The following is a 57423-nucleotide window of genomic DNA, read 5'->3' on the forward strand; positions in this document are numbered from 1 at the left end:
GTCCTGACGTCCCGGGTCCGACGGATGCGGCTCAGACGGTGAGGACCAGAGCGGTCGCGATCGCCGGGCCGAAGGCCCCGCCCAGCTGGTAGCAGAGGGCGAACAGGCCGATGGCCGTGGGGCGCTGGGCGTCGGGGGCGCTCGACGCGGCGTGCATCGACAGCACGGCGTTGGCTCCGGTCGCCGCGAAGACCCCGCCCATGGTGGCGACGAGCAGCAGCGGGCCCCAGCTCGCGAACACCGCGATCGCCGCGGCCGCCGCGCCGACCCCGATCAGCACCGCGCGGACGGCGGCCCGGCTCATGCGCGCCGAGGCCGCGGCCAGCAGCCAGGAGAGGGCGGATCCGGTGAGCAGCGCCACGAGCTGACCGGTGCCCGCGGTGGCGACGTCCCAGCCCGCCCGGTCGGTGAGCAGCCGGGGTACGGAGAACAGCAGGGTGAAGTACGAGCCCGAGAGTGCGAGCGCGAGTAGTGCGGAGCCGAGGAAGAGCGGCTTGCGGATCAGCGCGGCCGGGACGAATCCGTCGGGGCGCCGGCGTACGTGGAGCGCGAGCAGGGCGGCGGCCAGGACCGCAGAGCCGAGGGCGGCGGCCGGCGTGCGGGGCAGCAGGACCAGTGCGGTGGCGAGCGCGGTCAGCAGGGCCGCGCCGCGGGCGTCGAACCCGCCCTGCGGGGTGGCCGCCGGAGCCTTCGCGTACCGGCTCACCGCGGGTACCGCGAGGATCGCGATGACGGATACGGAGAGCGAGAGCCGCCACGAGACGGCCTGCGAGAGCTGGGCGCCGAGCAGCGGGCCGGACGCGCCGAGGATGCCGAATCCCGCGCTGATCACACCCATCCGGCGGGCTGAGCCGGCCAGGCTCATGGCGACCGCCGCCAGACCGGCACCGCCGGCGGCCTGCGTGGCCCGCCCGGCGAGGGTGAGCGGCAGCCAGGGGGACGCGGCGACGAGGAGGGTGCCGACGACGAGGAGGGCACCGGCCAGACGGAGCGCCGCGCGCAGGCCCCGGCGGCGCAGCAGTCCGGCCAGCAGGGGGGTGCCGACGGCCATGGCCCAGGCGTAGGAGGCGACGAGCCAGCCGGCGGTCGAGGTGCTCACCCCGAGGGAGCGGGCCATGTCCGGAAGGATCAGCACGGGGGCGTTGGCCCCGGCGGCCAGGGGCGTGGCCAACAGCGCCAGCCACAGGACGGGAACGGGGCCGCCCCGGGCGCGGGTTCCGGCGCGGAGCCGGGCGGGCTTCGGGTGAACGCCGGTGGTCCCGGTGGTGCCGGTGGTGCCGGTGGTGGTCGTGATGTCGGCGGTGGTGGCCGTGGTGGTGGTCATGGGTGGCGCCCGCTCCGATCCATCTCAATGCTCAGAATCTCAACGTTGAGATAAAAACACGCAGGCCTCTCAACGTCAAGTGTCTCAACGTTGAGATATCCTGGCGGGGGTGCGAGGGACGCGAACGATGGAGGAACAGCGCATGAGCGACGCAGTGGACGCGATCGTCGGCCAGTGGACGGCGGAGCGCCCGGATCTGGCGGCCGGTCTGTGGCCGGTCGAGGTGGTGGCCCGCATCCAGCGGATGAACCGCGTCATCGACAAGCATCTGAAGGCCTTCGCCGCCGAGCACGACCTGGAGGTGGGCGAGCTCGACATCCTCTTCACCCTCTGCCGCTCCGGCCCCCCGTACGCGCTGACCGCCGGCGCCCTCATCCCGGCCGCCATGGTCACCTCCGGCGCGATCACCAACCGCATCGACCGTATGGAGGCCAAGGGCCTGGTCGAGCGGGTGAGGGACGGCCAGGACCGCCGTACGGTGCGGATCCGGCTGACCGAACGGAGCCTCGCACTGACGGAGTCGATGATCACGGAGCACTTGAGCGGCTACGCCGAGCTGCTCGCCCCGCTGGACCCCGCGACCTGCGCCACGGTCGCCCAGGCCCTGCGCACGCTCCTGGAGGACAACGGGGACACCTCGATCACCTGAGACCCGGCCGGAGCCGCCGCCACCCCAACGGGCCATGCAGAATTGCCCGGTGCGGTATCTCATCCTCGGAGTCACCGAGGCACGCGACGGGACCGGTGCCGCCCTCCCCCTGGGCGGCGCCCGGCTGCGCGCGCTCCTGGCCGCCCTCGCCCTCCGGGCCGGCCGCCCGGCCTCCGTCGCCGAACTCGTCGACGACGTCTGGGGTGACGACCCGCCCCAGGACGCCCCGGCCGCCCTCCAGGCCCTCGTCGCCCGGCTCCGCCGCGCCCTCGGCGGCCGGGACGCCGTCCACTCCGCCCCCACCGGCGGCTACCTCCTGGCCGCTGCCCGCGACGACATCGACCTGCACCGGTTCGACCGGCTCGCGGTGCAGGGCGGCCAGGAGCTGGCCACCGACCCGGCCGCCGCGTCCCGCACCCTGCGCACCGCTCTCGCGCTCTGGCGCGGACCCGCCTTCGCCGACCTGCCCGAGCCCGCCCGCGCCGCCCATGCGGCCGTCGCCGAGGCCCGCCGCTCGGGCGCCCTCCGCCAGCGCATCGAGGCGGACCTGCGCGGGGGCGCCATCGCCCCGGCGGCACTCCTGCCGGAGATCGAGACACTGGTACACGAGTTCCCGTACGACGAAAGCCTCCGCGCGCAGCAGCTCCGCGCCCTGCGCGCCGCCGGCCGCCCCGCCGAGGCCCTCGCCGCCTACGAGCGCACGCGCCGCACCCTCGCCGACGGCCTCGGTACCGACCCGGGCCCCGAACTCGCCGCCCTGCACGCGGAACTCCTCCGGCCGCAGCCGCGGCCGCAGTCCCCGCAGTCCCGGCCCGTCGGCTCCGACTCCGCCGAGGTCGCCGAGGATCCCGGTGGTCCCGGTGGTCCCGGTGGTCCCCCCGAGGCTCCCCGCGGGAACCTCCGCCCCCGCCTGACCTCCTTCGTCGGCCGCGAACCCGAACTGGCCGCCCTCCGCGCCGATCTGGGCCGCCTGCGCCTCGTCACCCTCACCGGTCCCGGTGGTTCGGGCAAGACCCGCCTTGCCGAACACGCCGCCGCGGCCCACCCCGAAGCCGGCTGGATCGTCGAGCTCGCCCGCCTGGACCAGCCCGCCGCCGTTCCCGGCGCCGTCCTCAGCGCCCTCGGCCTGCGCGAGAGCTCCCTCGTCGCCCGCGAGACCCCGGCCCCGGCCGCCGCCGACCCCACCACCCGCCTCGTGGAGCACTGCGCCCACCGCAGCCTGCTGCTCGTCCTCGACAACTGCGAGCACGTCATCGGCGCCGCCGCCGAGCTCGCCGAGCGGCTGCTCACGCACTGCCCCGGCGTACGGATCCTGGCCACCAGCCGCGAACCCCTCGGCGTCCCGGGGGAGACGGTCCGCCCGGTCGAGCCCCTGCCGCCCGACCCCGCCCACCGGCTGTTCGCCGACCGCGGTGCCTCGGTCCGCCCCGGCTTCAGCCCCGACGACGACCCGGCTGCCGTGGCCGAGATCTGCGCACGCCTCGACGGGCTGCCGCTGGCCATCGAGCTGGCCGCCGCACGGCTGCGGCTGCTCACCCCGCGCCAGATCGCCGACCGCCTCGACGACCGTTTCCGGCTTCTGACCAGCGGCGCCCGTACGGTCCTGCCCCGCCAGCAGACCCTGCGCGCCGTGGTCGACTGGTCGTGGGAGCTCCTCGACGAGGCCGAGCGAACCGTCCTGCGCCGCCTGTCCGTCTTCGCGGGCGGCTGCGACCTCGCCGCCGCCGAAGCCGTCTGCGCCGACCCCGCCCACGACACGCCGTACGACGCCGCCGACGTCCTCGGCTCCCTCGTCGACAAGTCCCTGGTCCTGGCCGAACCGGGACAGGGTCCGGGTCACGGCGATCGCGGCGATCGCGGCGTCCCCGCCGACCACGGCATGCGCTACCGCATGCTCGAAACCATCCACGAGTACGCCGCCGAGCGCGCCGCCGCCCACCCCGCGGACGCCCGGGCCACCGCCCGCCGCCACGCCGCCCACTACCTCGCCTTCGCCGAGGAAGCCGAGCCCCTGATCCGCTCCGCCGCCCAGCTCCCGTGGATCCGGCGCGTCGAGACCGAGCTCGACAACCTCCGGGCCGCCCTCCACAGCACCGTCGTCGAGTCCGCCGACACCGAGGCCGGCCAGCGCCTCGTCTTCGCCCTCGGCTGGTTCTGGTGGCTGCGCAACTACCGCGCCGAGGGCGCCGAGTGGACCACCCGGACCCTCGGGCTCACACCCGAGGTCCCCCCGGAGGGCACCCCCGAGTACTGGCGCTTCATGCGCCTGCTCGTCCTCGACATGTTCCTGCTCGCGGAGAGCAACTCCGCCGAGAAGTTCCGCACCTCCGGCTACCGCGACCTCGCCGCCCGCATCAAGGAGACCTTCCGGCGCGGCTCACCGGAGACCACCCGCTTCCCCGGGATGCTCTGGCCCGCGACGACCTTCCTCACCGGCACCTCCCTCGACTTCCACGCCGACCTCGACCGGGCCGTCGCCAACTGCCGTGTCCACGCGGGGGAATGGGAACTCGGCATCGTCCTCATGCTCCGAGCCCACGTCGGCATCGACGTCACCGGCGGCCTCGCCGATGTCGACGCAGACCTCGCCGAGCTGCACGGGATCGCCCATCGCGTCGGCGACCGCTGGACCCGCGCCCAGGTGGCGAGCGCCGCCGGGGAGGTCGCCCTCTCGCGCGGCCGGTACGCCGAGGCCCGCGTCGAGTACGAGGAGTGCCTGCGCCTCGCCCGCGAGGTCGGGGCCAGCGTCGAGGCACCCTTCGCGATCGCCCGGATCGCCGAGACCGCCTACTGCGCGGGGGACCTCGACGACGCCGAGCGGCTGCTGGCGGAGGCCGGCAAGGAGTCCGACCGGTACGGCGGGGTGTACGACGTCAGCACCTTCGCCCGGCTCCTCTCCGCACTCGTCGCCCTCCAGCGCGGTGACGCCGCCCGGGCGCGTGAGGAGTGCGACCGGGCCCACGCCGAAGCCGAACGGTTCACCGTGCCCGCCCAGCTCACCGCCGGGCTCGCCACCGTCGACGCCGTCCTCACCGGCCGCGAACAGGGCCCGGTGGCCGGTCTGGCCAGGATCGGGCCCGCCCTCGCCGCCGCCGTCGACGCCCGGTGCGCCGAGCGCGTCCTGGCCGGCATGGCCGAGTCGGCGGCGCTGCTGCTGGCCGACGCCGACCGGCCGGCCGAAGCCGTACGGGCCCTCGCGGCCGCCACCGCCTGGCGCGCGGGCCATCCGCGCTCGGTTCCGGAGAGCGGTGCCGTGGACGGGCTCCCGGAGCGGACCCGCGCCCTGCTCGGCCCGGACCGCTACAGCCGGGAGGAGGAGGCCGGCGCCGCCCTTGCCCCGGCCGCGTTCGCCGCGACGCTGACCACGGCGTTCAGCGGCAGCTGAGCACGGCGTCGGCCCAGCTCGCCAGGGTCGGCAGGCTGCCCGGCCCGGCCTTCTCGACCACCAGGCGCAACGTCTTGCGCCCCGCGAGGGAGACCTGCACCGCCGCGGGCGGGTCCTCGTGCCCGAGGACGGCGGACTGCCACACCCGCTCCCCGTCGGCGTACACGGAGAACCGCACCGAGCCGTCCGTGAACAGGGACAGGCCGTCCACCCCCGCCCGCGCCGAGAAGCTCGTGCACTGCCGGTTGAGGGTGATCTCCACCGAGGAGCGCGAGTTCACGGTGATGCCGTGGGCGAAGCGCCGGCCGCCCACCTCCAGCCCGCGGCGCTGCCACACCCAGCCGCTGCGCCAGGTCTGCAGCTCCGGGCCCCTGTGGTCCCCGTAGACCGACTGGGGGAGCCCGGCCAGCTGGAACCCCTGCGGCGGCTTCGGCGGCGGAGTGGGTGCCGGTGTCGCTGTCGGCTTCGGCGGAGGCGTGGGCGTGGGCTTCTCCCGGCTGGGGGAGGGCGACGGGGACGAGGAGGGCGCGGGCGCGGCGGAAGCCGCCGCCGAGGGCGTCGGTCCGGGCCGCGGCGCTACGGAGCCCTGCGCCGCCGGCGGCTCCTGCGCGGGCGGATCCGGCTCGGCCGGGGCCGGGGACGAGGACGGGGCGGGAGCCTTCGGCACCGACGGCACGGCCGGCGCCGCCACACTGGGCGCGGGCTTCGCCCGGACCCGCGGCTCGGTGTCGTCGCCGGACAGCGCGAACACCACCCCGGCGGCAGCGGCCACGGCGATCCCGGCGGCGATGGCGGCCTTGGCCGGCAGCCCGAGCCCCTCGGCGGCCACGGAACCCCCGGACCCGCTGCCCGCCCCCGCGGCCCCACCACCGGCACCGGCACCGGCGGTGCCACCCGCGGCCCCGGCGGTCCCGGCTCCCGCGGTCGACCCGCCGACCGCGGCCGCGGCCCCGGCCCCGCCCGCGGCGACGGCCCCGCCGGCCAGTACCCCGGCGGCCTTGCCCGCGTACCCGGCGGCGAACCACCCGATGACCGCAACCGGAAGCAGCGCCGGAATGCCCGCGTTGACGTCCTGGAGCTCGCCGGCGGCCAGCCGGCACTTCACGCACTCCTCCAGGTGCTTGCGCAGCCCCCGCTCCGCCCGCATCCGCAGCCCGCCCCGGGCATAGGCGCCCAGCCGGTCCGCGTACCGCGCGCAGTCGCCGCCCTCACCCAGGGCCGAACTCACATGGGCCTGCAGATAGGCCTGTTTGAGACCTTCCCGGGCCCGACTGGCCAGTACGGCGGTCGCGTTGGCGCTCAGCCCGAACAGCGGCGCGATCGCACTCGGCGACGCCTCCTCGACGGTGGTGTGCCACAGCACGGCCTGCCACCGCTCGGGAAGGCTGCGGAAGGCCTGCATGGCCAGCGACTGCTCGGCCTCGTGCATCGCCCGCACGTCCGCGCCCAGTTCGAGCGTGTCGTCCCCGGACAGCCCGGCTCCGCCCTCCGTCCCCGTGGAGGCCTGCTCGGCGAAGACGGCGAAGTCCTCGACGAGTTGCTCGCGCTTGGCGGTCTTCGCCCAGGCCGCGGCGACCCTGCGCACGGTGGTCAGCAGGTAGGCCCGCACCGACTGGTCCGGTCCGGCCCCGCCGCGTACCGCCTGCAGGGTCCGCGCGAACACCTCGGCGGTCAGGTCGTCGGCGGTGTGTCCGTCCCGGCAGCAGGATCGCGCGTAGCGGCGCACGGCATCGGCGTGCCGACGGAACAGAGCCTCGTACGCACCGTCGTCACCGCCCCGCATCCGGGCGATCAAGTCCCCGTCGGACGGCGGCTGCTCACCACCGGAGCCTCCGAAGACTCCGGGCCCGGAAGAGCCCGAGGGGCGTGCGTGCCGCCCGCCCGGGTCGCGCTGCGCCGGCACCTGTCGTGCGGGCAGACTGCCCGCCTCCACCTCGCTGCCGCCGCCACCGCGTGGCTCTTCCCGACCGTCAACGCTCATCGCGGAGGCTCCCGCACGACACACTCAACCGGTACACCGGCCAAGCGTGTCACACGGGGGACGGGCACCGGACCCCTCTGCGCACCATCCACCCGTCCGGGCACATTCCGGCGAATCGCCCCACCGGACGCTCACCGGCCCGCCGGGATCACACCGTCCGGGACCGCAGCCCTTCGAGCAGGATGTCGAGCAGCCGCGTCGAGGCCGCCGCCTGCTGCGCCGGGTCGGGCAGCGCGGGCGCCGCCGTCGCTATCACCAGCAGTACATCGGCCACGGTGACATCGGCACGCAGCTCACCGGCCTCCCGCGCCCGGTGCACCAGCCGGCCGACGACCTCCAGCAGCGCACCCGCACCCGCGTCGTCCGAGGGCTCGTTGTCGGCGGAGCCGCGATGGCCCACGACCCGCAGGTCCGGAGCCCCGGCGGCCGGAACGGCCTGCCGCTGCTGCGGAACCCGAGCGGCCTCCGCCTCCTCGGCCTCGTCCTCGACGGTCCCGCCGACCCGGAGGACCTGCGGCGGCAGCAGCCGTCCCGCGCCCGAGGCCACGGAGGTGCGCAGGAAGCGCGACAGCGCCTGCCACGGCTCCTCCTCCTGGCCCAGCGCGGCCTTGGCCTGCTCGGTCAGCCGCGCGGTCTCCTCCTCGGCTATGCGCCGCACGAGGACGTCCTTGCTCGGGAAACGCCGGTACACGGTGCCGACACCGACCCGGGCGCGGCGCGCCACGTCCTCCATCGGAGCCCCGTAGCCCAGTTCGCCGAAGACCTCACGGGCCGCCCGCAGAACGTGCTCCAGGTTGCGCTGGGCGTCGACGCGCAGCGGCGTGGACCGGCCTACCGCGTGCGTGGTGCCGCCCGCGATGGCGCGCCCGTTGCTCTCGACCGAGAGCGCGGTCGCAGAACCATGGAAATCGGAAATGTTCATATGTATCCCCCGGTAATCATTTGTCTCCCCCCGGAGACACTCCCCGCCTTCACGTCGAGGGGGCCACGGTCTCAGGCCCGGTCCTACTCCTCGACGAGATACGAACATAGTTGAGCCAGAGTCAATTCAGAAGAGGCAGCCCCGGACGGAGCACCGCCCGATCGGAGCATTCACCCCCACTTTTCCGTTCCGTGCCTCCGGAATCCCGCATTCCGCATGCTCTGACCTGCAGATTTTCGCCACAAGCGGAGCTCCCCTTCCACCCCGCCCCAACACTCACTCCGGTCACACAATTTGCCGGGCCTGTGGACAAACTCCCGGCCACGTTGCGTCATGGGATGGTGAAGGCTGCTAACTCCCGGGGCACGGCCCCCGGTACCCCGCCCCGTACGCGCATCCTGATCGTCGGCGGCGGCTACGTCGGCATGTATACGGCGCTCCGCCTCCAGCGAAAGCTGAGAGCCGGCGAAGCCGAGGTCACGGTGGTCAGCGCCGAGCCCTACATGACGTACCAGCCCTTCCTCCCCGAAGCGGCCGCGGGCGCGATCTCGCCCCGCCACGTCGTCGTCCCGCTGCGCCGCGTCCTCGGCAAGTGCCGCATCGTCATCGGCGAGGCCCAGCGCATCGACCACGCCAGACGGACCGTGACCGTCAGCACCCTCGCCACCGCCGACGAGGGATCCGGCCCCGTCGAGATGGAGTACGACGAACTCGTCCTCGCCCCGGGCTCGATCTCCCGCACCCTCCCCGTCCCCGGACTCGCCGACTACGGCATCGGATTCAAGACGGTCGAAGAGGCCATCGGGCTGCGCAACCACGTCATCGAACAGATGGACATCGCCTCCTCCACCCGGGATCCCGCCCTCCGCGACGCCGCCCTCACCTTCGTCTTCGTCGGCGGCGGCTTCGCGGGCGTCGAAGCCCTCGGCGAGCTGGAGGACATGGCTCGCTACGCCTCGCGGTACTACCACAACATCAAGCCCGAGGACATGAAGTGGGTCCTCGTCGAGGCCAGCGACCGGATCCTCCCCGAGGTCGGCCCCCAGATGGGCGTCTACACGGTCCGGGAACTGCGCCGGCGCAACATCGACGTACGCCTGGAGACGCGGCTCGAATCCTGCGAGAACCGCGTCGCCGTCCTCAGCGACGGCGCCCGCTTCCCCACCCGCACCATCGTGTGGACCGCAGGCGTCAAACCGCACCCGATCCTGGCCGCCTCCGACCTCCCCAAGAACGAACGCGGCCGCCTGGCCTGCACCTCCTTCCTCACCGTCGAAGGAGTCGAACACGCCTGGGCCGCGGGCGACGCCGCCGCCGTCCCCGACATCACCGCGGCCGAGAAGGGCCGCGAATGCGCCCCCAACGCCCAGCACGCCGTCCGCCAGGCCAAAGTCCTCGCCGACAACCTCCTCGCCGCCCTCCGCGACGAGGTCCTGACCGAGTACGCCCACAAGTACGCGGGCTCCGTCGCCTCGCTCGGCCTGCACCGGGGCGTCGCCCACATCTACGGCCGCAAGCTCAAGGCCTACCCGGCCTGGTTCATGCACCGCGCCTACCACCTCAGCCGCGTCCCCAGCTTCAACCGCAAAATGCGCGTCCTCGCCGAATGGACCCTCGCCGGCCTCTTCAAGCGTGAGATCGTCTCCCTGGGTTCCCTCGAACACCCCAGGGCAGAATTCGAACTGGCCGCAGGCGGCGGCCTCAAGCCCCCTCCCCCGCCCCCCGCCCCCAACCCCCCGCAGAACGGCCAGGGCTGACGTTGTCAGTGCGGTCGGCCACACTGGACGTGTGACCATAGGTGCGCTCACCCCTGCACAGAGTGACATCGTCCAGTCAGCGACCGCCCATGAGCGACACAGCGACCACTCGCGACACCACGAGGCTTGAACGCAGTGAACTTCACGCGCTGGAGCGCCCGGTTCCCCGGAACGCAGCGCCGCGCCGCCGCCCGGTCCGAACACGCCGCCGCCCAGGCCAAGCGAGGTGAAGGCGCGGTCCCGGCAGCCCGCGGCGGCCGCGCCGACCCCGGAGCCGAGCGGTCCACGCCCGCCGACGGCCGGCCCGCCGACCCCACGGTCTCCGGTACCGGTACCGGGAGTGGCGCCGGAGACTGTGGCACCGGCACGCCCCCGTCACCGTCCACGCCGACGTCCCGGCGGACGGGCGTCCTCACCGCCGCTCCCTCCCTCGACGAGCTCTCCGCACGCGAGGTCCTGGGCCGGCTCCCGGCCCTGGTGGCCCTCGTCCACGGCCCCGAGCACCGCCTCGCCTACGTCAACGACGCCTACACCGCCGGCTTCGGCGCCCGCGCCCCCGGCGCCCCCGCCCACGAGGCCCTCCCCGAACTCGGCGAGCTCGGCCTCCTCCCGCTCCTCGACCAGGTCCAGCGCAGCGGCAAGTCCCGTACCGCCAAGAACCGCACCGCACCGGGCGGCGGCAGCTCGTACACGGTCACCTGCACCCCCGTCGAGTTCCCCGAGGCCGCCCCCGGAACCGAGACCGGCACCACTGCCGAAGCCGGATCCGGATCCGGCAGCGGGCACGAGGCGGAGGCCCACCGCACCGGCGTCCTGATCCACCTCGCCGACGTCACCGACCACGCCGAGGCCGTCGAGCGGCTCCGCGCCAGCGAACGCCGCCAGCGCGAGGCCGCCGTCACCCTCCAGCGCTCCCTCCTCCCCCAGGAGCTGGAACAGCCCGACGACCTGCGCGTCGCCGCCACCTACCAGCCCGGCGGCACCGAGGCCGCCGTCGGCGGCGACTGGTACGACGTCATCACCCTCGGCGCCGGCCGCACCGCCCTCGTCATCGGAGACGTCATGGGCCGCGGCGTGCGCGCCGCCGCCGTCATGGGCCAGCTGCGCACCGCCGTCCGCGCCTACGCCCGCCTCGACCTGCCCCCGCACGAGGTGCTCCAGCTCCTCGACGGCCTCGCCGCCGAGATCGACGCCAGCCAGATCGCCACCTGTGTGTACGCGGTCCACGACCCCAACGAGGGCCTGCTCGCGTACGCTTCCGCCGGCCACCTCCCGATCCTGGTCCGCGATGAGGACGGCACCGTACGCAGAGCCGCCGACCCCACCGGCCCACCGCTCGGCACCGGCGGTTGGCTCCACACCTCGGGCACCATCGCCCTGGGCCCCGGCTCCACCGCCGTCCTCTACACCGACGGCCTGGTCGAACGCCGCGGCGAGGACATCGACGAGGGCGTCGCCGCCCTCGAACGCGCCCTCTCCGGCGCACAGGGCACCCCGGCCGTCATCTGCGACCGGCTGATGCGCGCCCTCGGCGTGGACGCCGACCACGACGACGACGTCGCCGTGATGGTCCTCCAGCAGCCGGCCCGCACCGGATCGGACGCCGAGCTCTTCCACAACGCCGCCCTGGAACTCCTCGGCGGCATCGAGGCCGCTCCGCGCGCCCGCGCCTTCGCCCAGGGCGTCCTCGCCTCCTGGCGGTTCCCCGTCGAGCTCTGCGACCTCGGAGTGCTGGCCGCCAGCGAGCTCGTCGCGAACTCCCTCCAGCACGGCACCCCGCCCATGAGCCTGCGGCTGCGCCGTACCGACCGCCGGCTGATCATCGAGGTCACCGACGGGGACGACCACCTCCCGCGCCGACGCCGCGCCGAACCGGCCGACGAGACCGGCCGCGGCATCTCGATCATCGCGACCATCGCCTCCTCCTGGGGTTCCCGCCGCACCCCGGGCGGCGGGAAGGCCGTCTGGTGCGAGTTCGCCCTGCCGGACAAGTAGCCGAACACGCGGAAGGCCCCGATCCACCCGGACCGGGGCCTTCCGCACATCCGTACGTCCGTACGTATATACGCACGCCACATCCGCTCACACGACGCTCACGCGTGGACGGGCTCCACGACGGTCTCCTTGGCCACGACGGCCGGACCGCCCTGCGCCACGACCCTGCTCGCCACCCACGGGTTGTCCTGCACCGGGCTCAGCCGCCTGCCGAGCCGCAGCGCGAGAGCGGCGATCCCGAGCGACACGAGCACGAAGACCCCGATGTAGAGCATGGGAACCCCGGCACCGAGCGGCACCCCGAGCGGCCCCAGCGCCAGCGCCATCTGCTTGACCAGCGCGAACGCCGAGTTGTACTGGCCCACCGAACCCTCGGGCGCCAGATCGGCCACCAGCGGCGCCAGAGTCGGCGACAGCATGGCCTCGCCGATACCGAAGAGCGCGTATGTGGCGATGAACGCGGCGGCCGCCATCATGGCGCTGCCGTGCCCCAGACCCGAGAACCCGGCGATGAGCCAGGCCACGGTCCAGATCAGCCCGACGAGCGCGATGACCCGCGACCGGCGGCGCTTCTCGACCAGCTTGAGTACGACGAACTGCGCGACGACGATCGCACCGGTGTTGGCCGCGAGCGCGAAGCCGAGGGTGGAGGGGGAGATCCCGGCGGCCTCGGTACCGAAGGCGGCCAGCCCCGACTCGAACTGTCCGTAGCAGGCGAAGAACACCACGAAGCCCAGCACGCACAGCTGCACCATGGCCTTGTGCCGGAGCAGCCGCTTCCAGCCGCTGCCACCCGCCTGGGACGGGTCCTTCGGCATGGCGTCCTTGATGGCCGGCACGTGCGGCAGCCGTACGTTGAGGATGACGGCGGCCAGCACCAGGAACATCACGGCCTCGATGCCGAACAGCAGCGTGAAACTGCCGGGCCGGTTCTCGTCGACGATCTGGCCGCCGATGAGACCGCCGATGCCCAGCCCCAGGTTCTGCATGAAGAACTGCAGGGCGAAGGCACGGGTCCGGGTGGACGGCGTGGAGCACCACACGATCATCGTGGCCAGTGCCGGCTGCATCACGGCCTGACCGGCGCCGAGCGCCAGCGCCGACAGCAGGATGGGCACGATGCCGGTGGAGAGCCCGAGCGAGAGCGCACCGGCCGAGGCGGTGACGGCCGCCCCGATGACCACGGGCACCGGACCACGTCGGTCGATGACCCGGCCGGTGAAGGGCAGCGCGACGAGAGCGCCCAGGGCGAAGGCCACGAACGCGCTCGTGGCGGCCATGGAACCCAGATCTCGCACCTGCGCCACATAGATGTAGAGGAACGGAACCGTGAAACCGATGCCGAACGCGGTCAGCGCGTTCCCGGCCTGGATCCGCCGCATCGCAGCGCCCATCACCTTGGTCACTTCTCACCTGCCTTTGAGACCTGAAGCCTGAAGACTTCATACCTAAACTTCAAGCCTTAACAGTACACATCGAAGGAGTTAGACGCCAACGAGCTCGTGCGATACTTCGACCCATGGGTGACACCCCCGACGGCACTGCGCCCGTCCACGAGCCGAGCCTCGACGAACAGATCGCCGTCTATCAGCGCGAGTTCCAGGACCTGGACCCCCAGGTCGAGAAGGTCGTCTCGGCACTGAGCCGCCTGAACCGCCGCATGAACGTCGCGTACGGCCGCCAGACGGCGGCCCTGGGCATCAGCAACGCGGAATGGGAGGTCCTCAAGGCACTCGTCATCTCCGGCGCGCCCTACCGGATGGGCCCGAGCGAACTGGCGAAGCAGCTGGGCCTCACGCCGGCGGCGATGACCCACCGGATCGACCGCATGACGGCGGAGGGCCTGGTCACCCGCGAGCGGGACGAGTCGAACCGGGTCCGCGTGATCGTGGAGCTCACGGACGAGGGCCGCAGCAAGTGGCTGGACGCGATGCGGGCGGCCACGGTCTTCGAGGAGGACCTCCTCCAGGACCTCTCCACCGCGGAACGCGGGGTGCTGGGCGACATGCTCACCCGCCTGCTGGATCGCGTGGAAGACCTCCAGTCACCCAGCTGACCGCCGGGGTTGACACGAGCCCCACGGATCCGTAAGGTTCTTCGAGTTGTCCCAGAGCCGGAAGGTTGTGGCGACAACGAATCCCGCCGCCTCGTTGCGGCACTCAACTCAGCACGATCTCCCACTGGGAACGAATTCGGCGTGCCCGAATTCATTTCCGAAGGCCGATTATGAATCGCCGGGGAAATCCACTAGAGTTCAGGAGTCGGAAGGGCTCAACAGCCCGGAAGACAAGCCCCGCTGACTGGGGGTCAGGCCCGAAAGGATCTGATAGAGTCGGAAACGCAAGAACAGAACGAAAGCCCGGAGGAAAGCCCGCGAGGGTGAGTACAAAGGAAGCGTCCGTTCCTTGAGAACTCAACAGCGTGCCAAAAATCAACGCCAGAAGTTGATACCCCGTCCACTTCGGTGGATGAGGTTCCTTTGAAAAAGACCTGTAAGGCTCCGGTTCGCCGGTGCACTTGCAGGCAACAACACAGCGAGGACGTTGTGGCGCGTCGGTCATATTCCGACATGATGCGCCCGCTCTAAGTGATGTGTGCACCCGATTACGGGTAAACATTCATGGAGAGTTTGATCCTGGCTCAGGACGAACGCTGGCGGCGTGCTTAACACATGCAAGTCGAACGATGAAGCCCTTCGGGGTGGATTAGTGGCGAACGGGTGAGTAACACGTGGGCAATCTGCCCTTCACTCTGGGACAAGCCCTGGAAACGGGGTCTAATACCGGATACCACTCCTGCCTGCATGGGCGGGGGTTGAAAGCTCCGGCGGTGAAGGATGAGCCCGCGGCCTATCAGCTTGTTGGTGGGGTAATGGCCCACCAAGGCGACGACGGGTAGCCGGCCTGAGAGGGCGACCGGCCACACTGGGACTGAGACACGGCCCAGACTCCTACGGGAGGCAGCAGTGGGGAATATTGCACAATGGGCGAAAGCCTGATGCAGCGACGCCGCGTGAGGGATGACGGCCTTCGGGTTGTAAACCTCTTTCAGCAGGGAAGAAGCGAAAGTGACGGTACCTGCAGAAGAAGCGCCGGCTAACTACGTGCCAGCAGCCGCGGTAATACGTAGGGCGCAAGCGTTGTCCGGAATTATTGGGCGTAAAGAGCTCGTAGGCGGCTTGTCACGTCGGATGTGAAAGCCCGAGGCTTAACCTCGGGTCTGCATTCGATACGGGCTAGCTAGAGTGTGGTAGGGGAGATCGGAATTCCTGGTGTAGCGGTGAAATGCGCAGATATCAGGAGGAACACCGGTGGCGAAGGCGGATCTCTGGGCCATTACTGACGCTGAGGAGCGAAAGCGTGGGGAGCGAACAGGATTAGATACCCTGGTAGTCCACGCCGTAAACGTTGGGAACTAGGTGTTGGCGACATTCCACGTCGTCGGTGCCGCAGCTAACGCATTAAGTTCCCCGCCTGGGGAGTACGGCCGCAAGGCTAAAACTCAAAGGAATTGACGGGGGCCCGCACAAGCGGCGGAGCATGTGGCTTAATTCGACGCAACGCGAAGAACCTTACCAAGGCTTGACATATACCGGAAAGCATTAGAGATAGTGCCCCCCTTGTGGTCGGTATACAGGTGGTGCATGGCTGTCGTCAGCTCGTGTCGTGAGATGTTGGGTTAAGTCCCGCAACGAGCGCAACCCTTGTCCTGTGTTGCCAGCATGCCCTTCGGGGTGATGGGGACTCACAGGAGACCGCCGGGGTCAACTCGGAGGAAGGTGGGGACGACGTCAAGTCATCATGCCCCTTATGTCTTGGGCTGCACACGTGCTACAATGGCCGGTACAATGAGCTGCGATACCGTGAGGTGGAGCGAATCTCAAAAAGCCGGTCTCAGTTCGGATTGGGGTCTGCAACTCGACCCCATGAAGTCGGAGTCGCTAGTAATCGCAGATCAGCATTGCTGCGGTGAATACGTTCCCGGGCCTTGTACACACCGCCCGTCACGTCACGAAAGTCGGTAACACCCGAAGCCGGTGGCCCAACCCGTAAGGGAGGGAGCTGTCGAAGGTGGGACTGGCGATTGGGACGAAGTCGTAACAAGGTAGCCGTACCGGAAGGTGCGGCTGGATCACCTCCTTTCTAAGGAGCACAGTACCGATTGCAGACAAACGTTCTGCACGGTCAGCTCATGGGTGGAACGTTGATTAGTTGGCACGGTTTCTGAAACTCTCTGTAAGTACTGCTTCGGCGTGGAACACAGTGAAGTGGACGGGATCGTGCCTGGCACGTTGTTGGGTCCTGAAGGTACGGCCGTAAGGTCATGTCTTCAGTGCCGGCCCCAGTGAACTCGCCAGCTTGTCTGGTGGGGTGATGGGTGGCTGGTCGTTGTTTGAGAACTACACAGTGGACGCGAGCATCTGTGGCCAAGTTTTTAAGGGCGCACGGTGGATGCCTTGGCACCAGGAACCGATGAAGGACGTGAGAGGCCGCGATAGGCCCCGGGGAGCTGCCAACTGAGCTTTGATCCGGGGGTGTCCGAATGGGGAAACCCGGCAGTCGTCATGGGCTGTCACCCACTGCTGAACACATAGGCAGTGTGGAGGGAACGAGGGGAAGTGAAACATCTCAGTACCCTCAGGAAGAGAAAACAACCGTGATTCCGGGAGTAGTGGCGAGCGAAACCGGATGAGGCCAAACCGTATGCGTGTGATACCCGGCAGGGGTTGCGCATGCGGGGTTGTGGGAATTCTTTTGATCGGTCTGCCGGCCGGTCGGCGAGTCAGAAACCGTTGATGTAGTCGAAGGACATGCGAAAGGTCCGGCGTAGAGGGTAAGACCCCCGTAGACGAAACATCAGCGGCTTGCTTAAGAATCTCCCAAGTAGCACGGGGCCCGAGAAATCCCGTGTGAATCTGGCGGGACCACCCGCTAAGCCTAAATATTCCCTGGTGACCGATAGCGGATAGTACCGTGAGGGAATGGTGAAAAGTACCGCGGGAGCGGAGTGAAATAGTACCTGAAACCGTGTGCCTACAAGCCGTGGGAGCGTCGCCGTTGTTCTTCGGAACAACGGTCGTGACTGCGTGCCTTTTGAAGAATGAGCCTGCGAGTTAGCGGTGTGTAGCGAGGTTAACCCGTGTGGGGAAGCCGTAGCGAAAGCGAGTCCGAATAGGGCGATTGAGTTGCACGCTCTAGACCCGAAGCGGAGTGATCTAGCCATGGGCAGGTTGAAGCGGAGGTAAGACTTCGTGGAGGACCGAACCCACCAGGGTTGAAAACCTGGGGGATGACCTGTGGTTAGGGGTGAAAGGCCAATCAAACTCCGTGATAGCTGGTTCTCCCCGAAATGCATTTAGGTGCAGCGTCGTGTGTTTCTTGCCGGAGGTAGAGCACTGGATAGGCGATGGGCCCTACCGGGTTACTGACCTTAGCCAAACTCCGAATGCCGGTAAGTGAGAGCACGGCAGTGAGACTGTGGGGGATAAGCTCCATGGTCGAGAGGGAAACAGCCCAGAGCATCGACTAAGGCCCCTAAGCGTACGCTAAGTGGGAAAGGATGTGGAGTCGCAGAGACAACCAGGAGGTTGGCTTAGAAGCAGCCACCCTTGAAAGAGTGCGTAATAGCTCACTGGTCAAGTGATTCCGCGCCGACAATGTAGCGGGGCTCAAGCGTACCGCCGAAGTCGTGTCATTGCAGCAATAGGGCCAACGCCCGCTGTGATGGGTAGGGGAGCGTCGTGTGCCGGGTGAAGCAGCAGCGGAAGCTAGTTGTGGACGGTTCACGAGTGAGAATGCAGGCATGAGTAGCGATACACACGTGAGAAACGTGTGCGCCGATTGACTAAGGGTTCCTGGGTCAAGCTGATCTGCCCAGGGTAAGTCGGGACCTAAGGCGAGGCCGACAGGCGTAGTCGATGGACAACCGGTTGATATTCCGGTACCCGCTTTGAAACGCCCAATATCGAATCAGGCGATGCTAAGTCCGTGAAGCCGTTCCGGACCCTTCGGGGAAAGGAAAGTGGTGGAGCCGACGAACCAGACTTGTAGTAGGTAAGCGATGGGGTGACGCAGGAAGGTAGTCCAGCCCGGGCGGTGGTAGTCCCGGGGTAAGGGTGTAGGCCGAGGGGTAGGCAAATCCGTCCCTCATTAAGGCTGAGACCTGATGCCGAGCCGATTGTGGTGAAGTGGATGATCCTATGCTGTCGAGAAAAGCCTCTAGCGAGTTTCATGGCGGCCCGTACCCTAAACCGACTCAGGTGGTCAGGTAGAGAATACCGAGGCGTTCGGGTGAACTATGGTTAAGGAACTCGGCAAAATGCCCCCGTAACTTCGGGAGAAGGGGGGCCATCACTGGTGATCGGACTTGCTCCGTGAGCTGGGGGTGGCCGCAGAGACCAGCGAGAAGCGACTGTTTACTAAAAACACAGGTCCGTGCGAAGCCGTAAGGCGATGTATACGGACTGACGCCTGCCCGGTGCTGGAACGTTAAGGGGACCGGTTAGTGACCTTTCGGGGTTGCGAAGCTGAGAACTTAAGCGCCAGTAAACGGCGGTGGTAACTATAACCATCCTAAGGTAGCGAAATTCCTTGTCGGGTAAGTTCCGACCTGCACGAATGGCGTAACGACTTCTCGACTGTCTCAACCATAGGCCCGGTGAAATTGCACTACGAGTAAAGATGCTCGTTTCGCGCAGCAGGACGGAAAGACCCCGGGACCTTTACTACAGTTTGATATTGGTGTTCGGTTCGGCTTGTGTAGGATAGGTGGGAGACTTTGAAGCAGCCACGCCAGTGGTTGTGGAGTCGCCGTTGAAATACCACTCTGGTCGTGCTGGATGTCTAACCTCGGTCCGTGATCCGGATCAGGGACAGTGTCTGATGGGTAGTTTAACTGGGGCGGTTGCCTCCCAAAGGGTAACGGAGGCGCCCAAAGGTTCCCTCAGCCTGGTTGGCAATCAGGTGTTGAGTGTAAGTGCACAAGGGAGCTTGACTGTGAGACCGACGGGTCGAGCAGGGACGAAAGTCGGGACTAGTGATCCGGCGGTGGCTTGTGGAAGCGCCGTCGCTCAACGGATAAAAGGTACCCCGGGGATAACAGGCTGATCTTCCCCAAGAGTCCATATCGACGGGATGGTTTGGCACCTCGATGTCGGCTCGTCGCATCCTGGGGCTGGAGTCGGTCCCAAGGGTTGGGCTGTTCGCCCATTAAAGCGGTACGCGAGCTGGGTTTAGAACGTCGTGAGACAGTTCGGTCCCTATCCGCTGTGCGCGTAGGAATATTGAGAAGGGCTGTCCCTAGTACGAGAGGACCGGGACGGACGAACCTCTGGTGTGCCAGTTGTCCTGCCAAGGGCATGGCTGGTTGGCTACGTTCGGGAGGGATAACCGCTGAAAGCATCTAAGCGGGAAGCCTGCTTCAAGATGAGTATTCCCACCTCCTTGAGAGGGTAAGGCTCCCAGTAGACGACTGGGTTGATAGGCCAGATGTGGAAGCCCGGTAACGGGTGAAGCTGACTGGTACTAATAGGCCGAGAGCTTGTCCTCAGTTGCTCGCGTCCACTGTGTTAGTTCTGAAATAACGAACAGCTGTGTCCATGCCAGCGTGTTCAAATTTCATAGTGTTTCGGTGGTCATAGCGTTAGGGAAACGCCCGGTTACATTCCGAACCCGGAAGCTAAGCCTTTCAGCGCCGATGGTACTGCAGGGGGGACCCTGTGGGAGAGTAGGACGCCGCCGAACAATCATTGTGGGAAAGCCCCGCACCTTATGGTGCGGGGCTTTTCTGCGTTCACGGCCCGTTTGAGGACGACAGGACGGGCACGCACCAGCGGCCTCGTTTGCCCGGATGCGCAAGGGCGCACGCGGTGGACGGCGATCCGGCTTCGTTCGGCAGATCCGCCGCCTCAAGCAGTCCCGGGCGGCCGCGACTCGCTACGACAGGCGCGGCTACGTCTGCCTTGGCACCGCCGCCGCCACCGAGACGTCCGCCGCCGTCCGGCTCCGAACACGAACTCCTACGCGACCCAGCAGTAGACGCCCTGGTTCTGGCGCCGGGCGCTGCTGACGAGGGCGGCCAGGTCACCCACGATCGCGTCCGCGACCTCCGTGTCGATGACCTCTCCGTCCTCCGCACGCAGCTGAGCCCACGAGGCAGCGACGCCACGCAACCTGGCGTGTCCGGCCTCCGCGAGTGCAGCGGACAGACGAGCCGATATCGCGAAGACGACGCACCCGTCATTGTCCTGGCCGGCGACGATGCGAGGCTCACCGGCTTCGGCCAGTTCCTCGAAGCTGCTGCCGACGAGGAGGCATTCCCACTCGATCACCGCCTCTTCGGGATCGAAGTTGCCGAAGGAGAGCGACTCGAATGCCCGTCCCGGCCCGGTCCGCAGGGTCAGGCTCGCTGACGTGTCGTCCGGCGCCACGAAGAACTTCACGATGATGCTCACCCGCGCATCATCCCCGACGGCCCCACCACCACGATCGGCCGGAGAAGTCCCAGCCACCAGCGCGCAGAGGCCGCCGAGGCGGCAACAGGGTCTGGGTGCTTGCGCCTTGCCCGGCAACCGACGGGCGGAGGCGGAGCTCGACGCCGTCACGCCAGGCCTGGACGCAGGTGAGTGGCACCTCTTTTGCGGCAGCGGCTGGCTTTGTCCACGAGACCGGGCTCTGGCACAACTTCTGTGGACCTGGTGCGATGCGGCAGGTCCGTGCGCTGGACCAAGTCGAGGTCGGCTGCAGTGCCGACGGGATTTGAACCCGCGGACAGATGGGAGCAGGTCCGCTCCGTCTCCGTCAGTCGCCGTGGGAGGGACCTCGCCCACGTCGATCGCATTGGGCCGCTCTGCCACGGCACTGCAACCTGCGGGAATGCGCGCACTCCCGCTGCGACTCAGGGTAGACACACCGATCGCTGCGGACGAATCCTTATCCGGGAAGCCGGAGACCACTGCCATGGGTCCACAGAAGTTGTGCCAGAGCCCGAGACCGGGCCGCAGATGTTCGCCACTTCGGGTGGCGCCAGAGCCTACTGAGGATTCGAACGGTGATGCTCGGCGTCGTGCCTGTGCTTCGGCCCCACAGCGGATGGAAAAGCACGTTGGCCGGTCTGCCACGGAGCTGCGACGATGCCCGTGTTTCCTGAGCGGAGGACGTTTGTTCGTTTTCGTCTGTGTGCGGTGTGGCGCCGAGCTGACCGCCCCTTTGTCCGAGGTCGCCATGCCGGCACACGCCCGTCAGAAGTACGGGAACGGGCTTCAGCTCCCGGTGCTCATGGAATCAGGGACGTTCGCCGTGGAACGGGAGCCCTGGGCGCCTTGGCGAAGGCGGCAGGTGATCGATCCGGACGAGGCGGCTGCCCGCGGCATCTACGCGCCGGCTCAGGCCCTGTCCGAAGGCGCGGCCGGCGCGGTCGTTGTCGCACCGGGAGACACCCGCGGCACTGTGCTGATCCCGGAGAAGCGCGGCGGCGCCTGCTGCGGCTTCGACGGGGGTGACGGCCCCAACATGGCCTGCGCCGCATGCGGTCTTCTCGTGGCGAGCAGGATCGACGACTGCTCGCTCTGGCAGGCCGTGTGGCTCGCCCCGAACGCCGTATGCCGCTTTCCCGTCGAAGGAGCCGACGCCGGGCCGTCGTCCTGGACAGAGCTGCTCGCGGAGGGGGCCGGCGTGCCGCCGTCCGAGCCGATCGCCTCGTGGGGAGAGCCGTTTCGGGCGGGCGACCGGTGGCACTGGAGTCCCCAGTGGGTGGCGGCAGCCGGGCAGGCGTTCGCCCACCTCCTGGTGGCCTCGGAAGGCCAGCCGGTAGCCGTTCAGGACGGCTTGGCCTCGAGGATGTTCCAACGCGCGCTCGACGCCCTGCTGCCGGCCGGCAGGCCGACGCGGCGCGCGGTCCTGGCCGGACCGGGACGGCCGCCCCTCGACGCTGACGCGGACATCCTGCTCGTGCCTTCCCACCCACAGACCGGGAAGGCATGGACCCCGGCCGCTCCGGCGTACTTGGTTCCCTTGCCGTTCGGGGTGTGGCTCCGGCTGGCCTTCCCCGAGCCGCAGCTGCCCGTCCCCGCATCGGGTCCAATGCCCGACGGCGTCCTTCGCGACGACCCGCCCACGCCGAATGTCCATGACGTGTTCCGGATCGACTGGGAAGTCTTCCACCGAACCCTGGCCCGGCTGCCCGCCGTCCGCACCCCGTGGCTACACGAGATCACCGAGAACCTCACGCAGCACAGGCGGACCGGCTTCCTCTAGTGGACCGACAGGCTGCCGGTACTGGTCGAACAGCGCCGTGCGGCGGCCATCGAGACCAGCCGCGGCTTACTGGTCGCCACGCTGCGGCAGAGCCCCCGGCAGATCTACGTGGTGCAACCCGATGGCTGTCTCCCGCTACCGCGACCGGCACGGAGTCAGCCGCAAGAGGTCGGACCCGGGTGACGCCCTGGTGCTCGCGGACATCATCCGCACCGACGCGCCCGTGCAGCGGCCGCTGCCCGCCGACACCGACCCGGCCCAAGCGGTCGCCGTACGGCCCGCGCACAGGTAGACGCCACGGGCAGGCAGGCACCGCCTCAACCACGTCGGCCACCTGTGGGCTTTCGCCTCCCCCAGCGGTTCATCTGGCGCGGAGTCCCACTACCGGCGCCGCCGGGCAGGAAGGGGCTGGCACACGCAGACTCTGCGGCGCCTCTTCAACCGGATGCTCGGCCGGCTCCGTCACTGTCTCCAGGCGCGCGGTCCGTTCGACGAAGCGATCGCCTTTCCAGCAAACCCGCTACGGAGTCACTGGCGGGAGCTCTTCCTCCGGTACAGCCTTGACGAGACCCGCGCTGACGGGACGCTTTTCGTTGACAAGAACGAGCCGGTTCCTGGCCCAGGTGTCGAGCTGGTTGCAGGCCCAAGCGGGGTCATACGCTGCCGTGGGCAGCTGAGGTATGCGCTTTCGACCGGTGTCGTCGAGCCGGTAGGGAACCTCGAAGGCCGTGTTCCAGTTGTCAAGGCTCGCACCGAACCGCTCTTCCGCTTCTGCCGGACCGATGCCCAGGTACTGGGCGATCTCCGTCCAAGAGCTGCCTCGCTCCCGTTCGTAGACGACGGCCGAGACCAGCGCGCGCTCCGCGAGCTCGATGAGCTGGAATGCCTGGCTCGCCCGGCCCCCGGGACCGGTGTCGGGGTCGTTCTCGGTGGCAACCAGGCCGGCGGCGCCATCCGCAACGTCCACGGCGTGATCGGACAGGACGAGGCGTGCCAGAGCCTGGCGGGTGAACCGGGCACGGTCGGCGTCGTAAGGGGTCGTCTCAGTCACCCTCACAGCCTCGCAGGCCGTATCCGCGGCGAGTACCCGATTTCCACCAGGAGCGGGCCTCTGCACGATGAGCCCGGCCGGCATTCGGCGGCGCAGAGTGGTGTCGAGGTCGTGGGAGAGCGTGTCGCGGCGAGCTCCCGAGCGAAGGCCTCTACACGGCGGCCCCAAGACAGGCTCCGACTGGTGCGGGATGGCCGGCCTACGAAGTCCCGGGTGCCTCGATCGGCTTGCGCGGGAGGGAGGCGTGGGGAGCCTTCGCCCCGCACCGGGCGAGGGCGCGCTCGTCGTGCGCGCTTCGGTCGTTCGGCCGGCCTACGGGGCTTCGTGGAGCCGGGTCAGCAGGGCCACCAGCTGGTCCTGCTCGGCCGGGTCGAGCGGGGCGAGGAACTCGGCGTTGGCGGCTTCGGCCAGGGCCGCGCAGCGGGCGAGCACGGCTGTCCCCTCCGGGGTGACGGTGACGGCGTTCTTACGGCGGTCGCCGGGATCCGGGGCGCGCAGGACGAGGCCCGCCTCCTGGAGGTGGTTGAGCATGCCGACCATGTCCTTGGGGTCGACGGCGAGCAGGCGGCCCAAGTCGGCCTGGGCCACGGGCCCGTACTCGGCGGTGGCGGCCAGTACCGCGTGGTGCATGAGCTTCAGCCCCTCCGCGGCGATCGCCGCCGCGACCAGCCCGCGGCCGCGGGCCGCGACGCGGCCGACGAGCCAGGAGGGCAGTGACTGGATGTGCTGGAGTGCCGAGGTCATGGGCTCACCCTACCGAAAGTCGTTGGACATACCCACGACTTTAGACTTATCGTTGGGACATCCAATGAATCTGTCGAGTTCGGGGGTGTCCTGTGCTGCGCATGCGCCATGAGGTCAACGGTGGGCCGGAAGTGCTGTTCGCCGAGGAGGGCGACGTACCCGTGGCCGGTGCCGGCGAGCTGCTGATCAAGGTCGAGGCGGTCGGCGTGACCCTCCCGACCGTGCGCAAGGTGCGGGAGGTGAGGGATGTGCGAGAGGGCGGCCAGCCCGTGTCGCTCGGCGGCGAGGTGGCGGGGACCGTAGTCGCCGCCGGCCCGGACGTCACCGGATTCACCACCGGTGAACGCGTCACCGGCCTGTGCTTCGCCGACGCCTACGCCGAGTACGCGGTGCTCGGCACCGCGATGACCTCCCGGATCCCGGCCGGCGCGAGCGCCGTGGAGGCGGTCGCGCTGGTCCGCAGCGGGCTGGTCGCCCGCGGCGCGTACGAGGCCGCGCGCGTGGAGCCCGGCGAGTCGGTCCTGGTGACGGCGGCGGCGAGCGCCGTGGGCACGCTCGCCCTCCAATACGCGAAGGCCGGCCGGGCGGGGCGCGTCGTGGCGGCCGTCAGCAGTGCCGACAAGGCCGACTTCGTCCGCGGCCTCGGCGCCGACGAGGTCGTCCTGTACGGGGACGCCGACTGGGGCGGCCCGTACGACGTGATCCTCGACGGTGTCGGCGGCGACCTGCTCGGCCCCGCCGTACGAGCCCTGGCGACGGGCGGCCGCCTGGTGGCTTTCGGCTCGGGCGGTGGCACGGTGGAGGCGTACGAACTCCTCGTCCGCGGAGCCTCGTTGATCGGCTACCAGATGCGGGCCATCGCCACCGGCAAGCCCGAACTGTACGAGCGCTGGCTGCGCGAGCTGTGGCAGCTGCGCGCCGCGGGCACCCTGCGTACGGCTGTGCACGAGGAGATCCCCCTCGCGGAGGCCGCCCGCGCTCACGCGGTCATCGAGCAGCGCCGGAACCTCGGCAAGGTCGTCCTGGTCCCCTGAGCGGGGAGCCGCATCCCACCTCACGGCGCGGCGACCCGCGCGATCGTCCGGCCACCCGGAGCCGGCGGTCCGGTGTGCGGTCGCCGCGAGCGTCGGGGACGAACCGCCCGGGGTGCTGGCCCGCCTGGCGGAGGACCCGGATCCCTCCGTGCGGTCATTCATCCCGACGAACGACCGTCTGCCGATGGAGCTCCTGCCTCAGTGCGGTGTGAGGGCCTCCCGGAATGACCTACGACCTGGCGGTCCGGGAAGGCGACCGGCCACCGGACGGCAGGCGCGCTCGCCGAACGTTCCGGGATCTGTACGAGCGCTACCCCGACGGTGAGATCGAGGTAGCTCCGTCGGAACGCACCACCGCCTATGTCGACGCGCTGCCCGAGCGGTGGTCCGACATCACCGAGGGCGAGGAGGAGACATCGCCCTGGTCGTGATCGGCTGGCCGAAGACCCGAACCGGTCCGTCCGCAACGCGATAGCGGCCCGGGAGGACACTCCGGCGGCACCCGTCTCACCGCCCCTGACCAGGGCACAGGCCGAGGCCCCGAGGCCGTTTTGACACCCCACAGGCCGAGTTGTAGAGTCAAACGGTTGCCTCGAACTGGACAAGTTCGGCAGCCCACCCCCAAGGAATGTAATTTCGTGTGGGGTGCACTCGACGCCTTCAGGAATCGGAAGCCGGGGAAATCCGGTGGAGAACTTCTGATAGAGTCGGAACCGCCGGAAAGGGAAAGCGCGAAAGCGAAAAACCTGGAAAGCGCCGAGGAAGTCGGACACGAAAGAGTCTGATAGAGTCGGAAACGCAAGAACAGAACGAAAGCCCGGAGGAAAGCCCGAGAGGGTGAGTACAAAGGAAGCGTCCGTTCCTTGAGAACTCAACAGCGTGCCAAAAATCAACGCCAGAAGTTGATACCCCGTCCACTTCGGTGGATGAGGTTCCTTTGAAAAAGACCTGTAAGGCTTCCTTGTGGAGCACTTGCAGGCAACAACACAGCGAGGACGTTGTGGCGCGTCGGTCTTATTCCGACATGATGCGCCCGCTCTAAGTGATGTGTGCACCCGATTACGGGTAAACATTCATGGAGAGTTTGATCCTGGCTCAGGACGAACGCTGGCGGCGTGCTTAACACATGCAAGTCGAACGATGAAGCCCTTCGGGGTGGATTAGTGGCGAACGGGTGAGTAACACGTGGGCAATCTGCCCTTCACTCTGGGACAAGCCCTGGAAACGGGGTCTAATACCGGATACCACTCCTGCCTGCATGGGCGGGGGTTGAAAGCTCCGGCGGTGAAGGATGAGCCCGCGGCCTATCAGCTTGTTGGTGGGGTAATGGCCCACCAAGGCGACGACGGGTAGCCGGCCTGAGAGGGCGACCGGCCACACTGGGACTGAGACACGGCCCAGACTCCTACGGGAGGCAGCAGTGGGGAATATTGCACAATGGGCGAAAGCCTGATGCAGCGACGCCGCGTGAGGGATGACGGCCTTCGGGTTGTAAACCTCTTTCAGCAGGGAAGAAGCGAAAGTGACGGTACCTGCAGAAGAAGCGCCGGCTAACTACGTGCCAGCAGCCGCGGTAATACGTAGGGCGCAAGCGTTGTCCGGAATTATTGGGCGTAAAGAGCTCGTAGGCGGCTTGTCACGTCGGATGTGAAAGCCCGAGGCTTAACCTCGGGTCTGCATTCGATACGGGCTAGCTAGAGTGTGGTAGGGGAGATCGGAATTCCTGGTGTAGCGGTGAAATGCGCAGATATCAGGAGGAACACCGGTGGCGAAGGCGGATCTCTGGGCCATTACTGACGCTGAGGAGCGAAAGCGTGGGGAGCGAACAGGATTAGATACCCTGGTAGTCCACGCCGTAAACGTTGGGAACTAGGTGTTGGCGACATTCCACGTCGTCGGTGCCGCAGCTAACGCATTAAGTTCCCCGCCTGGGGAGTACGGCCGCAAGGCTAAAACTCAAAGGAATTGACGGGGGCCCGCACAAGCGGCGGAGCATGTGGCTTAATTCGACGCAACGCGAAGAACCTTACCAAGGCTTGACATATACCGGAAAGCATTAGAGATAGTGCCCCCCTTGTGGTCGGTATACAGGTGGTGCATGGCTGTCGTCAGCTCGTGTCGTGAGATGTTGGGTTAAGTCCCGCAACGAGCGCAACCCTTGTCCTGTGTTGCCAGCATGCCCTTCGGGGTGATGGGGACTCACAGGAGACCGCCGGGGTCAACTCGGAGGAAGGTGGGGACGACGTCAAGTCATCATGCCCCTTATGTCTTGGGCTGCACACGTGCTACAATGGCCGGTACAATGAGCTGCGATACCGTGAGGTGGAGCGAATCTCAAAAAGCCGGTCTCAGTTCGGATTGGGGTCTGCAACTCGACCCCATGAAGTCGGAGTCGCTAGTAATCGCAGATCAGCATTGCTGCGGTGAATACGTTCCCGGGCCTTGTACACACCGCCCGTCACGTCACGAAAGTCGGTAACACCCGAAGCCGGTGGCCCAACCCGTAAGGGAGGGAGCTGTCGAAGGTGGGACTGGCGATTGGGACGAAGTCGTAACAAGGTAGCCGTACCGGAAGGTGCGGCTGGATCACCTCCTTTCTAAGGAGCACAGTACCGATTGCAGACAAACGTTCTGCACGGTCAGCTCATGGGTGGAACGTTGATTAGTTGGCACGGTTTCTGAAACTCTCTGTAAGTACTGCTTCGGCGTGGAACACAGTGAAGTGGACGGGATCGTGCCTGGCACGTTGTTGGGTCCTGAAGGTACGGCCGTAAGGTCATGTCTTCAGTGCCGGCCCCAGTGAACTCGCCAGCTTGTCTGGTGGGGTGATGGGTGGCTGGTCGTTGTTTGAGAACTACACAGTGGACGCGAGCATCTGTGGCCAAGTTTTTAAGGGCGCACGGTGGATGCCTTGGCACCAGGAACCGATGAAGGACGTGAGAGGCCGCGATAGGCCCCGGGGAGCTGCCAACTGAGCTTTGATCCGGGGGTGTCCGAATGGGGAAACCCGGCAGTCGTCATGGGCTGTCACCCACTGCTGAACACATAGGCAGTGTGGAGGGAACGAGGGGAAGTGAAACATCTCAGTACCCTCAGGAAGAGAAAACAACCGTGATTCCGGGAGTAGTGGCGAGCGAAACCGGATGAGGCCAAACCGTATGCGTGTGATACCCGGCAGGGGTTGCGCATGCGGGGTTGTGGGAATTCTTTTGATCGGTCTGCCGGCCGGTCGGCGAGTCAGAAACCGTTGATGTAGTCGAAGGACATGCGAAAGGTCCGGCGTAGAGGGTAAGACCCCCGTAGACGAAACATCAGCGGCTTGCTTAAGAATCTCCCAAGTAGCACGGGGCCCGAGAAATCCCGTGTGAATCTGGCGGGACCACCCGCTAAGCCTAAATATTCCCTGGTGACCGATAGCGGATAGTACCGTGAGGGAATGGTGAAAAGTACCGCGGGAGCGGAGTGAAATAGTACCTGAAACCGTGTGCCTACAAGCCGTGGGAGCGTCGCCGTTGTTCTTCGGAACAACGGTCGTGACTGCGTGCCTTTTGAAGAATGAGCCTGCGAGTTAGCGGTGTGTAGCGAGGTTAACCCGTGTGGGGAAGCCGTAGCGAAAGCGAGTCCGAATAGGGCGATTGAGTTGCACGCTCTAGACCCGAAGCGGAGTGATCTAGCCATGGGCAGGTTGAAGCGGAGGTAAGACTTCGTGGAGGACCGAACCCACCAGGGTTGAAAACCTGGGGGATGACCTGTGGTTAGGGGTGAAAGGCCAATCAAACTCCGTGATAGCTGGTTCTCCCCGAAATGCATTTAGGTGCAGCGTCGTGTGTTTCTTGCCGGAGGTAGAGCACTGGATAGGCGATGGGCCCTACCGGGTTACTGACCTTAGCCAAACTCCGAATGCCGGTAAGTGAGAGCACGGCAGTGAGACTGTGGGGGATAAGCTCCATGGTCGAGAGGGAAACAGCCCAGAGCATCGACTAAGGCCCCTAAGCGTACGCTAAGTGGGAAAGGATGTGGAGTCGCAGAGACAACCAGGAGGTTGGCTTAGAAGCAGCCACCCTTGAAAGAGTGCGTAATAGCTCACTGGTCAAGTGATTCCGCGCCGACAATGTAGCGGGGCTCAAGCGTACCGCCGAAGTCGTGTCATTGCAGCAATAGGGCCAACGCCCGCTGTGATGGGTAGGGGAGCGTCGTGTGCCGGGTGAAGCAGCAGCGGAAGCTAGTTGTGGACGGTTCACGAGTGAGAATGCAGGCATGAGTAGCGATACACACGTGAGAAACGTGTGCGCCGATTGACTAAGGGTTCCTGGGTCAAGCTGATCTGCCCAGGGTAAGTCGGGACCTAAGGCGAGGCCGACAGGCGTAGTCGATGGACAACCGGTTGATATTCCGGTACCCGCTTTGAAACGCCCAATATCGAATCAGGCGATGCTAAGTCCGTGAAGCCGTTCCGGACCCTTCGGGGAAAGGAAAGTGGTGGAGCCGACGAACCAGACTTGTAGTAGGTAAGCGATGGGGTGACGCAGGAAGGTAGTCCAGCCCGGGCGGTGGTAGTCCCGGGGTAAGGGTGTAGGCCGAGGGGTAGGCAAATCCGTCCCTCATTAAGGCTGAGACCTGATGCCGAGCCGATTGTGGTGAAGTGGATGATCCTATGCTGTCGAGAAAAGCCTCTAGCGAGTTTCATGGCGGCCCGTACCCTAAACCGACTCAGGTGGTCAGGTAGAGAATACCGAGGCGTTCGGGTGAACTATGGTTAAGGAACTCGGCAAAATGCCCCCGTAACTTCGGGAGAAGGGGGGCCATCACTGGTGATCGGACTTGCTCCGTGAGCTGGGGGTGGCCGCAGAGACCAGCGAGAAGCGACTGTTTACTAAAAACACAGGTCCGTGCGAAGCCGTAAGGCGATGTATACGGACTGACGCCTGCCCGGTGCTGGAACGTTAAGGGGACCGGTTAGTGACCTTTCGGGGTTGCGAAGCTGAGAACTTAAGCGCCAGTAAACGGCGGTGGTAACTATAACCATCCTAAGGTAGCGAAATTCCTTGTCGGGTAAGTTCCGACCTGCACGAATGGCGTAACGACTTCTCGACTGTCTCAACCATAGGCCCGGTGAAATTGCACTACGAGTAAAGATGCTCGTTTCGCGCAGCAGGACGGAAAGACCCCGGGACCTTTACTACAGTTTGATATTGGTGTTCGGTTCGGCTTGTGTAGGATAGGTGGGAGACTTTGAAGCAGCCACGCCAGTGGTTGTGGAGTCGCCGTTGAAATACCACTCTGGTCGTGCTGGATGTCTAACCTCGGTCCGTGATCCGGATCAGGGACAGTGTCTGATGGGTAGTTTAACTGGGGCGGTTGCCTCCCAAAGGGTAACGGAGGCGCCCAAAGGTTCCCTCAGCCTGGTTGGCAATCAGGTGTTGAGTGTAAGTGCACAAGGGAGCTTGACTGTGAGACCGACGGGTCGAGCAGGGACGAAAGTCGGGACTAGTGATCCGGCGGTGGCTTGTGGAAGCGCCGTCGCTCAACGGATAAAAGGTACCCCGGGGATAACAGGCTGATCTTCCCCAAGAGTCCATATCGACGGGATGGTTTGGCACCTCGATGTCGGCTCGTCGCATCCTGGGGCTGGAGTCGGTCCCAAGGGTTGGGCTGTTCGCCCATTAAAGCGGTACGCGAGCTGGGTTTAGAACGTCGTGAGACAGTTCGGTCCCTATCCGCTGTGCGCGTAGGAATATTGAGAAGGGCTGTCCCTAGTACGAGAGGACCGGGACGGACGAACCTCTGGTGTGCCAGTTGTCCTGCCAAGGGCATGGCTGGTTGGCTACGTTCGGGAGGGATAACCGCTGAAAGCATCTAAGCGGGAAGCCTGCTTCAAGATGAGTATTCCCACCTCCTTGAGAGGGTAAGGCTCCCAGTAGACGACTGGGTTGATAGGCCAGATGTGGAAGCCCGGTAACGGGTGAAGCTGACTGGTACTAATAGGCCGAGGGCTTGTCCTCAGTTGCTCGCGTCCACTGTGTTAGTTCTGAAATAACGAACAGCTGTGTCCATGCCAGCGTGTTCAAATTTCATAGTGTTTCGGTGGTCATAGCGTTAGGGAAACGCCCGGTTACATTCCGAACCCGGAAGCTAAGCCTTTCAGCGCCGATGGTACTGCAGGGGGGACCCTGTGGGAGAGTAGGACGCCGCCGAACAATCATTGTGGGAAAGCCCCGCACCTTATGGTGCGGGGCTTTTCTGCGTTCACGGTCGGAATGCGGAGCCGGAAACCGGATGAGCCGGCTGCGGCCCCGTGATTAAGATCCCGAGCATGAGCGATGACTACGTGATCAGGGCTGTACGGGGCGACGAGTGGGAGAAGGTCAAGGAGCTGCGATTGGTGGCGCTCCGCGATCCGGCTGCGGCCGTGGCCTTTCTGGAGACCGAGGAAGGTGCCCTGGCGCAGGCCGATGAGTTCTGGCAGCAGCGTGCCGCGGGTGCCGCCGAAGGGCGGGGTGCCCGGCAGTTCGTCGCCGAGGCCGGTGACGGGCGGTGGGTCGGGTCCGTGACCCTGCTCATCGAGGCGCAGGGCGGCACCGACTACTTCGGTGAGGCCATCGAGCAGCAGCAAGGCCACATGGTCGGGGTGTTCGTACGGCCCGAGCAGCGGGGAAGCGGGCTCGTGGAGAGGCTGTTCGACGCCGCGCTGGACTGGGCCTGGTCGCTGGAGGAGCCGGCGACTGAGCGGGTGCGGCTGTTCGTGCACGAGGACAACCAGCGGGCGGAGAGCTTCTACCGGCGCTACGGGTTCGAGGCCAGCGGACTGCTGATACCGCTGGAGACGGGTGCCAAGGAGCGGGAGTACGTCTACTCGCGGCCGGCTGAGCCCGCTGCGTCCGTCTGAGGACGGAGGAGGACACTCCGGTCGAGGAGCGGTTCCTGTCGGTCGAGTGCCGTTGCCGATGAGACCGCTCTGACGGCTTTCGGCCAGCCGGTGTCCCTCTAGGGGAGGGCGGCGTCCGGCCAGCGGGAGCGGGCCTGGTCGCGGCTGCGGCACTGGGCGAGCAGGGGGAGCGTTCCCTCGGCCAGGAGTTCTGGGAGCTGGGGGATCGGGGCCACGGCGGCGACGTCGTCCAGCACCAGGGACAGTGGTGGGTCGAGCCGACCGTGGGATGACCGTGCGGCCATGCGGCGGCCGTGCTCGACCACGTGAGAGGCGAGTGCGGTGAGCAGGGGCATCGCACCCGGGTGGGTGCGGGGATCCTCCAGAGCTTCACCCACCAAGTAAAGGGTTCCCCCTTCGGCGACGAATGATGCCAAGGCGAGGGCATCGGCCCGGTTGGGATTGCAGGCCTCGCGGATGTGGATCGAGGTCAGGCAGGAGAGGGCACGGGCCGTCAGGTTCTGGGCGAGCTCACGGCGTTCGGGGTGGGCGGTGAGGGCGCTCTCCAGCTCGCCGGCCGCACCGGGGGCGGCCTGCGGGTGGGTGCGCAGGACGCGGACCGGGTCCTGGGCGCTGTTGCCCTGGGCCCAGCGGTGGAGCAGCTTGAACGGGCGGTCGTCCAGGGCGGCCGCCTGGAGCCAGCTGCGCAGGAGGGTTTCCGCGGTGTCGGCCACCGCGGCGTCCATGCGGGCCTGGGGGCGTACGGGGGCCAGCAGGGCGATCGCGCGTGCGGCGGCGGTGTCGCGGTCGGCGCAGCCCTCGGCCGGGTTCCAGTGCATGCGGGCCGGGGTGTCGCACAGGTGGGAAGGGTCGTAGAGGAGGACCGGGCCGAGCTTGGCGCGGGCGTCCTTGGTCTCGGCCCAGAGGGTGGGCGAGGAGGTCACGATGAGGGCTGAGCCCTCGGTCTCCCGGATGCGGTGGGTGGCGGCGTGGAGGCGGTCGTTGGGGCCGGCGTAGGCGAGGCCGTCGGCCGGCGCCTGCGGGACGGGGGCTGCCGTTGCCGTCGCCGTTGCCGTGGTCGCCGCCGCCGCCGTTGGCTGGGGCGCGTAGCCGAAGCCGTAGCGGTAGGCCTCGTCGGAGGGTGCGGCGCCGTGGCCGGGGGCGCTGCCCCCGGACCCCCGCGCCTCAAACGCCGGCGAGGCTGAAAGATCGGGGCTCCGCCCCGGGCCCCGCGCCTCAAACGCCGGCGAGGCTGGCTGTGCCGGCTGGGCTGGCTGTGACGCCGGGGCTGGGGTGGGTTGCGCGGGTGGGGTGGCCGGTTCGGGTTCGGTGTGGTGTTTGGCCAGGGCGCGGCGGGACTTGGTGCGGGCGATGACGCCGATGGCGAAGACGGTGAGTACGAACATCACCAGGAGCTGGCTGACGAACAGGCCCCAGAACAGGCCCCAGCCCGACAGGGCCGCCGGGTCGGTGTCCGGCCAGGCGGCGGGGATGTCGTGCGGCTGCGCTATCAGGGCGCGGACGGCCCCCGGGGTCCGGGTGAAGGTGACCGTGTCGGGCCAGGTGCCGTTCGCGAAGACGGCGGCGAGGCCGGTGGCCGACCAGACGAGGACGGCGAGGCCGAGGAGGAAGGCCAGGAGGCCGACCAGCAGGCCGTCCGGGATGCCGCCGCCGCGCGCGGCGGGCTCCGTACGTCTTGCGTCGTGCATGGTCAGGCCACCGTGGTCGCGGAACCGGGGCCGCCACGGCGGCGTTCGATGGACAGGGCCCGTTCCTCCGCCTCCAGTTCGGCGGCGAGCATGTCGGCGGGGAGGCGGGCGGGGGCGGACGACTCGGTCATGGCGCGGTCCGTGAAGACGAGGGGGCGTTCGGCTTCGGTGATCAGGTGTTTGACCACCTGGACGTTGCCGTTGACGTCCCAGACGGCGATGCCGGGCGTGAGGGTGGGGATGATTTCCACCGCCCAGCGGGGCAGGCCCAGGACCCGGCCCGTGGCTCGGGCCTCGTCCGCCTTCTGGGCGTAGATCGTTCTGGTCGAGGCCATCTTGAGGATGGCTGCGGCCTCGCGGGCCGCCGCTCCGTCGACGACGTCGGAGAGGTGGTGGACGACGGCGACGAAGGACAGGCCGAGGCGGCGGCCGAACTTCAGCAGGCGCTGGAACAGCTGCGCCACGAACGGGCTGTTGATGATGTGCCAGGCCTCCTCGACCAGGAAGATGCGCTTCTTCCGGTCGGGGCGGATCCAGGTGTGCTCCAGCCAGACGCCGACGATCGCCATGAGGATCGGCATCGCGATGGAGTTGCGGTCGATGTGGGAGAGGTCGAAGACGATCAGGGGGGCGTCGAGGTCGATGCCGACGGTGGTGGGGCCGTCGAACATGCCGCGCAGGTCGCCGTCGACGAGGCGGTCGATGACGAGCGCGACGTCGAGGCCCCAGGCCCGGACATCGTCTATGTCGACGTTCATCGCGTGCGCGGATTCAGCCTCGGGGTGGCGCAGTTGCTCGACGATGTCGGTGAGGACGGGCTGGCGGTCGCGGATGGTGTCGACGACGTAGGCGTGGGCGACCTTGAGGGCGAAGCCGGCGCGTTCGTCGAGGCCGTGGCCCATGGCGACTTCGATGATGGTCCGGAGCAGCGCGAGCTGTCCGGTCGCGGTGATGGCCGGGTCGAGGGGGTTGAGGCGGATCCCGTCGTCGTTGGCGGCGATGGGGTCCAGGCGGATGGGGGTTATCCCCAGCTGCTGGGCGATCAGGTTCCACTCGCCGACGCCGTCCTCGCCCTGGGCGTCGAGGACGACGACCTGGCGGTCCTTGAAGCGGAGCTGGCGCAGGACGTAGGTCTTCTCCAGGGCTGATTTTCCGTTTCCGGATTCGCCGAGGACCAGCCAGTGGGGGGCCGGGAGCTGTTGGCCGTACAGCTGGAAGGGGTCGTAGATGTAGCCCTTGCCGCTGTAGACCTCGCGGCCGATGATGACGCCGGAGTCGCCGAGTCCGGGGGCGGCGGTGGGCAGGTAGACGGCTTGCGCCTGCCCGGTGGAGGTGCGGACGGGCAGGCGCGTGGTTTCGACTTTGCCGAAGAGGAAGCTGGTGAAGGCGTCCGTCAGGGCGGACATGGGATCTCGCATGGGCGGCACTTCCCTCCAGCTAGCGTCGGATGCCGGTGGCGAACGGCAAGGTGTTGACGAAGGCACGGTGGTGCTCGCGGTCGCACCATTCCAGCTTCAGGTAGGACTTGCCGGCGGAGGCGCGGATCGTCCGCTTGTCGCGGGCGAGGGCCTCCGGCGAACGCGAGGACACCGTGATGTACCCGACGAGGTTGACTCCGGCAGCGCCGCTGGCGAGATCTTCACCTCTTTGGTCGAGCCGGCCGTGGGCGGCGATGTCGCGGGGGTCGACGGTGCGGTTCATCTTGGCGGCGCGGGAGGCGTCGGCCTCGTCGTTGGTCTTCTCGGTGAGCATGCGCTCGATGGCGACCTCGGTGGGCTCCAGGTCCATGGTGACGGCGACCGTACGGATCACGTCGGGGGTGTGGACGAGCAGCGGGGCGAGGAAGTTCACGCCGACGGGGGTCATGGGCCATTCCTTGACCCAGGCGGTGGCGTGGCACCAGGGGGCGCGGGTGGAGGACTCGCGGGTCTTGGCCTGGAGGAAGGTGGGTTCCACGGCGTCGAGCTCGGCGGGCCAGGCGTTGCGCTTGGTCATGGCCTGGATGTGGTCGATGGGGTGGTCCGGGTCGTACATGGAGTGCACGAGGGAGGAGAGACGGCCCTGGCCGAGGGGCTGGCGGACGCGGATGTCGGCCTCGGCGAGGCGGGCGCAGATGTCGGTGAGCTCGCGGGCCATGACGATGGCGAGGCCGGCGTCGCGGTCGAGCTTGCGGCCCTTGTGGGGGGTGCCGGCGCGGGCGATGGCGTTGGCCTCGGCGGCGAGTTCGCGCGTGTAGTGCATGCAGGCGACGAGGTAGGCGCGGTGCTGCTCGGAGGAGGTGGACACCATCGACTGGAGCTGGTCGTAGGAGTCGCGGAGCCAGCCGGGGGCCTGGGTGTCGCCGCGCTGGGCGACGTCCTTGGCGTGTGCGTCGGGGTCGGCGGGGAGGGTGCGGGCGAGCATCTGGAGGCGGGTGACGAAGCCGTCGCCGTTGGCCACGTGCTTGAGGAGGGTGCCGAAGCGGTCGACGAGGGCTTCCTGGTCCTCGCTGTCGCGCAGGCCGACGCCGGGGCCCTCGATCTCGATGGCGGCGGTGACGGTGCGGCGGTCCGCGTGGAGGAGGACGGCGATCTCGTCGGGGCCGAAGGGGGCGGCGAGCCAGTTGATGCGGCCGATGCCGGGGGGCGGGCCGACCTCGACCTCGCGGCCGTCGGAGCCGCGGATGCCGGCTTCCATGGCGCCGGAGCGGTAGGTGGTGCCGCGGCGCAGGGTGCGCTTGTAGCTGCGGCTGATCTCGAACCAGCGGTAGAAGGTCCTGCCCTTGTACGGGACGTAGACGGCGGCGAGCGCGATCATGGGGAAGCCGGCGAGGCTGACGATGCGCAGGGTGAGGTCGGGGACGAGCAGTCCGCTCATCATGCCGAAGAACGCCCCGGCGATGATCAGGGCGATCTCGCCGGTCTCGCGGTTCTTGCCGACGATCGCGTTGGGCCGGGCGCGGCCGATGAGATACGTGCGGCGGGGCGCGACCGGGTGCAGCTGGTGGGACTGGGTCGTCAACGCCCGTCACCTCCTGTGTTCCTCGTACTCGAACTCGTGCGGGGCGGGGGTGCGGCGGAGGGGACAGATCCGCCGCCGGCCCCGCCGCCGGAGGTGGGTCGGCTGCTGTGGGCGGCCACGCCTCCGGAGATGGGGTTGGCGGGGCGGGGCGCGTTGTTGCCGCCGCTGCCGCCGTCGCCGCGGTGGGCGCCGCGGCTGCTGTGGGTCTTGATGCCCTGCGAGACGAGGGAGGCCGGGGAGCTGATGACGGCGGCCGCCTGGGCGCCGTCGGTGGCCTTGCTGCGGTTGGAGCGGGCGGAGGCGATCTCGTCGCCGAAGCCGGGGACGAAGCGGTAGATCATGGCGGAGGCGAAGATCGCCAGGAGGATGATCGCGAGGCCGGTGACGACGGCGGAGAAGGCGTTGGGGCCCTTCTCGCCGGTCAGGGCGCCCGCGAGGCCGAGGACGATGACGATGACCGGCTTCACGAGGATGACGGCGATCATGATGCCGGCCCAGCGGCGGACGTGGCCCCAGAGGTTGCGGTCGACGAGCCCGGAGTACACGACGACGCCGAGGAGGGCGCCGACGTAGAGGAGGGCGGCCCGGATGAACAGCTCCAGGTAGAGCACGCCGGCGGCGAGGACGGTGACGAGCGCGACGACGATCAGCATGATCGGGCCGCCGCCGATGTCGTCGCCCTTCTTGAGGGCTTCGGAGAACGAGCCGAAGAAGACGTCGGTCTGGCCGCCGGTGGCGGAGGCGATGACGGCGGTGACGCCGTCGGTGGCGGAGACGACGGTGTAGAGGATCAGGGGGGTGAAGGCGGAGGCGAGGACGGTGAGCCAGAGGAAGCCGATGGCTTCGGACATGGCGGTGGTGAGGGGGACGCCGCGGACGGCTCGCTTGGCGACGGCGAAGAGCCAGAGGACGAGGGTGAGGATGGTGGAGGCGGCGAAGACGACGGAGTACTGCTTGAGGAAGGCGGGGTTGGTGAAGTCGACCTCGGCCGAGCCCTTCACCGCTTCGCTGAGCTTGCCGACGATCCAGGAGGCGGCGTCGGCGCAGCCGCGGGCGAGGGAGGCGAGGGGGTTGAGGGCGTCGGTGGGGTCGGTGGGGGCGAGACCGGGGCCTCCGCCGGTTCCGCCGTTGCCGCGTTCGCAGTATTCCTTGGCCGGGCCCCGGATCAGGTCGCAGGGGTTGTTGGGCGTCGCCGCGGGAGTCGGTGTGGGTGCAGGTGTGGGTGCGGCCACCGCGGGCGTGGCCAGGAGGGCAACGGTGGTCTGCACGGCGGCGAGGACGGCCGCGAAGGACAGGATGCGACGGCTAGCGTGCATAGGTGAGCCCCCCGAACTGCGATACGGCGGCGGCCATCTCTTCGGCGGTGGCGGCACGCTGGTCCTGGCCCACGGGAGCGGGACCGTCCTTCTGCGAGAAGTCGGCGATGCGCCAGTCGCCGTCGATCCAGCGCAACTCGAACGTGCTCGTGTACCAGCTCTCGGTGACCGGGTTCTTCGAGCCCTCGCCTGCGAGGCCGAAGAGGGTCGAGTGCCAGACCGACACGGACGCGGCGTCCGCGCTGTACTTCTCGACCTTGGTCCCCACCGGATTCGTCCGGGAGATGAAGGTCAGCCCCTTCGGTGCCTTGCCGGCGGCATCGAGGCCGATTCGCGCCAGGAACTCCGCATCGGTGTAGACGCTGTCCAGGCCCGTCTGTCGCGCGGCGGCGACGTCCGGAGCGTATACGGCCTGGACGATGGCTCCTCTTCGAGCCGTGCTGAACATGCCGTCCGAGCCGAGCGCCGCCGCGTAGTTGGCGGCGGCCGACTGTGCGCCCTGTTCGTCGTGGGCGAAGCCCTTGGGGATGGCTGCGGATTTGCCCGTCACCGGGTTCGTGCCCGTGGCCGCCGTGGAGGAGTCCGTCGGGGGTTTGTCCGAGGCGGGGTCCGAGGGGGTTTCCGGGGCGGAGTTGGCGAAGGCGATGGCCGCGATCAGGAGGACCACCACGCCGACCACGGTGATCAGGCTGCGGGAGGTGCGCGGGGTGCGGCGGGAGGGGCCGAACGGGTCGGCCGGGGAGTCCGGGAGGCGGGTGCGGGTCTGGCCGGTGCCGCCGACCTCGCCGCCGTAGCCGCCGGCGCCGCCGTACTGGTCGTCGTTGCTCATTCGGTGTCCGCCCCCTCCGCGTCGTACGACGGTAGCGCTGGTTCCCGCGTGGATGTGGTGTGGTGATGCGTCATCGGCTACGGGGCCCGGCGCACGGCCCGGCTAGACGGCCATCCCGTAGACGATGGTGAACAGCGTCCCGAGGGAGCCGATGATGAAGACTCCGGTCAGCCCGGCCACGATCAGGCCCTTGCCCTGTTCCGCGCTGAACGTGTCGCGCAGGGCGGTCGCGCCGATGCGCTGTTTGGCCGCCCCCCAGATGGCGATGCCCAGGCAGAGCAGGATGGCGACGGCCATGACCACCTCGATCATGACCTTCGCTTCGTTGCCGAGACTGCCGAAAGGCCCCCAGTTCGGGGCGATTCCGCCGATGATGGTGGTGATGTCGCCCTTTTCGGCTGCCAGGATCATGTAACTCACCGCCCCTGTATGGGTAGTTCCGGAAGCCCCTGCCCGACGGCAGGGGTTACGCACTATCTTCGCTGATGAAACCGCCGCCGTCGTCGACTTGACGGCTCTCTTTACCCGATCTCGCGGCCCGCGCTTCGCTTCCGCGCTCTGACCTGGGCAGCGGCGGGTGTGCGGGCGAGAACATGCGGTCACTCTGTGTATCACGAGGGGTGACGCCGGACACTGATTTGTCGACCCGGCGTTCGGAGGGTGGGGTCAGGGGCCGCCGTTCGGAGCAGTGGTGTGGCGTGTCGTTGGGCCGACCCGCCGACACGCGTCGGATGGTCCTTCGGTCGTTTCATCGGTGCGCGCGAGTGTGGCGGCCGAGTTGTCAGTGGGGTGCGGCAGGCTGGGGAGCATGACGACTCCATGGACTCTCGCGGACCTTGAGGCGGCCATCCGGGCGGGATGGTCGGCCGAGACCTGTGAGCCCTCCGACATTTCCCGCATTCCGTGGACCGCGGAGAATCCGGCCTGGGGGCACTGCGACATCACCGCGCTGGTGGTGCAGGACCTCGTGGGCGGGGACCTGATGCTGGGCGAGGTGTTCCACGAGGGCCGGCAGGAGGGCTACCACTGGTGGAACCTGATGCCCGGGGGCATCCGGATCGATCTGACGCGGGAGCAGTTCCGGCGGGGCGAGACGGTCACGCCGGGGCGGATCGTGAAGCGCCCGGCCGGGCGGCTGCGCAGGCGGTGGGAGGAGTACCAGCTGCTCCGGCAGCGGGTCATCGACAAACTGGGGCCGTTGCCGGGGGCGATGGTGACGCGGGACGGGCGGCGGCTCGCCTATACGGACTTCGGGGGGCCGGGTGCGCCGCTGCTGGCCCTGCACGGGCACTTCGACGAGGGGGCGGGGGCCTTCGAGCGCCTGGCCCGGGAGCTGGGTCCGGCGTGGCGGGTGATCGCCCTGGACCAGCGGGGGCACGGGAGGTCCGACCGGGCGGCGGAGTACACGCGGGACGGGTACGTGGCGGATGCGGAGGCCCTGCTGGAGCAGCTGGGGCTGGGGCCGGCGGTGGTGCTGGGGCATTCGCTCGGCGGGGTCAATGCCTACCAGCTCGCGGCGCGGCGGCCCGATCTGGTGCGGGCGGTGGTGGTCGAGGACATCGGGGCCGTGGTCGACGGCGACCTGTCGTACACGCGGGAGTGGCCGCGGCGGGCCGAGACCAGGGCCGGGTTCCTGGCGGGGGTGGGGAGTGCGGCGCCGTATCTGGAGCGGTCGCTGCAGGAGTATCCGGACGGGTGGGGGACCGTGTTCGAGGTGGAGGACATGGTGGAGTCCCAGCGGCGGCTGAACGGCGACCACTGGGACGACTGGCTGGAGGTGCGGCAGCCGACGCTGCTGGTGCGGGGGGACCGGAGCGGGGTGCTGTCGGCCGAGCACGCGCGGGAGATGACGGTGCGGAGGGCGGGGGTGCGGTTGGTGGAGTTGCCGGCGGGGCATGCGGTGCGGGTCGGGGACCCGGAGGGGTTCTTCGCTGCCGTGCGGGGGTTTTTGGCGCGGGTGTGAGTGCGGTGGGTTGGCGGCCGGGGGGTGCGGATCGGCCCGGGGCGGGTGCGGCGCCGTTGCCGGGGCTCCGCCCCAGACCCCGCGCCTCAAACGCCGGCGGGGCTGAAGAGGATCGCCTCAAACGCCGTCGGGGCTCTGAAAGATCGCCTCGGGTGGGTGCGTCAGGTCCAGTGGGTGGGGCGGGTGAGGGACGGGGGGATTCGGGTGGTGGGGTCGCCCTGGGCCGCGTTCAGCTGGGGCTGGGTGAGGAAGACGGCTTCGCGCAGGTCCGCGCCGCGGAGGTCGGTGTCGCGCAGGTCCGCGCCGATCAGGTCGGCCGTGCGGAGGTCGGCGCGGGTGAGGTCGGCGGCGATCAGGTAGGCACCGCGGAGGTTCGCGCCGCGGAGGTCGGCTCCGGAGAGGCGGGCGCCCATCAGGTCGGCTCCGCGGTGGTTCTTCTTGCGGCCCGGCACCTTCGCCCGAACGAGTTCGCTGGTCTTCAGGAGCAGGGTGTTGATCCGCTGCCGGAGCGGGCCGACGTCCAGGCCGGCCAGGGCCTGCGCGTCGGCGCGGGTCCACTCCTCGGTCTCCGCCAGGGCGCGGCGCAGGTCCGCGTGGACCGGGGCGGCGGCCGGCAGGGTCAGGGCCTCGCTGACGTAGAAGAGCAGCTCGTGGAGTTGCCGCAGTACCGGGAAGACCTCGAACATCTGGCGGGCCGTGCCGGGGTGGGTGCGCCAGTCGCGGCCGCCGAAGGTGACCTGGGAGGTCTGCTGTCCCGCGCCGAAGCAGTCGAAGACGGTGCAGCCCTGGAATCCGCTGTCGCGCAGCCGGGTGTGGATGCCGCAGCGGAAGTCCTGCTGGAGGTTGGCGCAGGGGGTCCCGGCGGGCTTGTTCACGGCGAAGTCGTTGGACTTGGCGAAGGGGAGGGCCACGCAGCAGAGCGCGAAGCAGTTCGCGCAGTCGGCCTGCAGGACGGGGAGCGGGGCGGGGGCGGGGGCGGCGGGGGTACTCGGCACGTCGTCCATTGTCGCCTGTCGGGCCGGTGCCCCCGGTTGTCCGGAGGGGCTTGATCCACGGGGCGGTGGCGGTGAGCATCCCCGTATGACAGAAGTGATCGCAGTCGCCGTCATCACCCTCCTCGCCGTGATCAGTCCCGGCGCCGATTTCGCCATGGTGGTCCGCAACAGCTACCTCTACGGGCGCCCCACCGGCCTGTTCGCCGCGGCCGGTGTCGCGGCCGGCGTGCTGGTCCACGTCTCCTACACGATGCTCGGGGTCGGTCTGCTGATCGCCTCCTCCACGGCGCTGTTCACCGTGATCAAGCTGGCGGGTGCGGCCTATCTGGTGTGGATCGGGATACGCACCTTCCGGGCGCGGGCCGAGGTGACCGTGGACCTGGAGTCGAAGCCGCAGCTGACCCGGCTGGGGGCCATGCGGTCGGGTTTCCTGACCAATGTCCTCAATCCGAAGACGACGCTGTTCGTGGTGTCGACCTTCACGCAGGTGGTGAACCCGGATACGCCGGTGTGGCAGCAGGCGGGCTACGGGCTGTTCATGTCGGCGGCGCACCTGGGCTGGTTCGGGGCGGTGGCGCTGTTCTTCTCCGTGCCGCGGCTGCGCGACCGGATGCTGAAGGCGCAGAAGGCGCTGAACCGGGCCATCGGGTCGGTGCTGGTGGGGCTGGGGGTGGGGCTGGGGTTCGCCCGCTGAGTCGGTCGCAGGGGTCTGGTGGCCGGGGTTACCTGTCGGTAGCGTGGCCGGTATGGGTGTTGCCGAGGTGTACGAGGGTCAGGGTCACGAGGGGTTCTTCGAACGGGTCGACGCCGGGCGGTTCCTGGCCACCGAGTACACGCGGGGGCCGTGGGACCCGGGCTCGCAGCACGCCGGGCCGCCGGCCGCGCTGCTGGGGCGGGCCGTCGAGGAGCGGCCGGGTGCGCGTACGGACATGCGGATCGCCCGGATCACGTACGAGATCCTGCGGCCGGTGCCGATCGGCGAGCTGGAGATCACCACCAGTGTGCTGCGGGCCGGTCGCGGGACCGAGGTGGTCGAGGCGGCCCTCGCGCCGGCGGGCGGCGCGCCCGTCATGCTGGCGCGGGCCCTGCGGATCCGGATGGCCGAGGAGGCCGTACCGGCCGTGCTCCCGGGGCCGCAGCTGCCGCCGCCCGGGGAGGTGGAGGTGACGCCGTTCTTCCCGGTGCCGTGGGAGACCGGCTACCACTCGGCCATGGAGACCCGGTTCACCGAGGGCGCTTTCGTCGAACTGGGCCCCGGCACCTGCTGGATGCGGATGAAGGTGCCGCTCGTCGCCGGGGAGGAGACCAGGCCGCTGGACCGGGTGCTGATCGCCGCCGACTCGGGGAACGGGATCAGCTCGGTGATGGACTTCGGGCGGTACGTCTTCGTCAACGGCGACCTGACCGTCCACCTGCACCGCCATCCGGTGGGCGAGTGGGCGTGCGTGGAGGCCCGTACGAGTGTGGACGCGGCCGGGATCGGGCTCGCGGACGCGCGGCTGCACGACGAGAAGGGCCCCATCGGGCGGAGTGCGCAGAGTCTGTTCGTGGCACCGCGATAGCGGACGCCCCGACAGCCCAACCCCCTTGTCAGGGGCTGGGCATGCGTGTGGCAGGCTCATGCGGATGGAGGCCCTGAGAGACACGGATCCCGCGCACATCGGAGCGCAGGCACTGCTGGCCCGGCTCGGCGCCGGTGGCATGGGGCAGGTGTACCTCGGGCGGTCGCCGGGTGGTCGTCTGGTCGCCATCAAGGTGATCAAGGAAGAGATCACCGGGCATCCGGAGGCCCTCGCGAGGTTCCGCCGGGAGGCCGAGACGGTCCGCGCGGTGCGCTCCGCGTACACCGCGAACCTGATCGACGCGTCGCTGGCGGCGCCGCCCTACTGGCTCGCCACCGAGTACGTGGCCGGGCCCACCCTGAGCCACGCGGTGCGCGCGTACGGCCCCCTGCCCGCCGCCGCGTGCCGCAGGCTGTTCGCCGCGCTGGCGGAGGGCCTGGCCAGCGTGCACGCGTACGGGGTGACGCACCGGGACCTCAAGCCGCAGAACGTCATCCTGGGCGCGCAGGGTCCGCAGCTCATCGACTTCGGCATCGCCAAGGGCGTGGCGGAGACGGCTCTGACGCAGGCCGGCACCGCCCCGGGCACTCCCGGCTACACGGCTCCCGAGGTCCTGCTGCGGGGAGAGGTGGCGGATGCCGCGGACGTGTTCGCGCTGGGCGCCACGATCGCCTACGCGGCGACCGGCCGGGCGCCGTACGGGACGGGGGACCCGAACACCGTCAACTTCCGTGCGGTCCACGGCGAGATCGACATCGAGGGTGTGGAGCCGGACCTGGCCGCGCTCGTCACGTCCTGCGTGGCGGCCCAACCGGGGGACCGGCCCGTGCTCGCCGAGATCATCCGGCGTTGCGCGGTGGACTCGGCGCTGGTCGACGACCCGGTGTACGCGGCGCTGACGGCGACCGCGGGCGGGGCCGCGCAGGTGCCGGGACTGCCGTCCACCATCGGTCCGGGGCTGCCGGCCGGCTACGTGCCGACGTACGTACCCGCCGGCCAGGTCCAGGGCCAGGGGCAGGTCCAGGGCCAGGGACAGAACCAGGACCACAACCAGGGGCAGGGCACCGGCGGGTCGCGGGTGCCGCGCTGGGCGCTGGCGGCCGTGAGCGGTCTGGTGGCGGGCGGCCTCGTCACGGGCGGGTACCTCTTCCTCAAGGACGAGGACGGCAAGGACGGCAAGGTGGCCGCGGGAGCGCCGCCGGCCGGCGGCACGGCGAGCGCTCAGGCCACACCCGGCGTCCCGGCCGGGCCGTCCGGTTCCGGCCGGCCCGCGTCGAGCCCCCCGCCCTCCTCCCAGGGCGGCTCCGGCGGGTCGGGGTCCGTGCCGGACCACATCGAGCCGAACAAGGTGTCGCGGGACCTGTGGACCAGTGGTGGTCCGGGCGGCGGGGGCTGCAGCCTGCCCGCGGAGGAGCGGGCGGAGTTCCTGGTGGGTTCCGTGGTCGACGCCGACGACCCGGCGGCGAAGACGGTCACGGGCAAGGTCAAGATCCACGTCTACCTGAAGCCGTACAACACGGAGAAGGGTCCCTACGCCGTCTCCGTCGGGGTCAAGGCTCCGCACGAGATCGACGAGAGCACCCAGCGTCCGTACGACTTCGTCCGCGACTACAACCACGGCATCGGTTACACCAGCAAGCCCGTCGATCTCAAGGACCAGGCGACGGGCGGCGACGTGGAGCTCACGTATCCGGACGACTTCGCCACGCAACTGGTGGACAACGAGGGGACCACGAAGAAGTTTCCGGCCATCCCGCTCGCCAACGATCCCGGTGACTGGACCGTGCTGGTCTACCGGGTCCGGGGCGTCAAGGAGTACAGCTCCATCTACTGCACCGGCTTTCCGGTGAAATAGTGCCGGGTCTGGCCGACGAATCCACTGTCAGGTGACGTTCCATGAGGCAGTGTTGACGAGTGCGCAAGTTCTGGATGGCAAGCGGGCTCGGGATCGGTGTGTGCCTGACCTTCGTGGCGCTGCTCGTCGTCGGCACGTACTCGGCGGCGGCGGGGATCGCGAACAGCGGCAGGCAGGGTGCCGTCGGACTGGTCAAGGGGTCGGTGCCGGCGATCTATCAGCCGCTGGTGGAGAAGTGGGGAAACCTCTGCCCCGCTCTCAACCCGGCTCTGCTGGCAGCGCAGCTCTACACCGAGAGCGGCTGGAAGCCCGACGTGGTGAGTCACGCCGACGCGCGCGGTATCGCCCAGTTCATCCCCGGTACCTGGGCCACGTACGGCATCGACGGCGACGGTGACGGCGATCGTGACATCTGGGACCCCAAGGACGCCATCCCTTCGGCCGCTTCGTACGACTGCCAACTCGCCAAGGACGTCGCCCAAGTTCCCGGGGATCGTTCCGACAATATGCTCGCCGCCTACAACGCCGGGCCCTACCGCGTGATCAAGGCCGGGGGCGTGCCTCCGATCAGCGAGACGCAGGGCTATGTGAAGTCCATCCGGGCCCTGGAGAAGAGCTTCGCGCGGCCCGTCGGGCGGGTGGCGCCCTCGCAACAGGCTGCCGGGGCGATCTACTTCGCGCAGAAGCAGCTGGGGACGCCGTATCTGTGGGGTGGAAACGGGACGCCCGATCAGGACGGGCGGTTCGACTGTTCCGGATTGACCAAGGCCGCGTACGAGACCGTCGGGATCGAGTTGCCGCGCGTGGCGAACGACCAGTACAACGCCGGGCCGCATCCTTCGCGCGATCAACTCCTGCCCGGAGACCTGGTCTTCTTCTCCGACGATCTGACGAATTCCCGGGAGATCCGGCACGTCGGGCTCTACGTGGGTGGCGGGTACATGATCAACGCCCCTTACACCGGTGCCGTGATCCGGTTCGACAAGATCGACACCCCGGACTACTTCGGCGCGACGCGCGTGACCAAGGACGGTGCGGAAGCCCTTCCGGACCGCTCCGCCGCAGGTCGGCCCGCATGGCAACTCTCCGTGAAGTAAAGGCCCTGAGCTGCGACGATGAGTCACTCTTCGATAACGTTGGAGTGATCATTCCGTGGAGAATGGAACGTAGGAGCCAGAACGGGCGTTCCATGGGCGCGGGGGTTGATCAAGTGGGGGTGGAGGGGCGCACACAGGGGTGCGTCCCACAGGAGAACCACGGCAAGGGCAAGGGGCCGCATCACCATGGCTGGACTCACAACAGGTGGGCCGAACGTGGATGTCAGCCTGCTGTACGAGATCAACGGAGCGGCCCGGCACGCTCCGGCCTGGCTGGACCGGGTCGTGGGCTTCGCCGGGGAGTACGGGATCCTGCTGGCCCTGGTGCTCCTGGTCCTGTGGTGCTGGCGCGGCGCCCGCCGGCAGGACGAGGCCACCGCCGTCGAGACCTGCGCCGGGCTCGTCTGGGCCCCGCTGGCCGCCGGGCTGGCGCTGCTCGTGAATGTGCCGCTGCGTGAATTCGTCGGGCGGCCGAGGCCGTTCCGTCAGCACGAGGGCCTGCACGTGCTCGACCCCGGCTTCGGCTGGGGGCTCGGACGCACCGAGTTCTCCTTCGTCAGCGGCCACACCACCCTCGCGATGGCCCTGGGCGTAGGCCTGTTCGTGGCGAACCGGAAGTACGGCCTCGTGGGGATCGGGCTGGCGTTCGCCGAAGGCCTGTGCCGGGTGTACATGGGCATCCACTACCCGACCGACGTCATCGGCGGCCTCGCGCTCGGCACCGCCGTGGTGCTCATGCTCGCGCCGCTCGCGATGGCCGTGCTGACCCGGATGGTGCGGGCGGTGGCCCGCTCCCGGCGCGCCGGCCGGCTCGTACGATCCAAGAACCCCGCGCTGCCCCGGCCCGTCGGCCTGCCGCAGGCGCAGACCCCGCCCGCGCACGAGAGCGACCTCGCCGCCTGACACCGCGGTGGCGGTGCGGGCGCGGGACCATCGGCACTCAGCTCTCGGCTCTCAGCTCTGCGCGTACGAGTTCCATACGGCGAGCAGCGCGGCCGCCAGCAGGCACAGCACCGCCGCCCCGAAGCACATCCGTACCGCCTTCGGCCGCGAGCGCGGCCGGGTACGGGTGCGGGTACGGCTCCAGGGCATCAGGGATCACCGCCGTCGGCCTCGCGGCGGTACCGGGACCGCAGCCACCAGCCCGTCGCCGCGGCCGCGGCCGAGGTGAGCCCGATGGCCAGGGCCACGTCGGCGGGGTGGTCCGCCGAGCCCACGGGCCCGGCCCAGGCCGCGGCGGCCGGGGCGGACACGATGAGCAGGGCCCAGAGGAGGGTCGCGAGGCGGGCTGCGGAACCTGGCATGAGTCAAGGGCATCCGCTGCGGCGTGCCCCGGCCAGCCGGGCCGTCCGAACGGGCGAGGCCGTCTCTTTGGGATCGTGCCGGGCCACGATCCGAAAGACACCCCCTAGGCCGCCGTGTGGCGGGTGGCGTCCTTGCGGGCCAGGTCGCGGGAGCGGCGGGCCGGACCGCTCCAGCCGCACGTGCAGACGGCCAGGCAGAACGATCCGCGCTCGGCGGTGGATGTGGTGTGGCCGGTCGGTGGCTCCGGCTGTGCTTGCGGCCGCGGGAGCGGCAGGGAATCAAGCGGAGGGACCAGGGTCGCTTCGGTGTGCGGTTCCACACGTCCACGGTACCGGGACGGGCGGCGCGCGGGGAGGGTGCGCCCCCGTGACGGGAAACCCCGGACCTCGTTAAGCGGAGCGGGTGGGGGCCTCGGGCAAGCAGCGGTCATGCGTTGGGGGTTGGCAGGCGATGGTGGATCACCAGCACAGGCGACCGCGCGGGCGTGCGGGTGAGGCGGTGCTCGCCGTCGGCGTCACCCTGGCGGTCACGACGATGGCCGGGTGCGCGGGCGACGCGAGCGACGGCCGGGCTCCGGCGGACCCGGCGGCGGTGGTCCGCGGGGCCGCCGACGCACTGGCGAGGACCGGCAGCGCCCGGGCCCGTACGGCCATGGAGATGGCCACGGGAGGCACCCGGGTCACGATCCGCGGTGAGGGCGGCGTCGACTTCAAGAAGCGGATGGGCCAGCTCCTTGTGATGCTCCCGGCCGACGTGAAGGGCAAGGCCGAGCACCGGCCCATCACCGAGCTGCTCGTGCCGGGCGCGCTCTACATGAAGAACCGGGGCGCGGGCGTCCCGGACGACAAGTGGGTACGGGTCGACACGACGACCCTGAACGACGGGAACTTGGTCACGGGCGGGGCCACCGATCCGCTGGTCGCGGCCGAGCTGCTGCGCGGCGCGCAGGAGGTGACGTACGTGGGGGAGACCGAGGTGGCGGGCACCAGGGTGCGGCACTACCGGGGGACCACGGACATCGGGCGGGCGGCGGGGAGCGCGTCACCGGAGACGCGGGGGGCGCTGGCGGCGGCGGCGAAAGGGTTCAGCACGGACACGGTGCCGTTCGACGCCTACCTGGACGAGGAAGGGCGCCTGCGGAAGGTCAGGCACCGGTTCACGTACGTCAACAATGGCGTGATCGATGTGTCGTCGACCACGCTGCTGTACGGGTTCGGGACGCCGGTGACCGTTGTTTTGCCCGCAAACGGGGACATTTACGCCGGGAAGATCGCCGACTAGTGGGGCGGGCGAGGGACGGGCGACGCGATCGGGCCATGGCCCGGTATCCGGAAATGGTCCATCCGTGTCATGCGGGGGACGGCACGGGCTCCCTACGCTGAGAAGCCGGGCGCCGGCGCGTGGTGCGGTGCGGTATGACCGATGACGGCCGGTGGCCGGTGGCAGATTGAGGTGACACGCGTGACTCCCGCAGGCGGTACGACGGTGCAGGACCACGTTGCTCTCGCCGAGATCGAGCTGTGCGGTGAGCTGATCATCGCCGCCTCGGCGGCGGTCGAGGAGCGGCTCAGTCTGGACCGGATCGACGAGGTCCTGCTCGGGCGGTAGCCGGTCGCCTCCCGGCTGGGGTCGGGCCTGGCGGGGTCGTCGGCCTTCCTGCCGCGCCGCTGCCGGGGCTCCGCCCCAGACCCCGCGCCTCGAACGCCGGCGGGGCCGGGGGTGTGGGGTCAGGTGCGGAGGAGGCGGGCGATGGCCTTCGTGGCTTCCTCGACCTTGGCGTCGATCTCGGTGCCGCCCTTGACCGCGGCGTCGGCGACGCAGTGCCGCAGGTGTTCCTCCAGCAGCTGGAGCGCGAAGGACTGCAGTGCCTTCGTGCTCGCGGAGACCTGGGTGAGTATGTCGATGCAGTAGACGTCCTCGTCGACGAGCCGCTGGAGGCCGCGGATCTGGCCCTCGATCCGGCGCAGCCGCTTGAGGTGCTCGTCCTTCTGGTGGTGGTAGCCGTGGACGGCTCCGGAGCCTTCCGCCTCGATGGTCGTCATACGGTCCTCCCGTGGTCCGGAACGAGGGGTGCATGCGAACGCATACCCCTCATGGGTATAGGGTACTGGGCCCCGCCGCCCGGGGCAGGGGTCCGTGGTCCTCACTCTGCCCGATGGAGGACACTGGGGAACGGCCGGTTAGCCGTGGCCGGGGGATGCGCCTAGCATCAGCCTGACCGAATCCAATGCACCCCGAGGACCTCACGTGCGATTTCGTCTGACCCCCAGGGAGACGAGCTTCTACGACATGTTCGCCGCATCCGCGGACAACATCGTCACGGGCTCCAAGCTCCTGATGGAACTGCTCGGAGCGGACTCCTCCGCCCGGGCCGAGATCGCGGAGCGGATGCGGGCAGCGGAGCACGCGGGGGACGACGCCACTCACGCGATCTTCCACCAGCTGAACTCCTCCTTCATCACGCCGTTCGACCGCGAGGACATCTACAACCTGGCCTCGTCGCTCGACGACATCATGGACTTCATGGAGGAGGCCGTCGACCTCGTCGTCCTCTACAACGTGGAGGAGCTCCCCAAGGGTGTCGAGCAGCAGATCGAGGTCCTGGCGCGGGCGGCCGAGCTGACCGCCGAGGCCATGCCGCACCTGCGGACGATGGACAACCTCACCGAGTACTGGATCGAGGTCAACCGCCTTGAGAACCAGGCCGACCAGATCCACCGCAAGCTGCTCGCCCAGCTCTTCAACGGCAAGTACGACGCCATCGAGGTGCTGAAGCTCAAGCAGATCGTCGACGTGCTCGAAGAGGCGGCCGACGCGTTCGAGCACGTTGCGAACACGGTGGAGACCATCGCGGTCAAGGAGTCCTGAACCTCGTGGACACCTTCGCTCTGGTCGTGACCATCGGTGTCGCGCTCGGTTTTACCTATACGAACGGTTTTCACGACTCCGCGAACGCGATCGCGACGTCCGTCTCCACGCGGGCGCTGACCCCGCGCGCGGCCCTGGCGATGGCCGCCGTGATGAACCTCGCCGGTGCCTTCCTGGGCAGCGGCGTGGCCAAGACGGTCAGCCAGGGTCTGATCGAGACGCCCACGGGCGCCACGGGCATGTGGATCCTCTTCGCGGCGCTGGTCGGCGCGATCGTCTGGAACCTGATCACCTGGTACTTCGGCCTGCCCTCGTCCTCCTCGCACGCGCTCTTCGGCGGCATGGTGGGCGCGGCGCTGGCCGGTGGTACCGAGGTGATCTGGTCGGGCGTCCTCGACAAGGTCGTCATCCCGATGTTCGTCTCGCCGGTCGTCGGTCTGGTCGTCGGTTACCTGGTGATGGTGGCCATCCTGTGGATGTTCCGCCGGTCCAACCCGCACAAGGCCAAGCACGGCTTCCGTATCGCGCAGACGGTGTCGGCGGCGGCCATGGCGCTCGGCCACGGTCTCCAGGACGCGCAGAAGACGATGGGCATCGTCGTGATGGCCCTGGTCATCGCCGATGTGCAGACCGCCGACGAGGCGATCCCGGTCTGGGTCAAGGTCGTGTGCGCCGTGATGCTGTCGCTGGGTACGTACGCGGGTGGCTGGCGCATCATGCGTACCCTCGGCCGCAAGATCATCGAACTGGACCCGCCGCAGGGCTTCGCGGCCGAGACCACGGGCGCCTCGATCATGTTCGGCTCGGCGTTCCTCTTCCACGCGCCGATCTCCACCACCCACGTGATCACCTCGGCGATCATGGGTGTGGGCGCGACCAAGCGTGTGAACGCGGTCCGCTGGGGCGTCGCCAAGAACATCGTCCTCGGCTGGTTCATCACGATGCCGGCGGCGGCCCTGGTGGCCGCGCTGTGCTTCTGGATCGTGGACCTGGCGTTCGTCTAGCCCCGCGCTGCGCGGAGTCCACGGACGAAAGCGGGCCGGCTCCCCCCACCCAGGGGGAGCCGGCCCTTTTTCTTTCGCCTTGCGGTGGCACCGCCATGCAGCACCGCAGGACGCGCGGTCCCGGTTTAGCCGAAGCGACCCGAGATGTAGTCCTCGGTCGCCTGGACGGACGGGTTGGAGAAGATCCGGTCCGTGTCGTCGAGCTCGATGAGCTTGCCGGGCTGGCCGACGGCCGAGAGGTTGAAGAAGGCGGTGCGGTCCGAGACGCGGGCCGCCTGCTGCATGTTGTGCGTCACGATGACGATCGTGAAGCGCTCCTTGAGCTCGCCGATCAGGTCCTCGATCGCCAGCGTGGAGATCGGGTCGAGGGCCGAGCAGGGCTCGTCCATCAGCAGGACCTGGGGCTCGACCGCGATGGCGCGGGCGATGCACAGACGCTGCTGCTGGCCGCCGGAGAGGCCGGAGCCGGGCTTGTTGAGGCGGTCCTTGACCTCGTTCCAGAGGTTGGCGCCCTGGAGCGACTTCTCGACTATGTCCGTGAGCTCGGACTTCTTGAAGCTGCCGTTCAGCCGCAGGCCCGCCGCCACGTTGTCGAAGATCGACATGGTGGGGAAGGGGTTCGGGCGCTGGAAGACCATGCCGACCGTGCGGCGGACCGCGACGGGGTCCACGCCGGTGCCGTACAGGTTCTCGTCGTCCAGCAGGACCTTGCCCTCGACGCGGCCGCCGGGGGTGACCTCGTGCATGCGGTTGAGGGTGCGCAGGAAGGTGGACTTGCCGCAGCCGGAGGGGCCGATGAAGGCCGTCACGGAGCGGGGCTCCACGGTCATCGAGATGTCGTCGATGGCCTTGTGGCTGCCGTAGAAGGCGGACAGTCCGGAGACGTCGATTCGCTTCGCCATGAGGGGTCACTTCGCTTTCATGAGTCGCGTCAGCGACCGGTCTTCGGGGCCTTCCAGCGGGCGATGCCGCGGGCCACCAGATTGAGGATCATGACGAAGGCGATCAGGACGAGCGCTGCGGCCCATGCCCGGTCGTAGGAGGGTTCACTGCCGACCTTGTACTGCTCCCAAATGTAGAGCGGGAGCGAGGACTGGGCGCCTTCGAAGGGGTTGCCGTTGATCAGCTGGGTACCGAAGACCAGCAGCATGATCGGGGCGGTCTCGCCGGCGATGCGGGCGACGGCCAGCATCACGCCGGTGGAGATACCGCCGATGGCGGTCGGGAGCACGACCTTGAGGATCACGCGCCACTTCGGCACACCGAGGGCGAGGGCGGCCTCGCGCAGCTCGTTCGGGACGAGCTTGAGCATCTCCTCGGTGGAGCGGACCACGACCGGCATCATCAGGATCGACAGGGCCATCGCGCCGGCGAAGCCGGACGGGCCGAAGCCGAGCATCAGGTTCCAGGTCGTCAGGATGAACAGGCCCGCGACGATGGAGGGGATGCCGGTCATCACGTCGACGAAGAAGGTGACGGACCTGGCCAGGGTGCCCTTGCCGTACTCGACCAGGTAGACGGCGGTCAGCAGGCCGATGGGGGCCGCGATCAGCGTGGCGAGGGCGACCTGCTCGATGGTGCCGAGCAGGGCGTGGTAGACGCCGCCGCCCTCGTCGAAGCTGGTCACGCCGTTCATGGAGTGGCTGAGGAAGTTCCCGCTCAGGAGTTCCAGACCGCGGCTGATGGTGGTCCACATCAGCGAGAGCAGCGGGATGACCGCGAGGACGAAGCAGACCCATACGAGGGCGGTCGCGACGCGGTCCTTGGCCTGGCGGCGGTTCTCGACGACCGCGCTCGCGGTGTACGTGACGGCGACGAAGAGCAGGGACGCGATCAGACCCCACTGGATCTTGCTGTGGAGGCCGAAGACGAGGCCGATGCCGCAGCCGAGGGCGATCGAGAGGGCCGCGATGCCGGCCGGGGCCCAGCGGGGCAGGCCGCCGCGGGTGAGGCCGACGGGAGCGGCGGACTTGTGGGCCCGGGTGGGCCGCTGGTCCTGGAGTGCGTGGCTCATCAGGCGTTCGCCCCCGAGAAGTCCTTGCGGCGAGCGATGATCAGGCGAGCTGCACCGTTGACCAGCAGGGTGAGCAGGAAGAGGACCAGACCGGAGGCGATCAGCGCGTCGCGGCCGAACTCGTTGGCCTCGTCGAACTTCGCGGCGATGTTCTGAGCGAACGTGCCGCCGCCCGGGTCCAGGATGTGGCCGGAGATCAGGAAGCTCGGGGAGAGGACGGTCGCGACGGCCATGGTCTCGCCGAGCGCGCGGCCGAGGCCGAGCATCGAGGCGGAGATGACGCCGGAGCGGCCGAAGGGCAGCACCGACATGCGGATGACCTCCCAGCGGGTCGCGCCGAGGGCCAGGGCGGCCTCCTCGTTCATGCGCGGGACCTGCAGGAAGACCTCACGGCTGACGCTGGTCACAATCGGCAGGATCATGATGGCGAGCAGGATGCCGACGGTGAAGAGCGAGCGGGCGACGCCGACCTGGGTCTTGTCGAAGACGTACGTCCAGCCCAGGTACTCGTCGAGCCAGAGGTTCAGGCCGTTCAGCTGCGGGACGAGGAAGAGGGCGCCCCAGATGCCGTAGATGATCGACGGTACGGCGGCCAGCAGGTCGACCGTGTACGCGAGGGGCGCGGCCAGCTTGCGCGGCGCGTAGTGCGAGATGAACAGGGCGATGCCGACAGCGATCGGAACCGCGATGGCCATCGCGATGATCGAGCTGACGACGGTGCCGAAGAGCAGGACGGCGATGCCGAAGACGGGCGGGTTGGCCGACGCGTTCCAGTCGAAGGTGGTGAGGAAGTTCCCCTCGTTCTTCGACAGGGCGATCGCGGCGCGGTAGGTGAGGAAGACGGCGATCGACGCCATGATCACCAGGAGCAGGATGCCGGAGCCCTTGGAGAGCCCGGCGAAGATCTTGTCGCCGGCGCGGCCGGTGGACGATCCTCCGCTACGGGTGACAGGCGGAGCCGTGTCTATCTGGGTGGGTGTGGTGGAAGCCATGGTCTTTCCGGTCTGTGTGGGGGGCAGGCCCCCTGGCGGCGGTGCACCGGATTCCCCCGGGTGAAGGGGAGGGTCCCGGCCCGGTCCGCCCCCGGACGGGGGAGCGGACCGGACCTGGGGTCAGGATTCAGCCGAGGGTGTTGACGACCTCGCGGACCTTCGCGTTGATCTCGGCCGGGATCGGGGCGTAGCCGTTCTCGAGGAGGACCTTCTGGCCCGCGTCCGAGGCGGCGTAGTTCAGGAAGGACTTGACGGTCGGGAGCGTCTCGGCCTTGTTGCCCTTGTCGCAGACGACCTCGTAGGTCACCAGGACGAGCGGGTAGGCGCCCTCGGCCTTGGTGGTGTAGTCGAGCTTGAGGGCCAGGTCGGAGCCGGTGCCCGCGACCTTGGCGGCGGCGATGGCCTTGGAGGCGTTCTCACCGGAGGCCTTGACCGGGGCGGAGGCGCCGGTGTTCAGGTCCACCGTCTTGATGCCCTGCGAGCTGGCGAACGAAAGCTCGAAGTAGCCGATCGCACCGTCGACCTGCTTGACCTGGGCGGCGACCTGCGCCGAGCCGGAGGCGGCCTGGCCTCCCGGAGCGGACCACTTCTTCGCGGGCTCGTACGGCCAGGCGTCGGGGGCGGTGGCCTTCAGGTACTTGGTGACGTTCTCGGTGGTGCCCGAGTCGTCGGAGCGGTGGAAGGCCTGGATGGCGGTGGAGGGGAGCGTGACGCCGGGGTTCAGCTTCTTGATCGCCTCGTCGTCCCACTTCTTGATCTTGTCGTTGAAGATGTTGGCGACCGTGGCGGCGTCCAGGTTCAACTTGTCCACGCCGGCGACGTTGAAGCCGAGGGCGACGGGGCCGCCGACCATCGGCAGGTTGATGCCCTGGCCACCGGTGCAGATCTTCTTCGACTCCTCGACCTGCTCCGGCTTCAGCGCGGAGTCGGAGCCGGCGAAACCGACGCCGCCCTGGTTGAAGGCGACGATGCCCTCACCGGAGGAGGAGGACTTGTAGTTCACCTCGACGCCGGAGCAGGCGGCCATGTAGTTCTTGATCCACAGCTCGATAGCGTTCTTCTGCGCGGAGGAGCCGGACGCCAGCAGCTTGCCCTTGGCGTCGTCGCACTTGATGTCGCCCGCGGCGGCCGCGGACGGCTTCGCCGTGCCGTCGGCGGTCTTGGTGTTGTCGTCCGAGCCGCACGCCGTGAGGACCAGGGCGCCGGACACGACAAGCGCCCCGAGGGCGGAGGCACGAAGCATGTTCTTGCGCTGAAGCTTCACTTTCGGGTGTTCCTTCCAGAAGCCGCCGGCCGCTTTCTGTATCGGGGCGGCGTGCGAAGAGGACATCGGTGGTGCGCGGCTGAGCTGCTCCGTCTGCGGGCGACTCGCTCCGTGCATCACCGAAATTAGGCAGAACAGGTGAAGCGATCGACCGGGGTGAGTGAACGGAAGGTGAACCTCGACGTAAGGGCGGGTGTGTCACGAGGGCCCCGGGTCCGTCCCCGCCGGATCGGGCGGTGATCGAGTTTACGCCTGGGAGGACGCTCCCTGCCGCGCAACTGGAGGATATTCGAATCCCCGGGAATCGGAGAGCGGCAGTGGTGGGGGTGTCGTCGATGTAATGAAGTGGAATCCGGTTGAGGAGTCCGGGCGGCGGTTTTCGGAAATTCCGGCATCACTCGAATTCTGGACAGCGGCGGCAATGGGGTCGGTCGTATATACCGTTTGACAGTGCTGTCCGTCCGTGGTGAGGATCGGATCGTCCAAATCCTTGAATGGCAATGGGGGTTGATGCAGAGGATGCTGAAGAGATCTGTTTCGGTTCTTGCGAGCCTCGGCGTCATGCTCGGAGGCGTGATCGCGATGGCGCCGACGGCCAGCGCCGCCACGCAGTACGGATGTCCCGGCAAGAAGATTGCCAGCTACTCCGTCACCGAGCGGAATGAAGGATTCAACCTGAGCAACGTCTACCTGTACTACGACGGGGCCACCGGGAAGAACTGTGTGGTGAACCGCCGCACGGGCCTCGGGGAATTCGGTACGAGGGCGCGGCTGGAAGTCCACCTGTGGGCGGTAGGGGGGCAGTCGGCCTCCGATGTCGGCAACTTCGCGGAGCAGGCGGGCCCCATCTCGATCAGCGCCCCGGGCCGGTGCATCCGCGTGAAGGCCGTTGTGCACACCGTGAGCGGCTACTACGGCGACCTGGAGTTCGGCGGCTTCTGCGGCTGACTTCCGTCCCGGCTCGGCCAGGGCCGTCCGCCCTGGCCGAAATACACGGCTCCGACACACCCCGTGGCGCACCTGCGCCACGGGGTGTGGTGTGTTACGGCGTGACCGCGGGCTCCGGAAGCCAGAGGTGCTGGAAAGCGAGACGGGCCGCCTCGACCTCGTGGCGCTGGTCGGCGTGCAGGACGCCGAGGGCGTAGGCCGTCGCCGGGGCGATGCGCGGGGTGCGGGCCGCCGTCGCCGAGGCGGTCGCGGCCTCGGCCGCGTCACGGTGGCGGTCCAGGGCCTCGCCCGCAGCGGCCGGCCGCGCCACGTCCTCGCCGAGCGCCTCCCGCGCGTACCGGTGGACCCGGAGCAGGCGGCGTACCTCGTGCCAGAGCCCGTCGTGGTCCGCGTTGTACGGATGGGCCGCGTCGACGGGGGGCAGTGCCGCGACCGCCGCCGACAGGCGGGTTTCGGCCACGGCCGCCAGGGGGACGAGTACCTCCGACACCCGTCCCCGGGCCGCGACCGCGTCCAGCGGGACCTCCGAGGCCAGCACCGCCACCGCGTCGGCCACCGCGTGGAAGCGGGAGGAGCCGAGAGCCTGGAGGGTGGCCGAGTGGGCGCGCGTACGGGCCAGGGTCAGCTGCCGCTCCAGCAGCGCGCCGGCCCGCGCCGAGCCCACCGTCAGCGCGCCGGCCGAGCCGCGCGGAGCCGGCAGTTCCGGGGACCCCGACAGCCGGTGCAGTGCGTCCATCAGCCG

General features: G+C 68.6%; 44 protein-coding genes, 1 tRNA gene, 6 rRNA genes and 1 pseudogene (2 of these 52 running past the window's edge). 28 read left to right on the top strand and 24 right to left on the bottom strand.

Features of this window, described 5'->3' with window-relative positions:
* Nucleotides 1-7, top strand: partial view of an asparagine synthase-related protein gene (locus Sspor_RS23385; RefSeq protein ID WP_237403989.1) — the end only. 2207 nt of this gene lie to the left of the window's left edge; only the last 7 of its 2214 coding nucleotides appear in the window; the start codon falls outside the window, past its left edge; the stop codon is at nucleotides 5-7.
* Nucleotides 8-31: 24 nt separating this feature from the next.
* Here Sspor_RS23385 and Sspor_RS23390 read toward each other — a convergent pair whose 3' ends face one another.
* On the bottom strand, nucleotides 32-1324 hold the full coding sequence (locus Sspor_RS23390; protein WP_202200877.1) for an MFS transporter: 1293 nt from the start codon (nucleotides 1322-1324) through the stop codon (nucleotides 32-34).
* Between the two features lie 142 nt (nucleotides 1325-1466).
* Here Sspor_RS23390 and Sspor_RS23395 point away from each other — a divergent pair, with 142 nt between their 5' ends.
* Entirely contained in the window at nucleotides 1467-1973 is a 507-nt protein-coding gene (locus Sspor_RS23395; RefSeq protein WP_202200878.1) for a MarR family winged helix-turn-helix transcriptional regulator, read from the top strand.
* A 49-nt stretch (nucleotides 1974-2022) separates the two neighbouring features.
* Nucleotides 2023-5358 carry an ATP-binding protein gene (locus tag Sspor_RS23400; RefSeq protein ID WP_202200879.1) on the top strand — a complete coding sequence of 1112 codons (3336 nt, stop codon included), beginning with the start codon at nucleotides 2023-2025 and terminating at the stop codon, nucleotides 5356-5358.
* Here the strand turns inward: Sspor_RS23400 and Sspor_RS23405 are convergent.
* Nucleotides 5345-7339, bottom strand: coding sequence for a sigma-70 family RNA polymerase sigma factor (locus Sspor_RS23405; RefSeq protein WP_202200880.1), 1995 nt, complete (start codon nucleotides 7337-7339; stop codon nucleotides 5345-5347). The two genes, Sspor_RS23400 and Sspor_RS23405, sit on opposite strands and share 14 nt — an antisense overlap.
* Nucleotides 7340-7487: 148 nt before the next feature.
* Nucleotides 7488-8261: a TetR/AcrR family transcriptional regulator gene (locus Sspor_RS23410; protein WP_202200881.1), complete on the bottom strand. Its 774-nt coding sequence runs from the start codon at nucleotides 8259-8261 to the stop codon at nucleotides 7488-7490.
* A 338-nt stretch (nucleotides 8262-8599) separates the two neighbouring features.
* On the opposite strand from Sspor_RS23410, the gene Sspor_RS23415 reads away from it, so the two are divergent.
* Entirely contained in the window at nucleotides 8600-10018 is a 1419-nt protein-coding gene (locus tag Sspor_RS23415) for an NAD(P)/FAD-dependent oxidoreductase (protein ID WP_202200882.1), read from the top strand.
* Between the two features lie 135 nt (nucleotides 10019-10153).
* The gene (locus Sspor_RS23420; protein ID WP_202203811.1) at nucleotides 10154-12013 is read left to right on the top strand and encodes an ATP-binding SpoIIE family protein phosphatase; all 1860 of its coding nucleotides are present in this window, start codon (nucleotides 10154-10156) and stop codon (nucleotides 12011-12013) included.
* A 98-nt stretch (nucleotides 12014-12111) separates the two neighbouring features.
* Here Sspor_RS23420 and Sspor_RS23425 read toward each other — a convergent pair whose 3' ends face one another.
* On the bottom strand, nucleotides 12112-13407 hold the full coding sequence (locus tag Sspor_RS23425; RefSeq protein WP_202203812.1) for an MFS transporter: 1296 nt from the start codon (nucleotides 13405-13407) through the stop codon (nucleotides 12112-12114).
* Between the two features lie 125 nt (nucleotides 13408-13532).
* Between Sspor_RS23425 and Sspor_RS23430 the strand changes: the two genes are divergently transcribed.
* The 4 genes from Sspor_RS23430 to rrf (Sspor_RS23445) all read left to right on the top strand — a co-directional run bounded on the left by Sspor_RS23430 (nucleotide 13533) and on the right by rrf (Sspor_RS23445) (nucleotide 19755).
* A complete protein-coding gene (locus Sspor_RS23430; RefSeq protein WP_030292304.1) occupies nucleotides 13533-14069 on the top strand; it encodes a MarR family winged helix-turn-helix transcriptional regulator in 537 nt (178 codons plus the stop codon).
* A gap of 561 nt (nucleotides 14070-14630) precedes the next feature.
* Nucleotides 14631-16155, top strand: a 16S ribosomal RNA gene (locus tag Sspor_RS23435).
* 282 nt (nucleotides 16156-16437) lie between these two features.
* Nucleotides 16438-19560: ribosomal RNA gene (locus Sspor_RS23440) — 23S ribosomal RNA — on the top strand.
* Between the two features lie 78 nt (nucleotides 19561-19638).
* Nucleotides 19639-19755, top strand: a 5S ribosomal RNA gene (rrf, locus tag Sspor_RS23445).
* Together the 16S, 23S and 5S rRNA genes form the textbook arrangement of a ribosomal RNA operon.
* Nucleotides 19756-20030: 275 nt before the next feature.
* Here the strand turns inward: rrf (Sspor_RS23445) and Sspor_RS23450 are convergent.
* A complete protein-coding gene (locus Sspor_RS23450) occupies nucleotides 20031-20465 on the bottom strand; it encodes a hypothetical protein (protein ID WP_202200883.1) in 435 nt (144 codons plus the stop codon).
* Between the two features lie 289 nt (nucleotides 20466-20754).
* Nucleotides 20755-20873: transfer RNA gene (locus Sspor_RS23455), tRNA-Gly, on the bottom strand.
* A 298-nt stretch (nucleotides 20874-21171) separates the two neighbouring features.
* On the opposite strand from Sspor_RS23455, the gene Sspor_RS23460 reads away from it, so the two are divergent.
* Together Sspor_RS23460 and Sspor_RS41600 are read left to right on the top strand one after the other, a co-directional pair.
* The gene (locus Sspor_RS23460) at nucleotides 21172-22266 is read left to right on the top strand and encodes a hypothetical protein (RefSeq protein ID WP_202200884.1); all 1095 of its coding nucleotides are present in this window, start codon (nucleotides 21172-21174) and stop codon (nucleotides 22264-22266) included.
* A 45-nt stretch (nucleotides 22267-22311) separates the two neighbouring features.
* Nucleotides 22312-22563 (top strand): annotated as a pseudogene (locus Sspor_RS41600) (IS110 family transposase); the annotation flags it as partial.
* A 223-nt stretch (nucleotides 22564-22786) separates the two neighbouring features.
* Here Sspor_RS41600 and Sspor_RS23470 read toward each other — a convergent pair.
* Together Sspor_RS23470 and Sspor_RS23475 are read right to left on the bottom strand one after the other, a co-directional pair.
* Nucleotides 22787-23317: a hypothetical protein gene (locus Sspor_RS23470; RefSeq protein WP_202200886.1), complete on the bottom strand. Its 531-nt coding sequence runs from the start codon at nucleotides 23315-23317 to the stop codon at nucleotides 22787-22789.
* A 312-nt stretch (nucleotides 23318-23629) separates the two neighbouring features.
* Nucleotides 23630-24061: a MarR family winged helix-turn-helix transcriptional regulator gene (locus Sspor_RS23475; protein ID WP_202200887.1), complete on the bottom strand. Its 432-nt coding sequence runs from the start codon at nucleotides 24059-24061 to the stop codon at nucleotides 23630-23632.
* Between the two features lie 92 nt (nucleotides 24062-24153).
* Between Sspor_RS23475 and Sspor_RS23480 the strand changes: the two genes are divergently transcribed.
* The 6 genes from Sspor_RS23480 (at nucleotide 24154) to Sspor_RS23505 (ending at nucleotide 31981) form a co-directional block, all read left to right on the top strand.
* Nucleotides 24154-25095 (top strand): quinone oxidoreductase family protein, encoded by a 942-nt coding sequence (locus tag Sspor_RS23480; RefSeq protein ID WP_202200888.1) that lies wholly within the window; start codon nucleotides 24154-24156, stop codon nucleotides 25093-25095.
* 224 nt (nucleotides 25096-25319) lie between these two features.
* Complete coding sequence (locus Sspor_RS23485) at nucleotides 25320-25526, top strand: hypothetical protein (RefSeq protein ID WP_202200889.1); 207 nt, start codon at nucleotides 25320-25322, stop codon at nucleotides 25524-25526.
* A gap of 641 nt (nucleotides 25527-26167) precedes the next feature.
* A 16S ribosomal RNA gene (locus tag Sspor_RS23490) occupies nucleotides 26168-27692 on the top strand.
* Between the two features lie 282 nt (nucleotides 27693-27974).
* Nucleotides 27975-31097, top strand: a 23S ribosomal RNA gene (locus Sspor_RS23495).
* 78 nt (nucleotides 31098-31175) lie between these two features.
* Nucleotides 31176-31292: ribosomal RNA gene (gene rrf / locus Sspor_RS23500) — 5S ribosomal RNA — on the top strand.
* Between the two features lie 116 nt (nucleotides 31293-31408).
* Nucleotides 31409-31981, top strand: a complete 573-nt coding sequence (locus Sspor_RS23505) for a GNAT family N-acetyltransferase (RefSeq protein WP_202200890.1) — start codon at nucleotides 31409-31411, stop codon at nucleotides 31979-31981.
* Nucleotides 31982-32079: 98 nt separating this feature from the next.
* Here the strand turns inward: Sspor_RS23505 and Sspor_RS23510 are convergent, their stop codons facing one another.
* The 6 genes from Sspor_RS23510 to Sspor_RS23535 all read right to left on the bottom strand — a co-directional run bounded on the left by Sspor_RS23510 (nucleotide 32080) and on the right by Sspor_RS23535 (nucleotide 39225).
* Complete coding sequence (locus Sspor_RS23510; protein ID WP_202200891.1) at nucleotides 32080-33669, bottom strand: P-loop NTPase family protein; 1590 nt, start codon at nucleotides 33667-33669, stop codon at nucleotides 32080-32082.
* A 2-nt stretch (nucleotides 33670-33671) separates the two neighbouring features.
* The gene (locus Sspor_RS23515; protein ID WP_202200892.1) at nucleotides 33672-35087 is read right to left on the bottom strand and encodes an ATP-binding protein; all 1416 of its coding nucleotides are present in this window, start codon (nucleotides 35085-35087) and stop codon (nucleotides 33672-33674) included.
* 19 nt (nucleotides 35088-35106) lie between these two features.
* Nucleotides 35107-36669, bottom strand: coding sequence for an SCO6880 family protein (locus Sspor_RS23520; protein WP_150258076.1), 1563 nt, complete (start codon nucleotides 36667-36669; stop codon nucleotides 35107-35109).
* Nucleotides 36666-37985, bottom strand: coding sequence for a hypothetical protein (locus Sspor_RS23525; protein ID WP_202200893.1), 1320 nt, complete (start codon nucleotides 37983-37985; stop codon nucleotides 36666-36668). Before Sspor_RS23525 ends, Sspor_RS23520 begins: the two co-directional genes overlap by 4 nt.
* Nucleotides 37975-38814: a hypothetical protein gene (locus Sspor_RS23530; RefSeq protein ID WP_202200894.1), complete on the bottom strand. Its 840-nt coding sequence runs from the start codon at nucleotides 38812-38814 to the stop codon at nucleotides 37975-37977. Before Sspor_RS23530 ends, Sspor_RS23525 begins: the two co-directional genes overlap by 11 nt.
* 102 nt (nucleotides 38815-38916) lie before the next feature.
* Nucleotides 38917-39225 carry a DUF8827 family protein gene (locus tag Sspor_RS23535; RefSeq protein ID WP_008742356.1) on the bottom strand — a complete coding sequence of 103 codons (309 nt, stop codon included), beginning with the start codon at nucleotides 39223-39225 and terminating at the stop codon, nucleotides 38917-38919.
* A 397-nt stretch (nucleotides 39226-39622) separates the two neighbouring features.
* Between Sspor_RS23535 and Sspor_RS23545 the strand changes: the two genes are divergently transcribed.
* Entirely contained in the window at nucleotides 39623-40777 is a 1155-nt protein-coding gene (locus Sspor_RS23545; RefSeq protein ID WP_308445549.1) for an alpha/beta fold hydrolase, read from the top strand.
* A gap of 161 nt (nucleotides 40778-40938) precedes the next feature.
* Here the strand turns inward: Sspor_RS23545 and Sspor_RS23550 are convergent, their stop codons facing one another.
* A complete protein-coding gene (locus tag Sspor_RS23550) occupies nucleotides 40939-41781 on the bottom strand; it encodes a pentapeptide repeat-containing protein (protein ID WP_202200895.1) in 843 nt (280 codons plus the stop codon).
* Nucleotides 41782-41857: 76 nt separating this feature from the next.
* Between Sspor_RS23550 and Sspor_RS23555 the strand changes: the two genes are divergently transcribed.
* From Sspor_RS23555 to Sspor_RS23575, 5 genes are all read left to right on the top strand, one after another.
* On the top strand, nucleotides 41858-42466 hold the full coding sequence (locus Sspor_RS23555) for a LysE family translocator (RefSeq protein WP_202200896.1): 609 nt from the start codon (nucleotides 41858-41860) through the stop codon (nucleotides 42464-42466).
* Between the two features lie 52 nt (nucleotides 42467-42518).
* Nucleotides 42519-43334, top strand: coding sequence for a thioesterase family protein (locus Sspor_RS23560; protein ID WP_202200897.1), 816 nt, complete (start codon nucleotides 42519-42521; stop codon nucleotides 43332-43334).
* 64 nt (nucleotides 43335-43398) lie between these two features.
* On the top strand, nucleotides 43399-45189 hold the full coding sequence (locus Sspor_RS23565; RefSeq protein WP_237403991.1) for a serine/threonine-protein kinase: 1791 nt from the start codon (nucleotides 43399-43401) through the stop codon (nucleotides 45187-45189).
* 74 nt (nucleotides 45190-45263) lie between these two features.
* Complete coding sequence (locus Sspor_RS23570) at nucleotides 45264-46286, top strand: C40 family peptidase (protein ID WP_202203814.1); 1023 nt, start codon at nucleotides 45264-45266, stop codon at nucleotides 46284-46286.
* Nucleotides 46287-46472: 186 nt separating this feature from the next.
* Nucleotides 46473-47189, top strand: a complete 717-nt coding sequence (locus Sspor_RS23575) for a phosphatase PAP2 family protein (protein WP_202200899.1) — start codon at nucleotides 46473-46475, stop codon at nucleotides 47187-47189.
* Nucleotides 47190-47240: 51 nt separating this feature from the next.
* Here Sspor_RS23575 and Sspor_RS23580 read toward each other — a convergent pair whose 3' ends face one another.
* The 3 genes from Sspor_RS23580 to Sspor_RS23590 all read right to left on the bottom strand — a co-directional run bounded on the left by Sspor_RS23580 (nucleotide 47241) and on the right by Sspor_RS23590 (nucleotide 47910).
* On the bottom strand, nucleotides 47241-47378 hold the full coding sequence (locus Sspor_RS23580) for a hypothetical protein (RefSeq protein WP_202200900.1): 138 nt from the start codon (nucleotides 47376-47378) through the stop codon (nucleotides 47241-47243).
* A complete protein-coding gene (locus tag Sspor_RS23585) occupies nucleotides 47378-47590 on the bottom strand; it encodes a hypothetical protein (RefSeq protein ID WP_202200901.1) in 213 nt (70 codons plus the stop codon). Before Sspor_RS23585 ends, Sspor_RS23580 begins: the two co-directional genes overlap by 1 nt.
* A 104-nt stretch (nucleotides 47591-47694) precedes the next feature.
* Nucleotides 47695-47910, bottom strand: coding sequence for a hypothetical protein (locus tag Sspor_RS23590; protein WP_202204145.1), 216 nt, complete (start codon nucleotides 47908-47910; stop codon nucleotides 47695-47697).
* 131 nt (nucleotides 47911-48041) lie between these two features.
* Between Sspor_RS23590 and Sspor_RS23595 the strand changes: the two genes are divergently transcribed.
* Both Sspor_RS23595 and Sspor_RS23600 read left to right on the top strand, forming a co-directional pair.
* Nucleotides 48042-48872: an SCO4651 family lipoprotein gene (locus tag Sspor_RS23595; protein WP_202200902.1), complete on the top strand. Its 831-nt coding sequence runs from the start codon at nucleotides 48042-48044 to the stop codon at nucleotides 48870-48872.
* Between the two features lie 180 nt (nucleotides 48873-49052).
* Nucleotides 49053-49199: a hypothetical protein gene (locus Sspor_RS23600; protein WP_189973211.1), complete on the top strand. Its 147-nt coding sequence runs from the start codon at nucleotides 49053-49055 to the stop codon at nucleotides 49197-49199.
* Between the two features lie 119 nt (nucleotides 49200-49318).
* On the opposite strand, the gene Sspor_RS23605 is transcribed toward Sspor_RS23600, so the two are convergent.
* Nucleotides 49319-49633 carry a metal-sensitive transcriptional regulator gene (locus Sspor_RS23605; RefSeq protein ID WP_030009310.1) on the bottom strand — a complete coding sequence of 105 codons (315 nt, stop codon included), beginning with the start codon at nucleotides 49631-49633 and terminating at the stop codon, nucleotides 49319-49321.
* A 205-nt stretch (nucleotides 49634-49838) separates the two neighbouring features.
* Here Sspor_RS23605 and Sspor_RS23610 point away from each other — a divergent pair, with 205 nt between their 5' ends.
* Nucleotides 49839-50459, top strand: a complete 621-nt coding sequence (locus Sspor_RS23610) for a DUF47 domain-containing protein (RefSeq protein WP_008742369.1) — start codon at nucleotides 49839-49841, stop codon at nucleotides 50457-50459.
* Between the two features lie 5 nt (nucleotides 50460-50464).
* Nucleotides 50465-51463, top strand: a complete 999-nt coding sequence (locus tag Sspor_RS23615) for an inorganic phosphate transporter (RefSeq protein WP_202200904.1) — start codon at nucleotides 50465-50467, stop codon at nucleotides 51461-51463.
* A 125-nt stretch (nucleotides 51464-51588) separates the two neighbouring features.
* Here Sspor_RS23615 and pstB read toward each other — a convergent pair whose 3' ends face one another.
* The 4 genes from pstB to pstS all read right to left on the bottom strand — a co-directional run bounded on the left by pstB (nucleotide 51589) and on the right by pstS (nucleotide 55733).
* Nucleotides 51589-52365: a phosphate ABC transporter ATP-binding protein PstB gene (gene pstB / locus Sspor_RS23620; RefSeq protein ID WP_202200905.1), complete on the bottom strand. Its 777-nt coding sequence runs from the start codon at nucleotides 52363-52365 to the stop codon at nucleotides 51589-51591.
* A 29-nt stretch (nucleotides 52366-52394) separates the two neighbouring features.
* Nucleotides 52395-53477 (bottom strand): phosphate ABC transporter permease PstA, encoded by a 1083-nt coding sequence (gene pstA, locus Sspor_RS23625; protein WP_202200906.1) that lies wholly within the window; start codon nucleotides 53475-53477, stop codon nucleotides 52395-52397.
* Nucleotides 53477-54469: a phosphate ABC transporter permease subunit PstC gene (gene pstC, locus Sspor_RS23630; RefSeq protein ID WP_202200907.1), complete on the bottom strand. Its 993-nt coding sequence runs from the start codon at nucleotides 54467-54469 to the stop codon at nucleotides 53477-53479. Before pstC ends, pstA begins: the two co-directional genes overlap by 1 nt.
* 127 nt (nucleotides 54470-54596) lie before the next feature.
* Entirely contained in the window at nucleotides 54597-55733 is a 1137-nt protein-coding gene (gene pstS, locus Sspor_RS23635; protein WP_202200908.1) for a phosphate ABC transporter substrate-binding protein PstS, read from the bottom strand.
* Between the two features lie 561 nt (nucleotides 55734-56294).
* Between pstS and Sspor_RS23640 the strand changes: the two genes are divergently transcribed.
* Nucleotides 56295-56681, top strand: coding sequence for a hypothetical protein (locus Sspor_RS23640; protein ID WP_202200909.1), 387 nt, complete (start codon nucleotides 56295-56297; stop codon nucleotides 56679-56681).
* Between the two features lie 94 nt (nucleotides 56682-56775).
* On the opposite strand, the gene Sspor_RS23645 is transcribed toward Sspor_RS23640, so the two are convergent.
* Nucleotides 56776-57423, bottom strand: the 3' portion of a protein-coding gene (locus Sspor_RS23645; RefSeq protein ID WP_202200910.1) for a CHAD domain-containing protein. 315 nt of this gene lie beyond the right edge of the window; the window shows 648 of its 963 coding nt (coding positions 316-963); the start codon falls outside the window, past its right edge; the stop codon is at nucleotides 56776-56778.

The organism is Streptomyces spororaveus, from assembly GCF_016755875.1.
In the GTDB taxonomy this organism is placed as follows: Bacteria; Actinomycetota; Actinomycetes; order Streptomycetales; family Streptomycetaceae; genus Streptomyces; species Streptomyces spororaveus.

Excerpts from the sequence above, each read along its gene's own strand:
- Sspor_RS23390 (WP_202200877.1), bottom strand. The coding sequence starts at position 1,324 with ATGACCACCACCACGGCCACCACCGCCGACATCACGACCACCACCGGC.
- Sspor_RS23395 (WP_202200878.1), top strand. The coding sequence starts at position 1,467 with ATGAGCGACGCAGTGGACGCGATCGTCGGCCAGTGGACGGCGGAGCGC.
- Sspor_RS23405 (WP_202200880.1), bottom strand. The coding sequence starts at position 7,339 with ATGAGCGTTGACGGTCGGGAAGAGCCACGCGGTGGCGGCGGCAGCGAG.
- Sspor_RS23410 (WP_202200881.1), bottom strand. The coding sequence starts at position 8,261 with ATGAACATTTCCGATTTCCATGGTTCTGCGACCGCGCTCTCGGTCGAG.
- Sspor_RS23415 (WP_202200882.1), top strand. The coding sequence starts at position 8,600 with ATGGTGAAGGCTGCTAACTCCCGGGGCACGGCCCCCGGTACCCCGCCC.
- Sspor_RS23425 (WP_202203812.1), bottom strand. The coding sequence starts at position 13,407 with ATGGGCGCTGCGATGCGGCGGATCCAGGCCGGGAACGCGCTGACCGCG.
- Sspor_RS23430 (WP_030292304.1), top strand. The coding sequence starts at position 13,533 with ATGGGTGACACCCCCGACGGCACTGCGCCCGTCCACGAGCCGAGCCTC.
- Sspor_RS23475 (WP_202200887.1), bottom strand. The coding sequence starts at position 24,061 with ATGACCTCGGCACTCCAGCACATCCAGTCACTGCCCTCCTGGCTCGTC.
- Sspor_RS23485 (WP_202200889.1), top strand. The coding sequence starts at position 25,320 with ATGACCTACGACCTGGCGGTCCGGGAAGGCGACCGGCCACCGGACGGC.
- Sspor_RS23505 (WP_202200890.1), top strand. The coding sequence starts at position 31,409 with ATGAGCGATGACTACGTGATCAGGGCTGTACGGGGCGACGAGTGGGAG.
- Sspor_RS23510 (WP_202200891.1), bottom strand. The coding sequence starts at position 33,669 with ATGCACGACGCAAGACGTACGGAGCCCGCCGCGCGCGGCGGCGGCATC.
- Sspor_RS23515 (WP_202200892.1), bottom strand. The coding sequence starts at position 35,087 with ATGCGAGATCCCATGTCCGCCCTGACGGACGCCTTCACCAGCTTCCTC.
- Sspor_RS23525 (WP_202200893.1), bottom strand. The coding sequence starts at position 37,985 with ATGCACGCTAGCCGTCGCATCCTGTCCTTCGCGGCCGTCCTCGCCGCC.
- Sspor_RS23530 (WP_202200894.1), bottom strand. The coding sequence starts at position 38,814 with ATGAGCAACGACGACCAGTACGGCGGCGCCGGCGGCTACGGCGGCGAG.
- Sspor_RS23535 (WP_008742356.1), bottom strand. The coding sequence starts at position 39,225 with ATGATCCTGGCAGCCGAAAAGGGCGACATCACCACCATCATCGGCGGA.
- Sspor_RS23545 (WP_308445549.1), top strand. The coding sequence starts at position 39,623 with ATGACGACTCCATGGACTCTCGCGGACCTTGAGGCGGCCATCCGGGCG.
- Sspor_RS23550 (WP_202200895.1), bottom strand. The coding sequence starts at position 41,781 with ATGGACGACGTGCCGAGTACCCCCGCCGCCCCCGCCCCCGCCCCGCTC.
- Sspor_RS23555 (WP_202200896.1), top strand. The coding sequence starts at position 41,858 with ATGACAGAAGTGATCGCAGTCGCCGTCATCACCCTCCTCGCCGTGATC.
- Sspor_RS23560 (WP_202200897.1), top strand. The coding sequence starts at position 42,519 with ATGGGTGTTGCCGAGGTGTACGAGGGTCAGGGTCACGAGGGGTTCTTC.
- Sspor_RS23565 (WP_237403991.1), top strand. The coding sequence starts at position 43,399 with ATGGAGGCCCTGAGAGACACGGATCCCGCGCACATCGGAGCGCAGGCA.
- Sspor_RS23570 (WP_202203814.1), top strand. The coding sequence starts at position 45,264 with ATGGCAAGCGGGCTCGGGATCGGTGTGTGCCTGACCTTCGTGGCGCTG.
- Sspor_RS23575 (WP_202200899.1), top strand. The coding sequence starts at position 46,473 with ATGGCTGGACTCACAACAGGTGGGCCGAACGTGGATGTCAGCCTGCTG.
- Sspor_RS23580 (WP_202200900.1), bottom strand. The coding sequence starts at position 47,378 with ATGCCCTGGAGCCGTACCCGCACCCGTACCCGGCCGCGCTCGCGGCCG.
- Sspor_RS23585 (WP_202200901.1), bottom strand. The coding sequence starts at position 47,590 with ATGCCAGGTTCCGCAGCCCGCCTCGCGACCCTCCTCTGGGCCCTGCTC.
- Sspor_RS23595 (WP_202200902.1), top strand. The coding sequence starts at position 48,042 with ATGGTGGATCACCAGCACAGGCGACCGCGCGGGCGTGCGGGTGAGGCG.
- Sspor_RS23605 (WP_030009310.1), bottom strand. The coding sequence starts at position 49,633 with ATGACGACCATCGAGGCGGAAGGCTCCGGAGCCGTCCACGGCTACCAC.
- pstB (WP_202200905.1), bottom strand. The coding sequence starts at position 52,365 with ATGGCGAAGCGAATCGACGTCTCCGGACTGTCCGCCTTCTACGGCAGC.
- pstA (WP_202200906.1), bottom strand. The coding sequence starts at position 53,477 with ATGAGCCACGCACTCCAGGACCAGCGGCCCACCCGGGCCCACAAGTCC.
- pstC (WP_202200907.1), bottom strand. The coding sequence starts at position 54,469 with ATGGCTTCCACCACACCCACCCAGATAGACACGGCTCCGCCTGTCACC.
- Sspor_RS23640 (WP_202200909.1), top strand. The coding sequence starts at position 56,295 with ATGCTCGGAGGCGTGATCGCGATGGCGCCGACGGCCAGCGCCGCCACG.